Raw genomic sequence first — 56767 nt, 5'->3', positions numbered from 1 at the left:
GGCGTCGTCGCCGAGCAGCCGCGACACCCCGCCCGCTATGCCCTGCACGACCTCGTCGAAGCTCTTGTGCCCCTCGTCGGTCTCGATGCCGCCCTCGGGGATGAGGATGTTCTGCGGTGCCGTGCACATCTGCCCGCTGTAGAGCGACAGGGAGAAGGCCAGGTTGCCCAGCATGCCCTTGAAGGAGTCCGTGGAGTCGACGACGATCGTGTTCACCCCGGCCTTCTCGGTGTGCACGAGCGCCTGGCGGGCGTTGGCCTCCAGCCAGTCGCCGTACTCCGTGGAGCCGGTGAAGTCGACGATGCGCACGTCCGGGTGGGTCGCCAGGTCGGTGGCCAGCCCCTGGCCCTCCTCGGCGGCGAGCTGGACCAGCGCGGGGTCGAAGCCCGCCTCGGCCAGCACGGTGCGGGCGATCTGCACGGTGATGGCCAGCGGCAGGATCGCGCCCGGGTGCGGCTTGACGATGACCGGGTTGCCGGTGACCAGCGAGGCGAACAGGCCGGGGTAGGCGTTCCAGGTCGGGAAGGTGTTGCAGCCGATCACCACGGCCACGCCGCGCGGCACGACGGTGAACGTCTTCTCCATCACCAGCGGGTCGCCCTTGGCGGGCTTCTCCCAGCGCGCGTGCCCGGCGGCAGCCGTCATGGCGGCGTAGCCGTACGCGATGGCCTCCAGGGCGCGGTCCTGCGCGTGCGGGCCACCGGCCTGGAAGGCCATGACGAAGGCCTGCCCGGTGGTGTGCTGGACGGCTCCGGCCAGCTCGAAGCTGCGCTTGTTGATCCGGTTGACGATCTCCACGCAGGTCAGCGCGCGGGCCAGCGGTCCCGCGTCGCGCCAGGCGGGCAGCGCGGCCCTGGCGGCGGAGACCAGCTCGCCGGCCGAGGCGGGCGGGTAGGTGACCCCGAGCTCGATGCCGTACGGCGAGCGTTCGGCCCCGATCCACGCGCCGTTGCCCGGCTGGTCGGTGGGGAACGGCTTGCCCAGGTAGGACTCGAACGCCTCCCTGCCCTGTTCTGCCGCGCCCTCACCGTACACGCGGGGGCTCGGCGACTCGGGATAGGCGCTCCAGTAGGCGCGCTCAGCGATCGCCTTTACGGCGCTGTCCAAGGTGTCTCGATGTTGCTCGAACACAGGCAAACTCCCTACCTATTGGTCGCTCACCCTCCTCATTCGCTTCGCGGCCCCACTCCTTCGTCGCGGGTCCACTCCGCTCACTGCGTCGGGTTCGCTCCCGCCTTGACAGGTTCCGCCGGACGTTGAGAGGTTTACCGAACATTCGGTCAGTTGACAAGGGAGACTTCCGTTGGACAACGTGCGCCGCATGGAGGCTGCCGACACGGCTTCCAAGTCTTTGGGCATCACCGTCCTGGGCTTTGCCCAAGGGCGGGCGGAATGCCGGATGGCAGTGACCGCCCAGATGATCAACGGGCACGCGCTCTGCCACGGCGGCTACGTGTTCCTCCTGGCCGACACCGCGTTCGCCTACGCATGCAACGCGGGCAACCCGCCGACCGTGGCAGCGGGGGCCGACGTCACGTTCGTCGCCGCGGCCCGCGAGGGCGACGTGCTGACCGCGACGGCCGTCGAGCGGGTCAGGTACGGCAGGAGCGGCGTCTACGACGTGACCGTGACCGACCAGGACGGCGGCGTGGTGGCCGAGTTCCGCGGCCGCAGCAGGGAGCTGAGATGACCTCGCGCGACGAGCTCATGGCGCTGCAGCTGGAACGCCTCCAGTGGTCGCTGCACCACGCCTACTCCAACGTCCCCTTCTACCGGGCGAGGTTCGACGAGACCGGCGTCCATCCGAACGACTGCAAGTCGCTCGACGACCTGCGCCACTACCCGTTCACCACCAAGCAGGACCTGCGCGACAACTACCCCTTCGGCATGTTCGCCGTCCCGCGCACCGAGGTGGTGCGCGTGCACGCCTCCAGCGGCACCACGGGCAAGCCCACCGTCGTCGGCTACACCAAGGCGGACATCGACCTGTGGGCCGACGTCATGGCCCGCTCGATCGCCGCAGCGGGCGGGCGCCCCGGCGACGTCGTCCACGTGGCCTACGGCTACGGTCTGTTCACCGGCGGCCTGGGGGCCCACTACGGCGCCGAGCGGCTGGGTTGCACGGTGGTGCCGGTCTCCGGCGGGATGACGCCGCGCCAGGTTCAGCTGATCACCGACTTCCGTCCCGAGGTCATCATGGTGACCCCGTCGTACATGCTGGCCCTGCTGGACGAGTTCGAGGCCCAGGGCATCGACCCGCGCTCGACGTCGCTGCGGGTCGGGATCTTCGGCGCCGAGCCCTGGACCGAGGAGATGCGCACCGAGATCGAGGAGCGCTTCGCCATCGACGCCGTCGACATCTACGGCCTGTCCGAGGTGATCGGACCGGGGGTGGCGCAGGAGTGCGTGGAGACCAAGGACGGCCTGCACGTCTGGGAGGACCACTTCTACCCCGAGACCGTCGACCCGTTCACCGGCGAGCCGGCCGAGGCGGGCGAGCTGGTCTTCACCTCACTCACCAAGCAGGCCATGCCGGTCGTCCGCTACCGCACGCGCGACCTGACCCGCCTGCTGCCCGGTACGGCCAGGCCCGCCTACCGCCGCATGGAGAAGGTCACGGGTCGCACCGACGACATGATCATCCTGCGCGGCGTGAACGTCTTCCCCACCCAGATCGAGGAGCTCGTCCTGCGCACGCCCGGCCTGTCCCCGCACTTCCAGCTCCACCTGACCCGGCCCGCGCGGCTGGACGAGATGACCGTCGTCGTCGAGGCCCGGCCCGGCTTCGAGTCCCGCGCCGAGGCGGCCGCCTTCCTGCGCAAGGCGGTCAAGGACACGGTCGGGGTGAGCGTCCAGGTGACGGTCGTCGACCCCGAGTCGCTGGAGCGCTCGGTCGGCAAGCTCAAGCGCGTCATGGACCGGCGACCGTGAAGCGACGGCCGCACGACCCCGAGTCGGTGCTGCACACCGCGGTGTCGGTGTTCATCGAGCGCGGCTACGACGGGACGAGCATGGAGGACCTGGCGCGGGCGCTGGGCGTGACCAAGTCGGCCATCTACTACCACGTGCCCGGCAAGGAGGAGCTGCTGTCGCGGGCGCTCGACCGCGCCTTGGACGGGCTGTTCGCCACCATCGCCGACCCGCGGGCGGCGGAGGGGCGGGCCATCGACCGGCTCGAGTGGGTGGTACGGCAGAGCGTCGCCATCCTCGTCGACCGCCTGCCGTACGTGACGCTGCTCCTGCGGGTGCGCGGCAACAGCGGGACCGAGTTACGCGCGCTGGACCGGCGCAGGGAGTTCGACCGGTTCGTCAGCACGCTGGTGAAGGAGGCGTCGGCGGACGGCGACATCCGCCCGGACCTCGACCCGGCGCTGGTCACCAGGCTGCTGTTCGGCACGGTGAACTCGATCACCGAGTGGTACCGCCCCACGCGGCCCACCAGCGCGACCGAGCTGGCCGACGCGATCGTCAAGCTCGCCTTCGACGGACTGCGCGTCTAGCCCGAGCCGAGCTCTCCTCTTACCGGAGCGGGCGGGAGGGGGCGCTTGCCGCGCAGGTCGTTGCGTACGGCTTCGCCGAGCTTCTTGGTGGCGGCCCTGTTCAGCGCCCCGCCAGCGACCGCTCCCGTGAGGAACGGGCCGAGCGTGGTCAGGTGCCTGCCGAGGGTCTTCATGAGCCGGTTGCGCAGCGCCGTCTTGGCTGCCGCGCCCAGCGCCAGGGTGACGGACGTCGTCACCGGGTCGACGCCCCGCTGCCTGGACCAGGCGACGGTGAAGGCCACGGCGCGCTGGGTGCCCGTGCCCTCGATCCGCACGCCGTACACCTCGTGGAGCTCGGCCAGGAGCTTGACCTCGATGGCCGCCACGACGATGGTCTCTGCGACGAGCTGGGCCGGAGCGGAGAGGAGGAGGGGTGGTGCGGCGAACTCCGCCGCTGCGAGCGCCCCACCGATGGCGCCCACGGTCATCGTTGCCTTCTGCGCGGTACGCACCAGATCGTCGGCCAGCTGTTCGCCGAGGAGCCCGTGATGGTGCTCCGAGAGGGTTGCCAGGTCTCTGATCGGAATGCGTGGCGCGATGTTCAGGAAGACGTCGGCAAGCCAGCGGCCGCGGCCCACGCCGGACTGGCGCGCCTTCCTGGCCCCGGCGCTCAGCGATCGGGCAAGGCGTCCGAGCAGCCTCCGCCGCTCGGCGCCGTCGAGCTCACCCGGTGTGGTGAGCCTGCCCACGAGCTCGCCTACTTCCTCCTCGGAGGAAGTGGGGGCGATCTCTTTGCCGTCGTCCTTCTGTGCTGACATGCGGAGCCTCCTTCTCAGGCGGCGCACTCCCGGCAGACCTGCTGGCCGTTCCTCTCGGAGGCGAGCTGGCTGCGGTGGTGCACCAGGAAGCACCGCGAACAGGTGAACTCGTCCGCCTGGCGCGGAATCACCCTCAGGGAGAGTTCTTCGTTCGACAGGTCGGCGCCGGGAAGCTCCAGCGACTCTGCCAGGTCGGTCTCGTCGATGTCGATGCTGCCGGACGACTTGTCGGTGCGCCGCGCCTGGAGTTCCTGGAGGCTGTCCTCCCCCAGGTCGTCATCGGTCTTGCGCGGGCTGTCGTAGTCGGTTGCCATTGTGCTTACTCCATCCCCCTCATCTATATGCGCGTTCTCTAACGTCTGAGAGGCTCAACTTGTGCCCGTTTCCCACCGGGAGATTTTTGCATCGGTACCCCGCGGGAACGGTCGCTGAACCTCCCTACACGCCAGGGCCTGCTGCCAACAGCTCTGGTTAGCCAAATATGGCGAAAACCACAGCATTGGCGTCATGCGCCACCGTGTTCGACGGCACATCCAACCACATGTACGGCGCGAACGAGACTCCCGTGCCGGATCAACACGCCGGATCAACGTCCGGGAAGCCGAATGGTCACGACAAGTCCGCCGCCGTCACGCGGTACGGCGGTCACGTTTCCGCCGTGGGCCTGCACCACCGCACGGACGATGGACAGACCCAGACCCGACCCCTTCGCGGAGTCCACGCGGTCCGCGTGGAGCCTCCTGAACGGCTCGAACAGGCTGTTCACCTCGTACGCCGGCACATGTTGCCCTGTGTTGGCCACCTGAACAACCAAAGCCCCGTCCACCATTCCCGTGCGGATCCAGACTTTTCCGTTTTCGGGGACGTTGTATTTGACGGCGTTCTCCAGCAGGTTGCCGATCGAGCGCTCCAGAAGCACCGGATCGCCCACTGTGGGGGCGTTCTGCAGCTCCGTAGTGACCGTGACGCCACTCTCCTGTGCGAACGGTGCAACCTGCTCCACAGCGGTCTCCGCGACGTCCCTGACGTCCACGGGCTTGCGCACGGCCAGCTCCCGCTCGCTGCGCGCCAGCAGCAGCAGGCCCTCGATGAGCTTCTCGTTGCGTGCGTTGACTTCCAGGAGGGTACGGCCCAGCGCCTTCAGGTCGGGCGACGCCTCGGGATCGCCCAGGGCGATCTCCAGGACCGTCCTGTTGATGGTGAGCGGCGTGCGCAGCTCGTGCGAGGCGTTGGCGACGAACCGGCGCTGGGTGTCGAAGGCCACGTTGAGCCTGGTCAGCATGGCGTCGAAGGTGTCGGCCAGCTCCTTCAGCTCGTCGTCAGGGCCCTGGAGGTCGATGCGCTGGTGCGCCAGGGTACTCTCGGACAGCTTGCGCGCCGTGGCGGTCATCTTGGCGACCGGCTTGAGCGCGCGGTCGGCGACGAAGTAGCCGAGGATCAGGGCGAAGATGCCCACGCCGAGCAGGGCGAGCAGCGAGCTGTTGAACAACGCGTCGCGGGCGCGCTCGACCGCCGCGTGCTCGGCGTCGCTCCAGACGCGCTGGACCTTGGCGTACTCCAGCGGTTCCAGGTCGTCGATGTTGAGGTTCGGCCAGGCGTAGTTCACCGCGGAACCGACCACCGTGTACATGACGACCAGCAGCATCGCCCCGGCGGCGAAGAACAGCGCGCCGTACGTGGCCGTCAGCCGCCAGCGGATGCTGACCCGCCCGGCCAGCCCCTTCACCCGGTCGATCGCCTTCATCTCGGGAGCGGGGTGGATGGGCGGCGGCGGGCCGTCCCAGGCGGGCGGCCCCTTGGGCGGCGGGGCCTGGGGCCTTACCGTCTTGCGCTCCGAATGCGGGCTGATCATCGGGTGGGTCGGAACCGGCTCGCGCGCGGGCTGTTCACTCACAACTTGTACCCAACTCCGGGCACCGTCTCGATCACCTGCGGGTCGCCCAGCTTCTTGCGCAACGTCATCATCGTCACCCGCACCACGTTGGTGAACGGGTCGATGTTCTCGTCCCACGCCTTGTCCAGCAGGTCCTCCTGGCTGACGACGGCGCCCTCGGCGCGCATCAGCTCCTCCAGGACCGCGAACTCCTTCTTGGTGAGGATGATCTCCTTGCCGTCCCGCTCGACCAGGCGCTTGCCCGGGTCGAGCTTGATGCCGCCGCGGTCCAGGACCGGCGGCAGCGCGGGCGCGGAGCGGCGGCCCAGGGCGCGCACGCGGGCGACCAGCTCGATGAAGACGAACGGCTTCGCCAGGTAGTCGTCGGCGCCCAGGCCGAGACCCTCCACCTTGTCGTCCACGTCGCCAGAGGCGGTCAGCATGATGATCCGCGACGCCGTGCGCTGGTCGATCAGCTTGCGGCACACCTCGTCCCCGTGCACGACGGGGAGGTCGCGATCCAGGACGATGACGTCGTAGTCGATGTAGGACGTCTTCTCCAGAGCTGCGCCGCCGTCGTAGGCCACGTCCACGGCCATCGCCTCACGGCGCAGACCGGTCGCGATCGCGTCGGCGAGCACCCGCTCGTCCTCGACCACCAGCACCCGCACAGCTACTCCTCAAGTCGGTGACTCATTGTGCCCACAGCATCGATAAGCGCACGGTAAGCCATCTCACACGGAATCTCATGTTTCAGCTGTCGGGGGGCGTGGGTAGACCGCATGAACACCCGCCGCCGTGTGCCGAGGAACACCTGTGCGCTCTTCAGGCTGAGCGAACGGCCGGGCCCCGAACCCCCTGAGAGAGAAGGTGAGATGGGCGAGTTCACGACCACGATCGAACGCCGCCTCGACCAGGCATACAAGGGTCTCGACGACGCCAGGTCCGCCGGCGACGACTACCTCGCAGACACGCTCAGCGCCGAGATCGAGGACCTGCACCGCCTGGCCGTCGACAACGGCGTGCCCTTGCCCCGCTGACGTCCCGTAGACGCCCGCGACCTCTTTGTGGGTCGCGGGCGTTTCCATGTGCGGCGCGACTCCCCGTAGACAGCCGCCCACCCTTCGCGAGGTACAGCCCTCACGGGGTTGGGGTCCTTTAGAAGCAGGCCCTGCGGACTTCGTGTGGGGTCCCGCGGCGGCGTTCCCGCAGCCCCCGGCGCCCTTCCCCGCAGCCCCGCGGCACCCTTCCCGCGGCCCCATGGTCCTTTCAAAAGGACCTCAGCCACCTACGGGGGTGTGCTCCCTGGAGGGGCTCAGCCACCTACGGGGGGTGGTCAGTCTCTCAAGGGGTCCAGAGGGACCAGCAGGTCGTGGAGCTCTTCGAAAAGGCCCGGGGAAGCGCACAACGTCAGCTCGCTGTTCGGAGCAGTCCCGTGCAGGCCGCCGATGCGGGCGCCCGCCTCGCCGGCGATGAGCCCCGCGGCCGCCCAGTCCCAGTAGTTCACCCCACGCTCGTAATACGCGTCCAACCGGCCGGACGCCACCGAGCACAGGTCCAGCGCGCACGACCCGCCCCGCCGGATGTCACGCACCCGCGGCAGAACGGCGGCGACAACCTCACCCTGTACGGCACGCCGCCCGGACGCATACCCGAAGCCCGTGCCGACCAGAGCCTGCCCCAGCGGCACCCCGCTGTTGCAGCGCAGCCGTTCCACCGCCAGACCGTCCTTCTTCAGCACAGCCCCGGACCCCAGCGCGGCGGTGAACATCTCCCCGCGGGGCACCGCGTTCACCACCCCCGCGACGATCCGCCCGTCCACCTCGACAGCGATCGACACCGCCCAGTCCGGCAGGCCGTACAGGAAGTTGACCGTCCCGTCGATCGGGTCGACGATCCACCGGACCCCGGACGAGCCGGGCGTGTCCCCGCCCTCCTCGCCCAGGACCCGGTCCTCAGGGCGCGCCGACATGATGCGCGCCCTGATCAGCTCCTCCGACGCCCGGTCGAGCGCGGTGACCACGTCCGTGGGGCTGGACTTGGTCTGCACGACCTCGGGGTTGGCGGGCCGCTTGGCCAGGAGCATCTCGCCCGCCTCGCGGGCGATCTCCTCGGCCAGTCCGACGAAATCGGTCACGCCACGGACTCCGGACGCTTCCACTCCTGGTCGAGCACGTGCTGGGCGAGGAAGGCCAGGACCGTCTCGTACCAGGCCACGGCGTTGCCCGGCTTGAGCACCCAGTGGTTCTCGTCGGGGAAGTAGAGGAACTTCGACTCCACCCCGGAGCGCTGCAAATCCCACCACAGCCGCAGGCCCTCGCCGATCGGCACGCGGTAGTCCTTGTCGCCGTGGATGACCAGCATCGGCGTGCGGATCTGGTCCAGCGCGGCGTGCGGCGACAGCTTGTCGTACAGCTCGGAGCCGGGGGCGCCGAACTCGCGCTGCCAGTACATGGCCGCGTCGGTGGTCCCGGCGAACTGGTCGAGGTTCCACAGCGAGGCGTGCGTGACGATCGCCTTGTAGCGGTCGCTGTGCCCGGCGACCCAGTTGGCCATGTAGCCGCCGAACGAGCCGCCCATCGCGCCGAGGCGCGACCCGTCGATCTCCGGGAGGGCGACGGCCACGTCGACGATGGCGTCGAGGTCGGCGAGCGTGCGCGGACCCCAGTCGGCCCACCCGCGGTCGATGTGGTGCTGGCCGTAGCCGGTGGACAGGCACGGGTCGGGCAGCAGTACGGCGTAGCCGTGCTCGGCCATGATCCACGGGTTCCAGCGCCACGACCAGTCGTTCCACGAGGAGACCGGGCCGCCGTGGATCCAGAGCAGGAACGGCGCCGGGTTGTCCGCCGAGGCGCCCTCGGGCAGCACGAGCCAGCCGCGCACCTCCTGGCCGTCGTCGGCGGTCGCGCTGATCTCGGTCAGCGTGCCGGGCAGGTCCAGCTTGGGCCCCGGCGAGGGCAGCTCGACGACCTCGCCGGTGGCGACGTCGACGCGCGCCGGGGTGGCCGGGCCGTGGTAGCCGCTGCGCAGCGCGTAGACGAACCGGCCGTCGGCGGAGGGGTTGATCTCCAGGTAGGCGGCGTCGTCGGTGGTGAGCCTGACCGGCTCGGCGTCCCCGGAGATCGTGAAGACCGGGCGGCGGCCCTGGTGGTCGGCCACGTAGTAGAGGGCGGAGCCGTCCGGCGCCCACTTCAGCTCGTAGGCGAACACGTCGGTCACGCGGACGGCGCCCTCGCCGGTCGCCAGGTCGCCGATCCAGATCTCGCCGTGCGCGGAGATCTCGGTGGTGGTGTTGCGCGCGCGGGTGCAGGCGACCTTCGTGCCGTCGGGCGAGATCGCGATCGGGCCCTCGAAGTCGTAGCCGTCCTGGCTGAACAGCGTCCTGCGGGCGCCGGTCGCCACGTCGACGGCCACGACGTCGGTGCGCTGCTCGCCGAGCTCGCGCGGCACCGTCCAGGTGGCGACCACGGTGGCGCCGTCGGGGGTGACGGCGAAGGTCAGGTTGCTGCCGAGCGCCTCGCCGGCGTCGGGGGTGAGGTCGCGGACGTTCTCCAGGCGGTCCTCGCCGAGCGTGGCGGCGAACAGGCGGGTGCGGTCGGGGCCGAGGTCGTGGTCCCAGTAGCGCACCGGGTACGACTCGTGCAGGATCGCGCTGATGCCCGCGTCCTTGCGCGCCTTGCGGCGCTCCTCCTCGGTGGACTCCTCGCCCGGCAGCACGTCGGAGGAGAAGACCACGACGTCGCCGGCCGTCTTGACGCCGCCGATGCCGCCTGGCCTGGTGGCGATCTGGCGGGCCTCGCCGCCGGCGCGCGGGAGCAGCCACAGGGCGGGCACCTCGTCGGTGGCGTCCTTGACGGTGGGGTCGGGGCGGCGGCTCGAGAACAGCACGTCACCGGATCCGGTGAACTCCGCGCCCGTCTCGCCCTTGGCGGACCTGGTGAGGCGGTACGGCTCGCCGTCCACGGGGATCGCCCACAGTGCGGTGCCGTACGACTTGCCATCGGGGTTCAGTGACTGAACCGCGCTGATCAGCCTCGACCCGTCAGGGGCGAGCCTCAGCGACAGAACCCGCGGGATGGCTACGTAATCGCGAATGTCCCTAAATGCGCTCACCTGATCGAACCTACCGTGCAAGCGACCGTGTGTGACCACCCCGTACCCACCACCCTTGACAATCCTCTGACCTCGCGTGTCCGAGACGTGGCCGACGGGGTGCGTGGACCGGGTGAGTGCACCCCTAGGGTGGTTGGCGTGGGAAGCTACGACGCGCTGCTGGTCCTTTCTTTCGGCGGGCCAGAGGGTCCTGACGATGTCATGCCGTTCCTGGAGAACGTCGTGCGCGGGCGCGGGGTGCCGCGGGCGCGGCTGGAGGCGGTGGCCGAGCACTACCTGGCCTTCGGCGGCGTGAGCCCGATCAACGGGCAGAACCGGGCGCTCGTGGAGGCGCTGCGCGGCGTGGTGGACGTGCCGGTCTACTGGGGGAACCGCAACTGGCACCCGTTCGGCGAGGACGTCGTCCGGCGGATGAAGGACGACGGCGTACGGCGGGCTGCCGTGTTCGCCACCTCGGCGTTCGCCGGATATTCCAGCTGCAGGCAGTACTACGAGGACATCGCCCGCATCTCCGTCGAGGGCGGCCCCCAGCTGGTCAAGCTCCGCCACTTCGGCGACCACCCGGGGTTCGTCGCCGCGATGGTCGACCACGTGGGCCAGGCGCTGGAGAAGCTGCCCGACGCCCGCCTGGTGTTCACCGCGCACAGCGTGCCCGTGTCCGCGCCGGGAACCGGCCTCTACGAGGCGCAGCTCAGGCGGTCGGCGGAGCTGGTGGGCGAGGCGGTCGGCCGTACGGACTGGGACCTGGTGTGGCAGTCGCGCAGCGGCCCGCCGCAGGTGCCGTGGCTGGAGCCGGACATCCTCGACCACCTGCGCGCGATCGACGCCCCTGCGGTGCTGGCCCCGATCGGGTTCGTCTCCGACCACATGGAGGTCGTCTACGACCTCGACACCGAGGCCGTGCAGCTGGCGGCCGAGCTGGGAAGGCCGCTGGTACGCGCGGCGACGGTCGGCACCCACCCGCGCTTCGTCCACATGATCCGCGAGCTCATGAACGAGCCTTCCCAGCCGCAGTGCGCCGTCGACTGCTGTCAGGCGTACGCGCGGGCGTAGGCGTCGGCCAGGCCCATGACCTTGTTCACGTAGTCCCACGAGTGGTTGTAGAACCAGATCGACTTGCGCAGCTTCTCGCCGCCCTGCCCGGCGCCGTTGGCGCACAGGTAGTTGGCCGCGCCAGGCACGGCGTCGTAGGGGCTCCAGATGTCGGCCTTGCCGTCCCCGTCGCCGTCGACCCCGTAGTGCTTCCAGGTGGCGGGCATGAACTGCATCGGCCCGAGCGCGCCCGCGCTCGACGGCCCGTTGTTGCGCCCGTGCGAGCTCTCCACCTGCCCGATCGCCGCCAGCACGGTCCACGACAGCCCCGGGCAGCGGGTCGCTGACGCCTTGTACAGGTCGAGGTAGTTGTCGGGACGCCCGACCACCGCCACCTTCCTGTCCGGCGTACGGCTCTCGCCGCCCAGCGACACCACCTGCGCCCCGGCGCCGAGCACCTTGCGCACGCCTGCCGTACCGATCGCCTTCCTGCCGTGCAGCAGGACGGCCACGCCCTGCAGCAGCCCGAGCGACCTGCCGGTCTCCACGCTGACGATGCCGTCCACCCCGGTCAGCCCCAGCCTCGCCGACGCCGCCAGCCGCAGCCTGGGCCCGCTGTCCACCTGGTACTCGGCGCCCAGCACCATGCCCAGCCTGCGCGCCGCCTTGGTGTCGGCTACCAGCTCGCCCCTGGCGATCGCGCTCCACACGGCAGGCTGGTCGGCGACCGCCTTCGGCGTCCAGGAGCGGAACTCCGACGGGTCGACGGCCAGCAGGTTGAGCCCGGTGCCCGCCACGGTGACCGCGCCCGCGTCGACGGCCATGACCTTCTCGACGTGCTTGAGCCTGGCCAGCGCGAACCTGGTCTCCTTGGGTACGGCCTGCCCGGCGATGGCCAGCACGCGCGGCGGCGTCGGCGTGATGCCGGGACCGCCCTGGCCGAAGTCGGTCACCTGCTCCGTGCCCGGCGCGAGGTGGTCGAGCCGCTGCGTCTGCGTCTGCGCCGCCGTCTCGCGCCTGAGCGGCCGTACCTCCTCGCCCTGGACCCCGCGCACGAGCGCCAGGCTGCCGACCGTGATCGTCGCGACGACGGCGACGGCCAGGAGCAGCACGAGGGCGCGCGGCGAAGGAAGGGCGGACACCCGGGATACGTTAACTCAGCCAGGGAAAAATCACTTCCAGTCCGGACAGTCCGTACGTAAAGGTTGGTGTTGTGTCTTATCGGGGGTTGTTCGGCAGGCCGGGCGTCAAGGGGTTCGTGATCGCGGGGTTCGTCGGCCGCATGCCGATGTCCATGCTCGGCATCGGGATCGTCCTCCTCATCTCCTCGCTGACCGGCTCCTACGCCACGGCGGGCGCCGTGGCCGCCGTGACCAACGTGTCGTTCGCCATCGCGGCGCCGCTGTCCGGGCGGCTGGTCGACCGGTTCGGCCAGGCCCGCGTGATCGCGCCGCTGACCGTCGTCAGCGGTCTGGCGCTGGCCGCGCTCATGCTCTGCGCCGGGTTCGGCCTGCCCGACTGGACCCTGTACGTCGCCGGGTTCGCGCTGGGCGCCTCGTCGCTCTCGCTCGGGTCGATGGTCCGCGCCCGCTGGTCCAACCTCTACGCGGGCTCCCCCAAGCTGAACACCGCCTTCGCCTTCGAGTCCGTGGCCGACGAGGTCGTCTTCGTCACCGGCCCCGCGCTGGTCACCGTGCTCGCCACCGCCGTGAACCCGTTCGCCGGGCTCGGCGTGGCGCTGGTGCTCCTGGTCGGCGGGTCCTTCGCCCTGGCGCTGCAGCGCCGTACCCAGCCGCCCGTCCAGGAGGTGCGGCACGCGGGCGGCAGCCCGATCCTCATCCCCGGCATCGCGTTGCTGTCGTGCGTCTACCTGGCGATGGGCGCGGTGTTCGGCTCCGTCGACCTGATCACGGTGGCCTTCGCCGAGGAGCACGGGGTCAAGGGGATCTCCGGGTTCCTGCTCGCCGCGTTCGCGGGCGGGTCGATGGTGTCCGGGCTGTGGTTCGGTGCCAGGCACTGGAAGGTGTCGCTGCGCAGGAGGTTCGTGCGGGCGCTCGGCGTCTTCGCCGTCGGGCTGCTGCCGATCGCGTTCATCGGGGACGTGCGGGTGCTGGCTGTCTCGCTGTTCTTCGCCGGGCTGGCCATCTCGCCGACGCTGATCACCGGGTTCTCGCTGACCGAGCGGCTGGTGCCGCCGTCGCTGCTGACCGAGGGCCTGGCGTGGATCTCCACCTCGATCGGGTTCGGCGTGGCGATCGGGGCGTGGGCGGGCGGGCGGCTGACCGAGTCGTTCGGCGCGTCCAACGCCTACGGGTTCTCCCTCGCGTGCGCGCTGCTGGCCGCGGTGGTGGGTGTGGCAGGTTCGGGTTTGCTGAGACTTCCCGAGGCTCCTTCACCGGCGAAGAGTTGATCCGCTACTTTCGGTAGATCCCTCTTGTCTCACCCGAAAGACGCGTTATGTCCCGACATTTCAGTTCACTTCTGGCTATCGCGTGTGTTGCCGTCACACTGACCCCAACTGCGGCCCAGGCCAAGCCCGTCGAGGAGGTCGACTGCACGCAGGTGAAGTGCATCGCGCTCACCTTCGACGACGGGCCTGGACAGTACGCGGGCACGCTGCTCGACACCCTGAAGAAGTACAACGCGAAGGCGACCTTCTTCCTGGAGGGCCAGTACGTCAAGGCCCGCCCCGCCTTCGCCAAGCGCATGGCGGTCGAGGGGCACGAGCTCGGCAACCACAGCTACAAGCACCCCAACTTCACGACTCTCGAGGCGCCGGCCATTCGCAGCGAGATCAAGAAGACGCAGGACATCGTCAAGCAGGTCGCGGGCGTCGAGCCCAAGCTGCTGCGCCCGCCGTACGGCATGGCCGACATCGAGACGTCCGACATCGCCGCCGAGTTCGGCATGCCGATGATCCTCTGGACGGCCGGGTCGCGCGACTGGGCGACCAAGAACGAGGCCGAGATCAAGAAGCAGACCCTGGAGGTCGCCAAGGAGAACGGCATCATCCTCATGCACGACTGGGTGAAGCAGACCGTGGACGCGATGCCGTCCATCGTCAGGACGCTGCAGTCGCGCGGGTACCACCTGGTGACGGTGTCCACGCTGGTCAAGCAGTACAACCTGCAGCCCGGCGACATCTTCCCTGTTCCCGAAGGATGGGAGAAGTGAGTATCGTTCACGTTTAACGGAACGATGCTCTCCTGGAGGGGTGCATGCATTTCACCAACTGGGCCGCCAACCAGTCCGGCACCCCCGCCGAGGTGCGCACGCCGTCCTCGGTTGAAGACGTCGTCAGCGCGGTGCTCGACGCCGGCCGTACCGGCAGGCGGGTCCGCATGGTCGGCACGGGCCACTCCTTCACCGGGGTGGCCCTGACCGACGGGATCATGCTGCGGCCGACCGGGCTGACCGGGATCCGCTCCGCGGACGACACCTCGGTCACCGTGCTCGCCGGCACGCAGCTCAAGGTGCTCAACGAGGAGCTCGACCGGCGCGGCGTGGCCCTGGCCAACATGGGCGACATCACCGAGCAGACCGTCGCGGGGGCGATCGCGACCGGCACGCACGGCACGGGACGCGACAGCGGCGGCCTGGCCGACCAGGTGCTCGCGCTGGAGATGGTGCTCGCCGACGGGTCCGTCGTGACGGTGAAGCCGGGCGAGGAGCTGTTCGACGCGGCGCGGGTGAGCCTGGGCGCGCTCGGGATCGTGACCGCGGTGACGCTGCGGGTGGAGCCCGCGTTCCTGCTGCACAACCAGCGGCGCTCGATGGGGCTGTCGGCGATCCTCGACTCGCTCGACACGCTGACCTCGGACAACGAGCACATGGACTTCTTCTGGCTGCCGCACACCGACGAGGGGCTGGCCAAGTTCAACAACCGCCACCCCGGACCTGCCGCGCCTCCCGGGGCCTTCAAGCACTGGCTGGACAACGTGTTCCTGGAGAACACGGTGTTCGGCGCGGCGTGCGCGGTCGGCGCACGGTTCCCCAACCTGATCCCGCGCATCAACGCGGTCAGCGCGGCGACGCTGGGCGACTCCTCCTCCGTGGACACCTCCTACAAGATCTTCACCGCGGTCAGGACGGTGAAGTTCCTGGAGATGGAGTACGCGATCCCGCGCGAGCACCTCGCGCAGGCCCTGCGCGAGACGCGGGACCTGATCGAGCGGAGCGACTGGCGCATCACGTTCCCGGTCGAGGTGCGGGTGACCCCGGCGAGCGACGCGTGGCTGTCGACGGCCTACGGGCGCTCTTCTGCGTACATCGCCTGCCATGTCTATCGGCAGTCCGCGAACCCCGCCTACTTCGCGGGGGTCGAGGAGATCATGACGCGGCTCGGCGGCCGGCCGCACTGGGGCAAGATGCACACCCGCGACGCCTCCTACCTGGCGACGGTCTACCCGCGCTTCGCCGACTTCGTGGCGCTGCGCGACCGGCTCGACCCCGACCGGCTGTTCACCAACGCCTACCTGGAGTCGGTGCTGGGCTGATCGTCAGCCGGCGGGGTGGCGTCGAGCTGGTCCTGGCTCTCGGTCGGTGGCGGCGTGTCCTGCGGCGTGCTCGGCTCACTGGACGGCTCCACCGAATCCGTCTCCGTGGGGGTCGGGGTCGGCTTCTTCGTGGGGGTCGGCGTCGGCGTGGGTGTCGGCGTCGGCGTCTTGGGCCGGTCGGTCGTGGGGGTGGTGGTCGGCTGGTCGGTGGCCGGGGCCTGGTCGTCGGGCTTCTTCTGCGGGGCCCTCTCGTGCTCGACGGTCTGTGGCGTCTTGCCGGTCACCGTCTCGTAGACGGTCTTCTTGGCGAAGCCCTGGTAGGCCAGGATCGCGGCCATGCTGATGGCGAAGACCAGCGCGGTGCCGAGGCCGAGCGTGAGCCACGGCAGCTTCCTGCGCTCCTGCACCGGCGCCATGACCAGGGTGGGTTCCGGCTCCTCCTCACGGACCGTCGCGTGTACGGCTGTCGCCAGCGCGCCCTCACCTTGGATAGGCGCCTCCTCCTCACGGTCACGCCAGGCGATCACCGTGTGCTGCTTGACCTTCTCGCCCGTCCGCTTGAGGTAGTGCGTGTAGATCGCGTTGCCCACGGTGCTCGCGACGCTCGCCACGGCGGCGCCGATCACCGTGCCCGCCACCCCCAGGAAGGAGGCTGCCACCGCGGCCGTCACCGCCGCCAGGGCACCTCCCGCGATCTGCGGAACGCTCAGCTCGAACTTCGGCTGGTCGCCGCTCATGCCCCGAATCAGTCCCCTCTAGGTAAAGAACGTTCTTGTGAATAGACGCCACTGCGCGTCGTGTTGTTCCTGTGACCTGTGTGACAGGCAGATTCGTGGGTCGTGCCCCGCCGATCAGGACTGCCGTCCGTGTATGCCGCCGCGGCCCTGGCGACGGCCGTGACCACGCTGGCCTCCCTCGCCTTCACGCCCGCCTCCGGCGTGTCGGCGCCGCCGTCAGAGCCGGCCTCGCCGTACATCGTCACCGCCCACAGCCGCGCGGACGCCCGCGCCCTGGTCGGCGAGGTCAGATGGCGGGTGCGCAGGTACTACACGGCCGCCCTGCCCGGTTTCGCCACCCTGCTGACCGCCCGTGAGGCGGCCGAGCTGCGCGCCGATCCGCGGGTGCGCTCGCTGGAACCCGACCTTCGCCTCCACCCTACGACCGCGCGCCCGCCGCACCTGCCGCCGTCCGCGACCGTCTACGTGGTCGGCAGCGGGGTCACCCCCGGGGCTCACGACCAGGTCTGGGCTGGTTTCGACGCGACCGGCGGGACCGGGGTGAACTGCTCGGACGTGGCGGATCTCATACCCGACCGGCCCCGGGTGGTCTCGGTGCGGGTCATCGGCTGCGACGGCACCGCCACGCTGACCGACCTGCTCGCCGGGCTCGACTGGGTGCGACGCCACGCCCGGCGGCCCGCTGTGGCGATTATCCCGTTCTCCGGCTTTTCCCCCGCTTTGGACATCGCGGCGCGCAGGCTCGCCCACCTGGCGCCCCGACCACCAGCTCTCGCGTCTTGGCCCAAGTCCACAACGGCGCGTGGCGCGATTCGCCAGAATCCGTCAGGGACCCCTGTGCAGTCCGGCGGGTTCTGAACCAGGATGGAATCGACAAATGTGACCGGCGTCACATCGCCTGGGTGGTATCCCAGGAAGGCGATGTTCGGACATGCCGGGTACGGTGCTGGCAGGCAACCGGCACACGCGAGAGACTCAAGGGTCCGGGGGAAGATTGAGCACGACGCTGACGAAGGGACTCGCATGCAGGAGCTCCGACTCGTCGCGGTGAGTGAGGACGGCAGCTATCTCGTCCTGGCGACTGCCGGGCGAGGAACCCGCTTCACGCTCCCCGTGGACGACCGGCTCCGTGCTGCCGTCCGCGGAAACTTCTCCCGTCTCGGCCAGTACGAGATCGAAGTGGAGAGTCCGTTGCGCCCCAAGGAGATCCAGGCCCGCATTCGTGCCGGAGAGACCGCGGAGGAGATCGCCGCGACCGCGGGTATTCCTGTCGAGCGCGTCCGCTGGTTCGAGGGTCCCGTGCTCCAGGAGCGGGAGTACGTCGCCCAGCAGGCGCAGCGCGTCGCTGTGCGCATGCCTGGCGAGTCCGCGCCTGGACCGACGCTCGGCGAGCTGGTGGCCGAGCGCCTCACGCGCAGGGGGGTGCCCACCGACGAGATCGACTGGGACTCCGCCAAGCGCGACGACGGACTGTGGCGGGTGAAGCTGGGCTACGTGTGGAACGGTCACACGCGGCACGCCGAGTGGCTCTTCGACCCGCGCCGCCGTCACGTCACGCCTTACGACGAGGAGTCGATGCGGCTGTCGCAGGCCGACTTCGACCTGAACCCGCCCGTGCCTTCATCCGCTGTGGAATCCACGGTCACGCCTTTCGCGCCGCGGGTGGCGAAGCTGCAGCCGGTGCCGCCGCTGGCTGAGCCGGTGCTTCCGTTCCCTTCCGTGGTACGGCAGGAGCCGGAGGAGCCTGCGGTGGGGTACGGGGCTCGGTCGGAGAACGCTTATACGCGTCCTGCCGAGGGTGGATACAGCCGTGACCAGGGGCGTCCTGTGGTGGAGCCGGAGCCGGGCTTCGTTCCGCCGTCCACGCAGCCTCGGCGGGTGGACGGGGCGGCTTCCTGGCTGCCTGGCTTCGCTTCGCCACGGCCGGACCGCCCGGCGCCGCGCGACACGGAAGCCATCTACGCCCCAGCCCCGGAGCGCCCGGAACCTCCGACCCTGGACCTCCCCACCCCGGAACCCCCGGCGGACAACCTGGTCACGGACCGCCCCGCGGCACCTCCGGCGGCGGACCACACCGTCACGGACCACCCGGTAGCGCCGCCTTCCGTCGCGGACCGTCCCGTTGCCGAACCCACGGTTGTGGACCGGCCCGTCGCGGACCGCCCGGTAGCGGCGCCTTCCGCCACGGACCGCCCGGTGACGGCACCTTCCGCCACGGACCGCTCGGTGGTGGACCGGCCCGTCGCGGACCGGCCTGTTGCCGAACCCACGGTTGTGGACCGGCCCGTGGTGGAGCCTTCGGTCGTTGACCGCCCCGTCGTGGCGGCCCCGGCGCCGGAGCCGCCCGCTGCCTCGGTGGTTCCGGTCGTGGAGCCCGCCACGCCAGAGCCCGCTGCCACCGAGCACCCCGTCGCTCAGCCGCCTGCTGCCGAGCTTCCCGTCGTGGAGGCACCGGTCGCGGAGCACGCTGTTCCGGAGCGTCCCGTTGTGGACACCCCGGTCGTGGAACGTCCCGCTGCCGAGCTTCCCGTCGTGGAGGCTTCGGTTGCGGAGGTCGTCCAGGAAACCCCCGTCGCACAGGAGCCCGTCACCCAGCCATCCCCCGTCACACCGCCTGCCGAGGCCGCACCACCGGCTCAGGCAGTCACCCCTCAGGTCGCTTCCCCGGCTGCTGCCCAGGAAGCCCCGCCGGTATCCCCCACACCCCAGGCACCACCTGCGGTCGCGGTGACCCCCGACGTCGCCGAGACCCACCCCACCCCAGAGGCACCCTCCGCGCAGGAGCCCACCCCGGAGGCCGTCAAGACACCCGCCGTGGACGAAGCCCCTACCGCGAAGGAACCGACCCCAGCGGAGCAGCCCACTCCAGCGGTTGCCGAGGCAGCCACTGCGGTGAAGCCCGCCACGGCCGTGGCCGGAACCCCTGTCGCGCAGGAGCCCACCCCGGAGGTCGCCAAGACGCCCGCCGTGGACGAAGCCCCCACCGCGAAGGAGCCGACCCCAGCGGAGCAGCCCACACCAGCGGTTGCCGAGGCAACCACTGCGGTGGAACCCGCCCCGGCCGTGGCCGGAACCCCTGCCGCGAAGGAGCCCACCCCCGCTGTGGACGGAGCGTCCGTCGTGGACGGAGCGCCTGCCGTACAGGAGCCCTCCACGGGAGTGCCTGTCGCGCAGGAGCCTGCTCCGGTGGTCGACGAGGTGCCCGCCGCCCAGGTGGTCGCCGAGCCCGTCGTTGTGGACGCGCCCAGCGTCCCGGCTCCTGCCGTACAGCAGAGCACCGGGAAGGCGCCCACGCCCGCGGACATGCCCAAGGTGTCCAAGGCCGACGGGGCGAGTGTGGACAAGCAGGATGGCCAGGCGGCGGAGACGCCGGAAGCGGTTGACGATGCGGAGGCTGCGGTGCCCGCTGCCAGGGTGAGCGAGGACGACGGGACGCAGGCCCAGGAGGAGCCGGTGGCGGAGACGCCCCCGGCGGTGCCGACGCCACCTCCCGCCCCCACGCCGCGCAAGAAGAACGCCAGAAGCCGCAGGGCCTCGGTGCCCAGCTGGGACGAGATCATGTTCGGCGCTCGACGGCAGGACTGATCAGCGCTTCTTCGTGAGGGCGGACCCGTTGCGGGTCCGCCCTCACGCATGTACGGGCCCAGCCCTATCCCCGGAGGGGCCAAGGTCCTGGAGGAGGGGCGGTCGTGGTCCCGGAGGAGACCGTCTGGGGCGCCAGGTGACTGCCTGGTGGGGCCCACTCGGGGCGCGAGCGTTCCAGTGGGCAGTCGCCCGACGGGCGTTACTCGGAGGGTGGGCGGCACTCGGAGAGCGGGCGTTGCCCGAGGTGTTGCTCGCCCGATGGGCGTTGCCCCGGGCAGAAGCTACCCGAGGGGCGTTGGTCGCCCAGTGGGCGTTACCCGAGAAGGCGGGCGTTACCCCGTGGGTGTTACCCCGGGGGGTGTTGCTTGGGGGTGTTGCCCCGGGGGGTGTTGCCTGGGGGGTGTTACTCGGGGGGTGGGGTGGTCAGGAAGGGGGTCAGCCACTCCGGGGTCACCTCGGCGGGAAAGCCCGCCGCCTGTCCCTCGGAGACGTCGATCGCCGCATACCCGCCCGACCCCGCCCCCACCCCCGCGACCAGCGTGTACACCCCCGCCCGCCGCTGGAACCACGTCTGCTGCAACCGCCACCCCACCACGGCACGCCGTTCCACCACCGCCTGGGACCGCCGCAACGACCCCGACCGCACCGACACCCGCACCCCGTCGTACCCATGCCCCAACGACCGGTACCTGTCGGCCCCCAGAGGCACCCCTGCCGCCGCGAGCAGCACCGCCGCCACCGCGAGTACCCAGAACAGCCCCACGCCGCTCCACCACGCCGCCAGCCCCAGCAGGACGGCGACGCCAGCCCACGGGGCGATGGCGCGGAACATGCGCCGATTTCGTGCGATGGGCGGATGGGGGCGCAATGTCCCGGAAAAGGGGCCGATCGCGCCGGAGATGACCTCGACCGCCTTCGCCCTGGGGACGTCGGGCAGCAACTGCCCCCGCGTCTGCGAGTCGCCGAGGCCGGTGACGATGGCCCAGGCGCGCACGACGCCGGCCCAGCGTTCCGCCAGAGCGTCGACGAGCTCGTACCCGCGCACCCTGCGCGCCTCCAGCGACACGCTGCGCCGGTTGATGAGCCCCCGCTCGGCCACGAGGTACCCCTCGCGGTGCTTGAGCGTGAAATCCCAGTTGAAGACCGCGTACATCACCCCGCCGACGAACGGCATCGCGATGACCAGCAGCACGACCGCGATCACCAGCACGTAGGTGTGCCCCCACAGCCACTCGCCCGCGCTCCAGGCGGCGTCCTGCCCGAGCCCGAACTCGTCGCCCCACTGGAACGCCAGCCCGACCGCGCCACCGGCCAGCGCGAAGGGGGTGAGCAGGTAGGAGCCGGACAGCGGGCCGTACAGGAGCCACTTGCGCGGCACCTTCATGATCACATCGTCGGGTACGGCCCGCTGGGGCGCCTGCGCGACGTGGGCGCGCTTCAGCAGCACCGCCTTGAGCCGCTCCGCCTCCGCGAGCGTGACGCCGTCGAGCTCGCCCTCCTGCTCGCCGCCGCCGCTCGCGCCCGTGTCGATCTTCAGTACGGCGAGGCCGAGCAGGCGGTGCATCGGGGGCGTGGAGACATCGACGCCGCGGACCCGCTCCAAGGGGATGGTGCGGACGGAACGGCTGATGAGCGAGCGCCGGATCTCCAGGCGGTCGCCGACGATCTCGTAGGAGAACGTGGCCCAGCGCACCACCGCGAACACCACCGCGCCCGCGACCCCGAGCGCCGCCCAGATGAACGACCGCTCCGAGAACCCGCCCACGAAGAGCACCCCGACCAGGGGAAAGAGCAGTGAGGGCAGCATGCGGACAGGGTCGATGAACAACACCTTCGGGCTGATCTTCCGCACCCCACCCACGGAAACCCCAGCACCGTCCAGATGAGACGGGCCGTCGGGGAGGCGCGGGTCGGTTGGCTCCGCCGTACCCTCTGGGAGGTCCTGGGTCATGTGGCGTCGTCCCTGAGCTGCTCGGCCCGGTGCGCCAGCTGCTCGGCCAGCCCGGCCGCCACCCGATAGTCCAGCCCCTTGATCGTCGACGACCCCGCGTGCGAAGCCGTCCTGATCTCCAGCGTGGCGAGCCCCAGCAACCGCTCCAACCACCCCTGAGCCTTGTCCACCGTCTGGATCCGGCTCACCGGCACGAACACCCATTCCCGGCTCAAAAACCCCGACCGGGCATAAACCACATCCCCCGACAACTCCCACCGATGTACGGCGTAGCGGACGAAAGGCTCAGCCACCAGCGACGGCAAAGACAGCAGGACAACGACCAAGGGAAGCAGCCACCAGTTGTCCGCGAACCACAGCGGCACCCACGACCACTCGCTGGACCCCACCCACCGAGCCAGCAGATAGGCCCCGCCCGCGAGGAAGACGAACCCGATCAGGGACTCGAGCAACCAGAGCCGTACGGCCTTGGGCGAGACCCGGTGTTCTGGCGCCCGCAGGGGCCCGGTCGCACTCACAGATGCCAGCCTATCTTCGCGGCCGAAGCCAGTTGGAATCCCGGCTTCTTCCCAGGGCCGCCGGATCTTCCCACACCCACGGGACAGATGCGTCCACAGGGACAGTTGGGCCAGGACCGAAACCAGGCCTCCCCACCGGCGCTGACCAGCGCGCCCCACGGGCCCGCCACCCCTCCTGACCTCAGCGAAACCCCGGCGCGGTTGTGGCGGACCTCACCCCATCCATACCGTGATTCTGGGTGATTTCGGGCCCTTTCCCGGCCACCGACCCTCGCGAAACGGTCGGCGCATCGCCGAGACCCGCGTAGCATCATCCGGCATGGGGCTGCGGAACACGGCGAAGCGTGTGCGCCTGGCCACCGTCGTAGCGGCGGTGTCGGCGCTCTCGTTCGTCGTGTGTGGATGCAGCTTTATCGGCGGCCGTCCCGCGGCTGCCGAGATCGCCGAAGTCCACGTCGACAGTCCCCAGCTCCGCGACGGCAAGCCGCTGCCGCGGGAGTTCTCCTGCAAGGGCAAGGGCACCAGTCCGCCGCTGCGCTGGTCGACCGAGCCCTTGTCCGCCGCCAAGTCGATCGCGATCGTGGTCGACGACAGTTCCGCGTCCGGGGCCGCCGTGCACTGGGTCATCTACAACATCGACCCGCGCACGACCCTGCTGGGCGAGGATGCCTCCTCCGACCCGCCACCCGGCTCCTCACAGGCCAGGGTGACCAGCGGCAAGGCGGGCTACCAGCCCCCTTGCCAGGACAAGGGCAACTACCGGGTGAGCGTCTACGTCCTGAACGGGAGAGTCCCCGTCAAGAGCGACAGGACCCTGCGGGAGATCCTGCAGGACGTCGCCACCCAGACGATCGCGCGCGGAAGGCTGACGGCGGTCGACATCGAGTGATGGGTCGAACACTGCAGGTGATAGTGGTTACCAATTCTTCACTTAGGGTGTGACAACGCTCATAGCGGTCCGCCAGAATCGGATCCGATTGTTAGGCGTTGGTGATCAAAGGGAGCAGATCGTGTCGATGGCCGCGCGATCTCACCGGCGGCGCTGGAAGGCCATAGCTTTGAGGGTGGTGCAATGGTCTGGGTCGTAATCATTCTGGTCGCGGTCGTCCTCCTCGTGCTCGTCGTCGTGGCGATGGGCATGCGGTCGATGAACAAGCGGGAGAGCTCTCTGCCACCCGAGCGGTTGAAGGCGATGGCCGAGCGGGAGGAGATGACGCAGACCCGGTCGACGGACGAGTTCGCCGCGCACGAGCCTCGCATGGTCAACTTCACCCCTGACTTCAGTCCCATAGACGAGCAGCGCCAGCCCAGGCCCGTGCGTACGGGTCAGCGCGGCAAGCGCGGCGTCGACGAGTGGGGCAACGGGAGCTCCGACGACGACGACGAGGAGTTCTGGGCCAACATCCGCAGCGACGCGGAGGCGGGCGGCTTCGGGTCCGGCGGCACGGTTAAGGCCAGGACGGGCTCCTCGCGCCCGGTCCAGCGCGACCCGGACGCCGAGACGACGATCCAGGCGCCGCTCCCGCAGCGTCCCGTCGCCGCTCCGATGCCCGCTCCGACGCCCGCTCCGGTCAACGCGAGCCTCGCCGACCTGGTCGAGCCGCGCCGCCAGCCGTCCAGCGCCGACCTCGCCGACCAGCGCACGGTGACCTTCTCCGCGCCGACGCCCGACGTGATGAGCATCCTCGGCGCCGGAGCCCAGCCGGTGCCACCGCCCACCGTCTCGCCGAACAGCGGCTCGTTCAACGCCGTCAACCCCGTGAACCACGTCAACAGCAGCGGGTCCTTCCCCGCCGTCAACGCGGGCATGCACGGCGCTCCCACCAGCGACCCGTTCCCCGCGTACGGCGCCGCCGACCCGCTCGAGACCACCTGGCAGACGCCGCCCCCCGCGGCCACCACGTCGGGTTCGTGGCCCGCCGCCTCGCACGACATCCTCGACGACCCCGGCCCGGCGACCGGCCCCACCGGTTCCTGGCCCGCCTTCGAGGCCGCCTCGTACAACAGCCAGCCGTCCTACCCCGCCTCCTACGAGGTGCGTTCCGGGTACGCGGCCATCCCCGAGCCGGACGCGCTCACCGGCCCCTCCCCCGCGACCGGCACCCCGACGGCGCCCGGCCGCGCGGTCTCCCAGTACGAGCCGTACGAGGACATCCTGTCCAGCGGCTACCAGAACACCACCGGCGGCTACGCCACCCCCGCCGCCCCGTCCAGCCCGGCCGCCTGGCCCGAGCCTCCCGCGAGCGCCACCAACTGGCCGACCTACGGCGAGATGTACGGCACGCCCGAGGCGGGAGCCGCTCAGCCGAGCGGCCAGCGCAGCGGCAACCACCGGGCCCCAGACCAGGACTATCCCGACTATTACCGCTGATCTTAAAAGCCTCACATAACCGCCTAGGCGACAGGGCCTCGGCGCAATAGGGTCTGCCCCATGACGGCGGACACTCTACGTAACCAAAGCTCACTTTCCGTGCTTAGACACGACCTGCCCGCCTCGCTCGTGGTCTTCCTGGTGGCGGTGCCCCTCTCGCTGGGCATCGCCGTGGCCTCGGGAGCGCCGCTGGCGGCAGGGCTGATCGCGGCCGCCGTCGGCGGCATCGTGGCCGGCGCGCTCGGCGGCTCCGCCGTACAGGTGAGCGGGCCCGCCGCCGGTCTGGCGCTGGTCGTGGTCGACCTCGTGCAGACGTACGGCTGGCGCGCCACCTGCATGATCACCCTGATGGCCGGGGCGCTGCAGTTCGTGCTCGGCGTCTTCAAGGCGGCCAGGGCGGCGCTCGCGGTCTCGCCCGCGGTCATCCACGGCATGCTGGCCGGAGTCGGCATCGTGATCGCCCTGAGCCAGCTGCACATCGTCCTGGGCGGCAGGCCGCAGCGCTCTGCCATCGAGAACGTCCTGGAGCTGCCCGCGCAGATCGCCGGGATACACCGGCACGCGGCGGCCGTCGGGCTGCTCACGATCGCGGTGCTGGTCGTCTGGACGCGCCTGCCGAAGCCCGTGCGTGCCGTACCCGCTCCGCTGGCCGCGCTGCTGGCGGCCTCCGTGGCCGCCTGGGCGTTCGGCTGGGACATCACCCGCATCGACCTGTCGGGCAGCATGGGCCAGTGGAACGCTCCAATACTGCCGCAGGGCGACTGGCACGGCATCGCGTACGCGGTCATGCTCGTGGCGCTGCTGGCCGGGGTGGAGTCGCTGCTGTGCTCGGTCGCGGTCAGCGGCCGGAGCGTCGACCTGGACAGGGAGCTGACCGGGCAGGGCGTGGCCAACATGGTCTCGGGCCTGCTCGGCGGGCTTCCCGTGGCGGGCGTGATCGTCCGGAGCACGACGAACGTGCGGGCCGGTGCGCGCAGCCGGTGGTCGACGGTCATGCATGGCTGCTGGGTGCTGCTGTTCGCCTTCTGCTTCGGCTGGGTGATCACGCTGATCCCCATGGAGGCGCTGGCCGCGCTGCTGGTGTTCATCGGCGTGCAGATGATCAACCTGGGGCACGTCAGGAAGGTGCACGGGCACGGCGAGGTGCCGGTGTACCTGGTGACGATGGCCGGTGTGGTGCTGCTCGGTTTCGCCGAGGGCGTCCTGGCCGGGCTGGCGCTGGCGGCGCTGCTGGCCCTGCGCAGGCTGACGTGGGTGACGGTCAAGGTAAGGCCGGAGCAGGACGGGCGCTGGCACGCCACGATCTGCGGCTCGCTGACCTTCCTTGGCGTGCCGCGGCTGACCGCCGAGCTGCGTGCCGTACCCCCTGGGGTGCCCGTCGACCTCGACCTGAACATCGACTTCATGGACAACGCGGCCTTCGAGGCCCTGCACGCCTGGCGGCTGGAGCACGAGCGCTCCGGCGGCAGCGTGGACATCGACGAGCTGCACGACGAGTGGTACGCCCTGGCCGCCAGCGGCGACCGCATGTTCCCCGCCAAGACCCCGCCGCGCGCGCCCGAGCGGTGGTGGCTCCCGTGGCCGCAGCGCCGCCAGCAGCTCGTCCCCGCCCAGGGCGGCCCGTGCGAGCTGACCACGGGGGCGCGCGAGTTCCATCGGCGTACGGCCCCGCTGATACGTCCGCTGTTCACCCAGCTCGCCCGCAGGCAGCAGCCCAAGCACCTGTTCATCACCTGCGCGGACTCCCGCGTCGTGCCGAGCCTGATCACCGCCAGCGGGCCTGGCGACCTGTTCACGGTGCGCAACATCGGCAACCTCGTCCCGAGGTACGGCATGCGGGACGACTCGGTGGTGGCGGCGATCGAGTACGCGACCCAGGTGCTGGGCGTGCGCACGATCACCGTGTGCGGGCACTCGGGGTGCGGGGCGATGGCCGGGCTGCTGAGCGGAGGGGTGAAGGCGGGCAGCATGCCCGGCCTGCGCAAATGGCTGCAGCACGGCAACCACAGCCTGGCCAGGTTCATCGACACCGAGAGCGACGGGCTGGACAGCGGGCCGCTCGACCGGCTGTGCCGGGTCAACGTGCAGCAGCAGCTGGAGAACCTGCGCACCTACCGGCGCATCGACGAGCAGGTGCGGGCGGGCACGCTGGAGCTCGTGGGCCTGTACTTCGACATCGGGGAGGCACGGGTGCACCGGCTGGAGCTGCCTACGCTCTCGGTGAAGAGCTGACCGTACGGCGAGCCGTACTGATAAATGTCCCCTATGAGAGTTCTGGTACTTGGTGGGTCGCAGTTCCTGGGGCGCGCGCTGGCCGTGGAGGCGCTGGCGCGCGGGCACGAGGTGACGACCTTCAACAGGGGGCAGACCGGGCGCGACGTGCCCGGCGTCGAGGTCGTGCACGGCGACCGGGAGGTCACGGCCGACCTGGAGCGGCTGGTCGACGGGCGCAGCTGGGACGTCGTGGTCGACACCTGCGGCTACGTGCCGCAGGTGGTGGGCTCGGCCGCACGGCTGCTGTCCGGGCATGCGACGACATATGTCTTCATCTCCTCTATCTCCGCCATCGGGGACTTCCCGGCCAAACCGGCCGACGAGAGCTCAGAGCTGTGGGAGTGCGCGCCGGACGCCGGCCGCGAGGACGGCGACTACGGCGTGCTCAAGGCGGGCTGCGAGCGCGCCGTGGAGCAGGGCTTCGACGGCAACACGCTGATCATCCAGCCTGGGCTGATCCTGGGGCCGCACGAGAACGTCGGCAGGCTGCCGTGGTGGCTGACCAGGATCGAGCGCGGCGGCCGGGTGCTCGCGCCGGGCACCCCTGACCTGCCGATGCAGCTCGTCGACGCGCGGGACATCGCGGTGTTCACCCTCGACCAGGCGGAGAAGGGCGTTTCCGACCGGTTCATCGTGACGGGGCCGCCCGGCAACACCACCTACGGCGAGTGGCTGCAGATGTGCAAGGACGAGACGGGCTCCGACGCCGAGTTCGTCTGGGTCGCCGACCAGTTCCTGGTCGACAACGAGGTCGGCGTCTGGGTGGAGCTTCCCCTGTGGTCGCCGGCCGGGCCGGAGATGGACAACTTCTGGTCCGCCTCCATCGCCAAGGCCACGGCCGCCGGGCTGCGCACCCGCCCCGTCGCGGACACCGTGCGCGACACGTGGGCGTGGTTGCGCGAGATCCCGGTGGACGAGCGGTGGTTCGGCAAGTCCAGCCACGGCATCGAGCCGGGCAAGGAGGACGTCATCCTGAACAAGTGGGCTTCTGTGCAATCCTCCACAGACGGTACGGCCCAGCAGGCATAACGTCGGGAATGTCCGCCGAGGTCGTCGATCCCCCGTAACCCCTCGGCGGCCACCCGGTCCGACTCCCAGGGCCGTTGGGGCGGAGGTGCCGATGCCTCCGCCCCAATCCAGCGCCGGGCGGTTCGCAGGGGTCATCTGGGTGGCGGCGGGGGCTCTGCGGCGGCCCTGTAGCGGTCGGCGAGCGAGCGCAGCAGGTCGCGCAGCTCCGGAGGTTCGATGACGGTGAACGGCACGTCCAGCGTGCCCAGGAAGGCGGCCAGGTTGTGCAGGGAGTCGCCGCCCGTCTCCAGGACGCCGTCCTCGCCCAGCACGCCCGCGGAGGGCGGCAGGTTCTCGCTGGGTTCGTGGAGCTGGACGCGGGCCTGGTACCGCCACGCCGTCGACCCGGTCCCCCGCACGACGTGCATGGCCGCGCCCTCCTCCGGCAGCTCGCGGGGGACGAACCTGGGCCCGTTGGGCGTGCGCGGCCTGATCCGGTCGGCGCGGAACGTGCGCCAGTCGTCCCGGTCGTTGTCCCAGGCCAGCAGATACCACCTGCGTCCCGTATAAACCATCCGGTACGGCTCCGCCCTCCTGACGCTCGGCTCGCCCTCACGGCCCGCGTAGTCGAAGCGCAGCTGCTCATGGTCGCGGATCGCGGCGGCGATCACCGTCAGCGTGTCCGCGTCCACGGTCGGGCCGCGGCCGGCCAGCGAGACGGTGGCGGCGCTCATCGCGTCGATGCGACCGCGCAGCCTGCCGGGGAGCATCTGGCGCAGCTTGGTGAGGGCGCGCAGGGAGGTCTCCTCGATGCCGGTGACCGTACCTCCTGCTGCCGCGTGGAGGCTGACGGCGACGGCGACCGCCTCCTCGTCGTCCAGCAGCAGCGGCGGCAGGGAGCCGCCGGCGCCCAGCCGGTAGCCGCCCGCCGTACCCGTGGTGGAGCGCACCTGGTAGCCGAGGATGCGCAGCCGTTCGATGTCGTTGCGCACCGTCCGGGTGGTGACGCCCAGCCTGGCGGCGAGCTCGGCGCCCTGCCAGTCGGGGCGGGCCTGCAGGAGGGCGAGCAGGCGCAGGAGGCGCACCGACGTGTCCAACATTTTCCTAGTCTCGCAGCATTGAGGAACCGGAGGTTCCACAAGGGCTCGTAATGTTCTTCTTGTCACCGAGGAACACAGGGAGTGCACATGTTGCGAGGACTCGCCACCATCAGCTACTGGACCGACGACCTTGAGGCGGCCAAGGCCTGGTATGCGGAGTTCTTGGGGATCGAGCCGTACTTCGGGGTCGGCGACGGGTACGCGGAGTTCAGGATCGGCGACTACGAGCACGAGTTCGGCCTGATCAACCGCAAGTACGCGCCGGAGGGCGACTCCACGACGGCCGGGGGAACGATCGCGTACTGGGCGGTGGACGACCTGGACGCGACCCTGGCCAGGCTCATCTCGCTGGGCGCCACCCAGCACCAGCCCCCGACCGTGCGGGGCGACGGCTTCGTCACGGCCTCGGTGATCGACCCGTTCGGGAACATCCTGGGCGTGATGACCAACGTGCACTACTTCGACATCCTGGCCCGCGACCAGGCGTAGGGCGCTCGCTGGTGGGGTACGTTCCGAGCTTTCCACGGCGAGGAGGCCCCATGACCCCAGGATGCGGCAACTGCAGCTGCTCAGACCCCCTGACCACCGCCACACCCCCCAGGTGGGCAACCGTCCAACCCGAGTAGAACCCCACAGCGGCCCGCCCCCAGGGGGGCGGGCCTTTTGCGGCACCACCTCGCGGCGCGAGAGGACCTCAGGGAAGGGCTCGACGCGCGAGGTGGGCGGTGACGTCGGCGGCGATCTCCACCGTGTCCGGCAGGACACGCAGGATCTGCTGGAACACCTGCTCCCGGTCGGCGGGCGGCAGGACGAGGTAGGCCGAGACCGTCGAGAGATGCCCGACGTAGTCGGCGGCGCTCATCGTGAGGCGCCGCTCGATCTCCACCTGCCGGACGTCGCCGAACCACTCGGACCGTTCGAGCTCGGTTCCCGGCCACTGCATGTCGTTCTCGGGCGGCGTCCCGTCCGGCGACGGCACGTCATCGCTCGCCAGGAACGGCTCCCGCGCCACCCGCACGGCCTCCCCCACCGTCGGATCGGCCAGTTGGACCGGCCCCCCGAACGAGGCGAACACCCCGCCCGGTTCCAGCAGCCGAGCCACGCGCTCCCAGCGCCCGGCCGGATCCGTCCAGTGCAGCGCCGCCGCCGCGAAGACCAGCCCGTACGTCCCGTCCCCCGGCGGCAGGTCCTCGAAGGCCGCCTGGACGGTCGTGACGCCGGCCGGCACCTGCCTGCGCAGCTCGGCCAGCATCGCTCCGTCAGGATCCGTCGCGGTGACCGCGACGCCTCGTCGCGCGAGCAGCCGGGTCGCCTTGCCGGTCCCCGCGCCGATCTCCAGCGCACTCAGAACCGGCCGGCCCGCGTAGGCCGTCACCACGTCGAAGAGATCCGCCGGATACCCGGGACGGAACCGTTCGTACGCTTCCGCCACCGCTCCAAAGCTCAACGCACGCCCAGACATGCCGAGCATCCTGACACACGCGGAAGTGAGACGAGCCGGCCTGTAGGCCGGGTTCTGTCCTTCGGGGCGCCGGAGCGCTCCGAAGGGGCGACCATCCATCTAGGGCCGTCGTTGCCGGCGGCCTCAAGCGGTCTACCCGCGCGGCTCGGGCGAGCAGCCCTCGAACGTCGCGCGCGGAACGTTTCCGTTCCTTCTTGACCTTGCTCCGGGTGGGGTTTACCTAGCCGCCCACGTCACCGTGGGCGCTGGTGGTCTCTTACACCACCCTTTCACCCTTACCTCCCGAAAGAGGCGGTTTACTCTCTGTGGCACTGTCCCGCGGGTTGCCCCGGGTCGGCGTTACCGACCACCCTGCCCTGTGGAGCCCGGACCTTCCTCGGCGACCCCCGTGAAGGGGCCAACGCGGTCGCCCGGCCGGCTCGTCTCCCAGGGAGATTATCAAACCTCAAGCCATCCCCAACCGATCGACAAGGCCGATCGGGTCGAATGTGGTCGTCACCGCCTGAGGGGGGTGGTGGCGACATCGGCCGCGCCGGGCGTTCTGGCGGCATCCGGCGCGGCCGAACATCACAACCGGGGGGTTGGCAACACATGATCACGAGACGCATGAGCGCTACGGATGCGCCAGGCGTGAAGGAACTGCACGAGCGGTGCTCGCCCGAGTCGCTCCATCTGCGCTATCTCGGGCCGTATCCCAGGATCGGCGAGCGCGTCATCGGATTCCTCACCGATCCGGCGAAGGGCACGTCGCTGGTGACCGTGGAGAACGACAGGGTCGTCGCCATGACGAACGTGATGAACACCCAGAGCCCCGGCGTCGTCGAGGTGGCCTTCCTCGTCGAGGACCGCTGGCAGGGCCAGGGGCTCGGGACCGCGCTGCTCCAGCGCGCCGTCTCCCTGGCCACCGCGAAGGGCGCCAAGGAGCTCACGGCGTGCATGTTCGGCACGAACCGCCGCATGATCCGCCTGCTCGCCGGAGCGGGCGCCCGGCTGCCCGAGCGGTTCGGCCAGGTGATCGAGGTGCGGCTGCCGCTCAGCGCAGGTGCCCCGTGTCGTTGAACGACTTCACCACCGACGGCCCGTCGGTGAAGTAGTCGATCAGCGACAGGCACGCCAGGTCGAGGTGCATGCGGTAGAGCGCCGCCGGAGGCGCCATCAGCGCCAGCCGCAGCAGCGTCTTGATCGGCGTCACGTGCGAGACCACCAGCACGGTCCTGCCGGTGTACTGCTCGACCAGGCGGTCTCTGCTCTCCTGGACCCGCCGCGCCGTCGACTCGAAGCTCTCCCCTTCAGGCGGCGCGACGGCCGGGTCGTCCAGCCACGCGGCCAGCTCGCCCGGCCACCTGCGCTGGATCTCGGTGAACGTGTGACCTTCCCACGCGCCGAAATCGGTCTCCCTGAGCCCTTCGTCCACTTCGACGTCCAGCCCGGCCAGCCGCGCCACCGCCCCGGCGGTCGCCCGAGCCCGCTCGAGCGGCGAGGAGACGATCACATCCAGCTTGTACGGCTCGCGCGACAACCGCTGCGCCACCGCCTCAGCCTGGGCCAGCCCCTTGGCGGTCAGCGGCGGATCGCCGATCCCGGAGAACCTGCGCTCGACGGACATCGCCGTCTCACCATGCCTGAGCAGCAACAGCGACGTGGCGGTACGGCTCGGCGGCCCCCACCCCGTCCCCTTCGACTGCGCGGTGGCCAGCGAGGCGGAGGGTGAGGAGACCTCAAGCAGATCGGTCTGCTGGGCGGCGGCAGGCGCAGGGCGGTCAAAAGGGGCCTCGCCCGCCTTCCACGTGAGCCCCTTGGCAGCCGCGTCCATGGCCTCGTTGGCCAGCCGGTCGGCGTGCTTGTTGCGTTCGCGGGGAATCCACGTCCACTCCGTGACCCGCAGCCGCCGGGCCAGCGCCCCGGCCTCCAGGGCCAGCGGGCGCAACCCCTCGTTCTTGATCTTCCAGCGCCCGGCCATTTGCTCGACGACCAGCTTGGAGTCCATCCGCACCGCCACGGACGCCCCATCGCCCCCCAGCCGCAGCACGGCGGTCAGCCCCGCGATCAGCCCGCGGTACTCGGCGACGTTGTTCGTCGCCACCCCGATCGCTTCAGCCGCCTCGGCCAGCACCTCGCCGTCAGGGGACATGACGACGGCGCCGTAGCCGGCCGGCCCGGGGTTGCCCCGCGAGCCGCCATCGGCCTCGATGACGTAGGAGGTCACAGGCCCGACTCTGGGGTACGCACCAGGATCCGGCGGCACTCCTCGCACCGCAGCACCTCGTCGTGCGGCGCCGCCTTGATGCGGTTCATGTCGGCGATCGACAGCGACACCTTGCACCCCTGGCACCGGCCGTGCTGCAGCATGGCCGCGCCCACGCCGTACTGCTCCTTGAGCTTCTGGTAGAGCGTGGCCAGGTCGGCCGGGATGTCGGCGGCCGCGGCGTCACGCCTGGCGCGCACCTCGCCGGCCTCCTTGTCGATCTCGACGAAGGCGGCGTCGCGGCGGGCTTCGGCCGCCGCACGGGCGGCCGCCACCTCGTCGCGCTGCCTGACCAGGTCACCGGCCTTGGTGTCCGCCGCCTCGCGGCGCTCCATGATCTCGAGCACGATCTCCTCGAGGTCGCCCTGGCGCCGGTGCAGCGAGGTGATCTCGGACTGCAGGCTCGACAGGTCCTTGGGCGAGGTCACGGCGCCGGAGTCGAGGCGCTTCTGGTCGCGCTCGGCGCGGGTGCGCACGGTGTCGACGTCGTTTTCCGCCTTCGCCTGCTCGCGGGCCAGGTCGCTCGCCTCGGTCTCGGCGCCGATCACGGACGTGGCGAGCTGGGCGAGGCGCTTGGAGGTCTCGTCGATCTCGGCCAGCTCGGGCAGCGTGCGTCGGCGATGGGCGAGGCGGTCGACGGCCGAGTCGATCTCCGCCAGGTCGAGCAGTCTCTTCTGAGCTTCTGGAGCTGCTTTCATTTTCTCTATCCTCTTGTCCTCGCCGTACGCCTCTGAGCCGTGAGCTGAACGCCTCTGAGCGGCAAATCTACCCCAGGACGCGAGGCCCCTCGGCGTGGTAGGTCCAGGCGTCGGTCACGGTGGTGGAGACGCGGGTTTCCACACCCTTGAGCGTCGAGGCGGCGAGGGCGAGCCACGGCCACTCGGTCGCCCAGTGCGCGGCGTCGATCAGCGCGGGCCCGCCGGTCTCCATGAACTCGCTGGCCGGGTGGTGGCGCAGGTCAGCGGTGAGGAAGACGTCGACGCCCGCGGCGCGAGCCGTACCGAGGAGGGAGTCGCCCGCTCCCCCGCTGACGGCCACCCGGGACACCGTGCGAGACGGGTCGCCCGCCGCGCGCAGGCCCCACGCGGTCGCGGGAAGCCCGGCGGCGGCCTGGGCGGTGAAGTCGGCGAGCGTCATCGGCGACGGCAGGTCGCCGATGCGGCCGAGCCCGCGCCACGGGTCGTCGGCGAACGGCTGGAGCGGCACGAGGTCACCGACCAGCCCGACCGCCCTGGCCAGCGCGTCGGACACGCCGGGGTTGGCGACGTCGGCGTTGGTGTGCGCTGTGTAGAGGGCCACTCCGCTGCCGATCAGCGTGTGGATCAGCCGCCCCTTGGGTGTGGTGGCCGCCACCGAGGTGGTGCCGCGCAGGTAGAGCGGGTGGTGGGTGACGATCAGGTCGGCGCCGAAGTCGAGCGCCTCGCGCGCCACGACCGCGACCGGGTCGACGGCGAACAGGACCCGGTCCACGCGCTGGTCCGGATCCCCGCACACCAGCCCCACGGCGTCCCACGACTCGGCCCTGGCGGGCGGGTAGGACGCTTCGAGCTGCTCGATGACCTCTGCCAGAGTTCCCACCTCGGCAGACTATCGGGGACTGTCATCAGAACGCGGTTCGGCGTACCGTAAGTGCACCCTGACATGCGGAGGACGGGCATGACGCCAAAGGTCGCGATCATCGGTGCGGGTTTCGGCGGGCTGTGCATGGCGATCCAGCTCGAACGGGCGGGCATCACGTCGTACACGGTCTTCGAGAAGGCGGCCGGCCTCGGGGGCACCTGGCGCGACAACAGCTATCCGGGCGCGGGCTGCGACATCCCCTCGCACCTGTACTCCTACTCGTTCGAGAAGTACGGGAGCTGGACCCGCCGCTTCCCCGGCCAACCGGAGATCCTCGAATATCTCCAGCGTTGCGCCGACAAATACGATGTCAGGCGGAAAATCAGGTTCAACACGGAAGTGGCTAGAGCCTCCTTCGACGGGAGGAAATGGCACATCGGCGAGGAGACCTTCGACGTCGTCGTCTCCAGCGTCGGCCAGCTCAACCGCCCCCACCTGCCCGACATCCCCGGCATGGACACCTTCGCCGGGACGAGCTTCCACTCCGCCCGCTGGAACCACGACCACGACCTGACCGGCCGCCGCGTCGCGGTCATCGGCAACGGCTCGTCGGCCGCGCAGTTCATCCCGCCCGTCGCCGAGAAGGCGGCCCATCTCCAGGTCTTCCAGCGCACCCCGAACTGGGTGATCCCCAAGCCGGACGCCACCTTCGGCAGGCTCACCAAGCTGGCCTTCCACTACCTGCCTCCGCTCCAGCGCGCCTACCGCGAGTGGATCTACAGGTACGCCGAGGGCACCCTCTACCCGGCGCTCTCCCAGGGCTGGAGCGTGAACCTGCTGCGCAAGCGGGCACTGGAACACCTGCACGCCCAGGTCGAGGACCCGGCGCTGCGCGCCAAGCTCACCCCCGAGTACCCGCCGGGCTGCAAGCGCGTCGTCATCGACAGCCGCTTCTACCCCGCGCTGACCAGGCCCAACGTCGACGTCGTCACCGAGAAGATCACCCGCATCACCCCCGGCGGCGTGGAGACGGCCGACGGCCAGGTGCACGAGGCGGACACGATCGTCTACGCGACCGGCTTCATGAGCACCGAGTTCCTGGCGCCGATGGAGCTCGTCGGGCGTGACGGAAAGGTGCTGAACGAGCAGTGGCGCGACGGCGCCGAGGCCTACCTGGGCATCGCCGTGCCGAACTTCCCGAACCTGTTCCTGCTGTACGGTCCCAACACCAACCTGGGGCACAACTCCATCGTCTTCATGATCGAGTGCCAGGTGCGGCACATCATGAACTGCCTGCCGTACGCCATGGAGAACGGCCCGATGGAGGTGCGCCCCGAGGTGATGGACGCCTGGCGCGCGCGGCTCGACCACGCGATGGAGCGCATGGTCTGGGGCAACGGCTGCCAGAGCTGGTACAAGACGGCCGAGGGGCGGGTCACCAACAACTGGCCGGGACCCACGACCCTCTACAGGAAGCTGACCGCCAGGCCGCCGCTACCCGCCTACCGCTTCGGATAGCAGGCCCTTGAGCTTGGCGTAGGGGATCGTCACCGACGCCTCGCCGCAGGCGGTCGCGCCGCCGAAGGCGACCAGGTCGACGACGACCTCCACACCCTTGGGACGCAGGGCGAACTGCACGTCGGTGCCGCCGAGCTTCTTGATCCTGAGCCCCGCTGTGCACTCGCGGCCGTGGAAGGCGGTGACGACGCGCTTGGAGAAGGTCTTCAGGACTCCTGGGCGCAGGAACTCGGCCTGTCCCAGCGCCTTGCCCGAGCGCAGGTCGACGGTGACGGTCCTGGCGCGCATCCAGGTCGGGTGCGACAGCTCGGGCGAGGTGGTGGCGATGTCGTAGCGCACCGACACGAATTTCGGGCCGTTCAGCCGCACCCGGGTGTCCACCAGCACCTTGCCCTTACGCGAGTGCTCGGCGTACTCCTTGGCCCGCGCCTGGATCGGACGCAGCAGCGCCTTCCCGAGGGCCCCCTCCGCCTTGGCGTACGTCCCGGACAGCCGCAGCCCGTGCGCGGTGCCCGTGAGCGGCGCCACCGTGACCGGCGCGGTTCCGCCGCTCCCGAGCAGCAGCGCCACTGTCATCGTCCATGCCCCCATAGTCATGGCCGTTCATCGTAGTGGCGGCCATGTGATCTGTCTTTATCGCGCGATAACGTGAGGAAACATGACGCCTTCTGTGGTGGCTGACACCCACAACGACCTGCTCATGGCGGTCTCCGCCCGGCCGCCGGAGCGCTGGGCCGCATTCTTCCGCGAGCAGTGGCTGCCGCAGCTGCTGGCCGGAGGGGTGAACCTGCAGGTCCTGCCGGTGTTCATCGACGACCAGTACCGCCCGGAGGGCGCGCTCAGGCAGACCCTGCGGATGATCGAGTGCGCGCACGTGATCGCCGAGGGCAACCCCGAGTCCGTACGGCTGTGCCGTACCGGACAGGAGATCGACCAGGCTCTAGCGGACGGAAGGATCGCGCTGGTCCTGGCCATGGAGAGCATGCCGGGCCTCGACGCCAGCGTGGAGCTGATCTCCACCCTGCACCGGCTCGGCGTGCGCGTCGCCTCGATCGCCCACTGGGGCCGCACGCCCCTGGCCGACGGCAGCGGCGAGGACGCCACGGGCAGTGGCCTGACCTCGCACGGCGTGGCTGCGCTGCGCGAGATGGAACGCCTGGGCATGATCTTCGATGTGTCCCACCTCGGCGCCTCGGGCGTCGCGCACGTCCTGGAGCTGGCCACCAGGCCGGTCATGGCCACGCACTCCAGTGCCCGCGCGCTGCGCGACCACCACCGCAACCTCACCGACGACCAGCTCCGCGCGGTCGCCGCGACGGGCGGGGTCGTCTGCGTGAACTTCTTCGCGCCCTTCCTCACCGACGGCGCGCCCACCCTCGACCACCTGCTCGACCACGTCGTGCACGTCGCCGAGGTCGCCGGGGTCGACCACGTCGGGTTCGGGCCCGACTTCATCCGCGAGGTCATGGACGACCTGACGCCGCCCTGCTGCGACGAGGACGTCAACGTGCGCGGCGTCGACGTCCGGGCCTGTGTCCCCGGCCTCGAAGGGCCGTCAGGACTGCCGATGGTGATCGAGGGCCTGCTCCAGCGGGGTCTCGGTGAGAAGGAGGTCGCCCAGATCGCGGGCGGCAACGTGCACAGGTTCTTCCAGGAGCAGCTTTCATGATCGACGACATCGAGGAGCTCGTGGTCTGCGAGTCCTTCTCCGCCGACCTCGAGGCCGTGGCGCGCAGCGCCAAGGTGGTCGCGGCCATGGGCGCCCGGCTGCTCGGCGCCGAGCCCGAGTTCCTCGTCATCGACGGGGTCACCCACCTGCGCTGGACGTTCGGCACGCCGCGCGTCCTGCTGCTCGGCCACCACGACACCGTCTGGCCGATGGGCACGCTGCGCACCCACCCGTGGTCGGTCGTGGACGGCGTCGCCCGCGGGCCCGGCGTCTTCGACATGAAGTCGGGGCTGGTGCAGCTCTTCCACGCGCTCAGCGGCCTCGGCTCGCTGGACGGGGTGAGCGTGCTGGTCACCGGCGACGAGGAGGTCGGCTCGATCACCTCGGCACGGCTGATCGAGGACGCGGCGCGGGGCCTGGACGCCGCGTTCGTCCTGGAGGCCAGCGCGGACGGCGGCGCGCTCAAGACGCAGCGCAAGGGCACCTCGATGTACGAGGTGCTGGTGCACGGGCGGGCCGCGCACGCCGGGCTGGAGCCGGAGAAGGGCGTCAACGCCGCGGTGGAGCTGGCGCACCAGATCCTGGCCATCTCCGGTATCGGCGGCACGGACGGCACGACCGTCACGCCGACGGTGCTCGCCGGAGGCAGCACCACCAACACCGTGCCCGCGCTCGCCCAGGTGGACGTGGACGTGCGGGTGGAGACGGTGGCCGAGCAGCAGCGGGTCGACGCGCTCATGCACGCGCTGTCCCCCCGGCTGGACGGCGCGCGGCTGGAGGTGCGCGGCGGGCCCAACCGGCCGCCGCTGGAGGCGGCGATGTCGGCGTCGCTGTTCGAGCTGGCCCAGTCGCTGTCGCCGGTCCCGCTGCTGTCCGCGCACGTGGGCGGGGCTTCGGACGGCAACTTCACCGCCGGTGTCGGCTGCCCGACGCTGGACGGCCTCGGCGGGGTGGGCGGCGGAGCGCACGCCGACCACGAGCACGTCATCGTGGCCGAGCTGCCCGGCCGTACCAAGCTGCTGCGCGACCTGGTCGAGGCGGTGTTGTCCGCGTGAGCGCCGAGGCGGACGCAGCCGCTGCCAAGAGCGGGGTGGTCATCAGGGAGCTGCACGAGATCCAGGAGTTCGAGGCGGCGTTCCGGCTCTTCGACGACATCTGGCACCCGGAGCCCGGCAGCCCGCCGGTGCCCGTCGAGCTGATGATCACCTTCGCGCACTCCGGCAACTACGTGGCCGGGGCCTTCGAGGGCGACACGATGGTCGGCGCGTCGGTCGGGTTCCTGGCGGCAGGGGAGGCGCTGCACTCGCACGTGACGGGCGCGTCCATCGGCCGGGGCATCGGGTCGGCGCTGAAGCTGCACCAGCGGGACTGGGCGCTGGAGCGCGGGCTGAAGCGGATCGTGTGGACGTTCGACCCGCTCGTGCGGCGCAACGCCCGGTTCAACCTGGTCAAGCTGGGCGCGCGGCCCGAGGAGTACCTGGAGCGTTTCTACGGCGCGATGGCCGACGCCATCAACGAGGGCGACGAGCCCGACCGCCTGCTCGCGGTGTGGCGCCTGACGGAACCGCCCCCGCCGTACCCCTCGACCACCCCCGTGATCGGCCTCGCCGAGGTGGACGGCAGGCCCGTACACGGAAGCACGGACGGCAGGCTCGTCCTGGTCGCCACCCCGGCCGACATCGAGGCCCTGCGCCGCGAGGACCCGTGGACCGCCAAGGCGTGGCGCGCGGCGATGCGCGAGACCCTGGGTGGTTTGATGGCCGAAGGCGCCCACGTCGTGGGATTCACCGGCGAAGGGCAATACGTCGTGTCGAGGGAGTAGACAGAGTGATCAACGGCGCTCATGTCATCCTGTACAGCCGGGACGCGGACGCCGATCGGGCGTTCCTGCGGGACGTGCTCGGGTATCCGCACGTCGACGCGGGCGGTGGGTGGCTGATCTTCAAGTTGCCGCCGGCCGAGGTGGCCGTGCATCCCGCCGACGGCGCGGAGGCGCACGAGCTCTACCTCATGTGCGACGACCTCGAAGCCACGATGGGCGAGCTCCGGGCCAAGGGGGTCGAGGTCGGCGAGACCAGCGAGCAGCGCTGGGGCGTCCTCACCAGCTTCACCCTGCCGGGCGGCGGCAAGGTCGGGCTGTACGAGCCGCGCCACCCGACGGCCTACGACTTGACCTGAACCTTGGTTGAGGTTGCACCCTCGGAAGCATGAAGACGATGCAGGTGACCCGCTTCGGCGGGCCCGAGGTGATGCGGTTGACGGAAGCGCCGGACCCGGTCGCCGGGCCGGGGCAGGTTCTCGTCGACGTCGAGGTGGCCGACGTGCTGTTCCTCGACGCCCAGTTGCGTACCGGGTGGGGCGCGGAGTGGTTCGGCCAGGCTCCGCCGTACGTGCCGGGAACGGGCGTGGTGGGGCGGGTGCGCGGGGACGGGCGGCGGGTGGCGGCGATGGTCACCGGCGGGTACGCGTCCCAGGCGGTGGCCGACACCGTGGTCGACATCCCGGACGGGGTGTCGATGACCGAGGCGGCGGCGCTCGTGCAGACCGGCCCGGCCGCGCTGTCCCTGTTCGAGGCGGCGCGGATCAAGCCGGGCGACCAGGTGCTGGTCACCGCGGCGGCGGGCGGGCTGGGCAGCCTGCTCGTCCAGCTCGCCGTCCAGGCGGGCGCGGAGGTGACCGCCGCCGCGAGCAAGGGACACGATGTGCTGCGCGGGCTTGGTGGGCGCGCGGTGTCCTACGAGGACGTCGACGGCAGCTTTGACGTGGTGTTCGACGGGGTCGGCGGTGAGATCGGCACGGCCGCGTTCGCGCGCACGGCCGGGGGAGGCAGGTTCTTCGGGTACGGCGTGCCGAGCGGCTCGTTCGCCACCACGGACCCGGCCAGGAGCGACGTCGAGGTCATCGGCATCGAGCAGGTCCAGTTCGCTCCCGGGGAGTGGGCGGAGCTGCTCAAGAAGACCTTCGGCAGGGTCAAACCGGTCGTCGGCGCGACCTTCCCGCTGGAGCTGGCGGCGGAGGCGCACCGGGCGATCGAGGCGCGCGCGACCCTCGGCAGGACCCTGCTGGTCGTCGGCAGGCGCGCCGCCTACACCGACGGGGTGCTGCGCGTCGAGGCGGCCGAGCTGCCCGAGCCCGGCCCCGGCCAGGTGCGGGTCAGGACCGTCGCGGCGGGCGTCAACGGCATCGACTGGAAGCTCGGCAGGAACGGCCCCACAGGTCTGGAAATTTCCGGCGTGGTGGAGACGGCGGGCGGCGGGTTCGCGGTCGGCCAGGCGGTCGTCGGCAGGGTGGAGGGCGGCGTCGCCACCTACGTGACCGCCGACGCCGGCGACCTGGTGGCCAAGCCGGACACCCTGACGTTCGAGCAGGCGGCCGGGCTCCCCGTAGTGCTGGAGACCGCGCTGCGCACCCTGCGCACCCTGGGGCTCAAGCGCGGCCAGACCCTGCTCATCCACGCGGCAGCGGGCGGCGTCGGCCTGGCCGCCGCGCACATCGCACGGTCCTGGGGAGCGACGGTCGTCGGTACGGCGAGCGTCGCCAACCACGCCTTCCTCCGCGAGCGCGGCGTGCTGCCGGTCACCTACGGCGAGGGCCTGGAGGACCAGGTCCGCATGCTCGCCCCGCAGGGTATCGACGCCGTCCTGGACGCGGCGGGCTCCGGCGTCCTCGGCCTGTCGGTCGAGCTCACCGGCGACCCGGCCAAGGTGGTCACCATCGCCGACTTCACCGGCGCCGCCGAGCACGGCGTGGAGTTCTCCAGGGGCGGCCTGGCCTGGCGCGAGGTGTTCGCCGAGCTCGCGCCGATCCTCCCCGACCTGCCCCTGACGATCTTCCCGCTGCACCAGGCGGCGGAGGCGCACGAGCTCAGCAGGACCGGCCACACCCGGGGAAAGATCGTGATCTCGATCGAGGAATCAACCCTTCCGCAATAGCTGGCAGACTGATCGCATGCTGGAAACCTCGGCGCGGCTGCTCCGCCTGTTGTCCCTGCTCCAAGCGCACAAGGAGTGGTCGGGACCCGACCTGGCCACCAGGCTCGGCGTCACCACCAGGACCGTGCGCAACGACGTGGAACGGCTGCGCACCCTCGGCTACCCCGTGCACGCCACCCCAGGCGTCGCCGGAGGCTACCGGCTCGGCGCAGGGGCGGCGCTGCCCCCGCTGCTGCTCGACGACGACGAGGCGGTGGCCGTCGCCGTCGGGCTCGGCCGCGCGGCCGGCGGCGGGGTGGAGGGCATCGAGGAGACCTCGGTGCGCGCGCTGGCCAAGCTGGAGCAGGTGCTGCCGAGCAGGCTGCGCCGCCGGGTCAACGCGCTCAACACCTACACCGTGCAGATCCCCGGCACGGAGCCGAAGATCGCGCCGGAGGTGCTGACCACGATCGCGAACGCGGCGCGCGACCACGAGGTGCTGCGCTTCGACTACACCGGGCACCACGGCGAGTCGGCGTCGCGCAGGGCCGAGCCGTACCGGCTGGTCCATCGCAAGGGGCGGTGGTATCTCGTCGCGTGGGACCTGGAGCGGAAGGACTGGCGCACCTTCAGGGTCGACAGGGTCGAGCCGCGCACCCCGGCCGGGCCCCGGTTCACCCCGCGCGAGCTGCCGGCGGACGGCGACGTGGCCGCCTACGTGGAGCAGGGCGTCAACACCGCGATGTGGCGCTACAGCGCCAGGCTCCTGCTGCACGCGCCAGCCGAGCAGATGACCAGGCTCCCGCTCGGCACGCACGTCGAGCCGGTCGACGAGCACACGTGCATCCTGACCACCGGCGGCGACGACCTGAGCGGCATGGCGGTGTGGATCGGCTGGCTGGAGGTCGACTTCGAGATCCTCGACCCGCCCGAGCTGGTCGACCACGTCCGCCTGACGGCCGAGCGCTATCAGCGCGCGGTCAGCGGCCGGTCAGCGCAGGCGCCCAACCTGGGGGCATGAACTCCATCACGCAGGTAGCGGGAAGCACGCACGACTTCCAGCTCGTCAGGCACCTGGAGACCGCCGGCAGCCAGTTCGCGATCGGCAGGGCGATGGCCGAGGAGGCGCGCGAGCGCCTCGGGTGGGCGCCGCAGCCCGCCGACCCCACGGTGAACCGGGCGCGGATGACCTGGTTCGAGCGCAACTGGCCGCAGCACCTGGCCAGGCTCGACGGCGTCGCCGACGCGTTCGGCGTCGACCCGGACGACGACTCCCTGACCTTGGACGGGCTGTCGGGGCTGCCGATGGCCTGCTCGGCGCTGTGGGTGCCGCCGTCGGCCGCGCCGGACGGCCATGGCAGGATCGGCCGCAACTACGACTTCTTCACCATCACGATGAGCGAGCTCATGGGCGCCCCGCCGCGCGAGGGCGAGCTGCCCATAGCGGCGCGGCCGTACGTGATCACCACCCGCCCGGACGAGGGGCTCGCCTCGGTCGTCATCACCATGTCGGGGCTGGACGGCTGCATGGACGGCGTCAACGAGGCGGGCCTGTCCGTCGCCCTGCTCATCGCCGACGCCACGACGGCAGCGCCGCCGGAGGACACCTCGCCGCAGGTCGGGGTGGACTCGGTGCAGCTGCCCAGGTTCCTGCTCGACACCTGCGAGAACGTGGCGCAGGCCAAGCAGGCGCTGCTGGGCGCCAAGCAGTACGACCACGGCATGCCGCTGCACTACATCGTGGCCGACGCGGACGGCAACGCGTTCGTGTGGGAGTCCGAGCGCATCTTCGAGGTGGGCGACGCGCCGCTGTGCGTGACCAACCACCTGCTGCACAGCCACCCCGACCCGATGGCCCTGCCCGAGGACACCGACGACACCCTGGAGTCGTACGGCAGGCTCAGGAGCCTCTACGAGCGCAGCAAGGGCGCGACCATGTCGGGCGACGACATCAGGCAGGCGCTCGAGGCCGTGTCGCCGACGCCGGACAAGGCGTGGCGCACGACCTGGAGCACGGTCTTCGACACCCACGACCGCACCCTGTCGACCCGCTTCTACCTGGGCGACGAGGCGGGCTACTCCGGCGAGCTGCTCTTCTCGGCCGCCAGGTAGTCCTCGCGCACCTTCGACCGCGACAGCTTGCCCGTGGGCGTCCTGGGCAGCTCCTCCCTGAACACGATCACCTTGGGATGCTTGAACCTGGCGATCCGCGGCTCCAGGTGCGCGAGCAGCTCCTCGGCCGTGACCTCGGCCGAGGGCTGCACCAGGGCGACCACGTTGTGCCCCCACTCCTCGTCGGGCACCCCGATCACCGCGACGTCGCCGACGGCCGGGTGCTCCAGCAGCGCCGCCTCGATCTCGGCCGGGTAGATGTTGACCCCGCCCGAGATGATGAGGTCGGTGCGCCGGTCGCAGAGGAAGAGGAACCCGTCGGGGTCGAAGTAGCCGATGTCGCCCGGGGCGTACCACTCGCCGCGCATCGTGGAAGCGGTCTTGGCCGGGTCCTTGCGGTACTCGAACGAGCCGAGCGTCGTCTTCACGTAGATCATTCCCGGCTCGCCCTGCGGCACCTCCTCGCCGTTCTCGTCGAGGATCCTGGCCTCGAAGGTCGGCGCGGGCTTGCCCACGGTGCCCGGCCTGGCCAGCCAGTCGAGCGGCTTGACGGAGAAGGCGATCGCGGACTCGGTGGAGCCGTAGTACTCGTAGAGCACCGGCCCCCACCAGTCCATGATCCCCTGCTTGACGGCCACCGGGCAGGCGGCGCCGGTGTGCATGACCTGGCGCAGCGAGGACACGTCGTAGCTCGCCTTGACCTCGGCGGGCAGCTGCAGCATGCGGTGGAACATGGTCGGCACCATCATGGCGTTGGTGACCTTGTACTCCTGGACGAGCCGCAGGATCTCCTCGGGCTCGAACCTCGGCGTGAGCACCAGCGTGTGCCCCAGGTGCAGGGCGAACTGGGTGTGCGCGCACGGAGAGGAGTGGTACATGGGCGAGGTCACCAGGTGCACGTCGTCGCCCGGGGTGAGGTCGCAGACCTGGCCGAGGAACCAGACGTAGAGCGGCACAATGTCCTCGGGCGGCGCGGGCGTGAGCTTGCGCTGCACCCCTTTGGGGAACCCGGTGGTGCCCGAGGTGTACCACATGACCGCGCCCGAGGTCCGCTCCTCAGGGTCGCCCGTAGGTTGCCCCTCGGCCAGCGCGGCGACGTCCTCCGGGCTGCGGACGACGACCTTCGCGTCGCAGTCCTTGAGGATGTAGTCGATCTCCGGCTCGGCCAGGTGCCAGTTGATCGGCACGTAGTAGAGCCCGATCTGGCCGGTCGCCATCAGCATAACCACCGGGTCGATGCCGTTGCGCAGCACGCCGGCGACCACGTCGCCGACACCGAGCCCACGGGAGCGCAGGCCGTGCGAGACCTGGTTGACCAGGGCGAGCAGCTCGCCGTACGTCGTGACCGTGCCGTCGGTGTCGATCACCGCCCGCCGGTCAGGATCGGCCTTGGCGATCTCGTAGAACCCGTTCATCACAGCTCCAGGAGGTCGGCGATGCGCGTGCGGTGCCGGTACGGCGGGCCGAGCAGGACCTCGTCGGCCTTGGCGCGCTTGTAGTACAGGTGCGCGTCGTGCTCCCAGGTGAAGCCGATGCCGCCGTGCAGCAGCAGGTGGTCGCCGGCCACTTCGAAGCAGGCCCGGCCCACGTGCGCCTGGGCGAGCGCGGCGGCCAGCGGCAGCTCGTCGGGCGACTCGTCGGCGGCCCATGCGGCGAACCTGACGATGGACTCGGCCTGTTCCAGCTTGCCGTGCATGTCGGCCATCTTGTGTTTCACGCCCTGGTAGGAGCCGATGTAGCGGCCGAACGCCACGCGGATCTTGGCGTAGGCGACGATGGCGTCGAGCGAGGCCCTGATCACGCCGAGCTGCTCGGCGGCCAGGGCGACCATGCAGAGGTCCCTGGCGCGGGCCAGCGCGGCCGGGTCGTCGGTCAGGGTGCGTCCGCCGGAGACGGTCACCCTGGCCATGCGCCTGGTGGGGTCGAGCCCTGTCAGGGACTCCTTGTGCGGCTCAGCAAGAACGAGCGAGGTGCCTGTGTCGGCGAGCACGACCTCTGCGTCCATAACCGGTCCAGGCCCGGTGACCAGGGTGGCGGTGGTGCGGCCCTCGGCTATGGCGGTGAGCAGCTCCTTGTCGGGCGCCTGGAGCAGGGCGATCGTGGCGAAGGTGGTGGCGAGGAAGGGGCCGGGGAGCAGCGCGGCGCCCGTCTCCTCCAGCACGACGGCCAGCTCGGCGAAGCCCGCCCCTGCTCCGCCGTACTCCTCGGGGACGATCAGGCCGGACAGTCCGAGCTCGCCGTTGAGCCGCGCGTAGACGGCCGGGTCGTACCCGTCGGGCATCTCCATCGCGGTGCGCGTGGAGGTGGTTTCCAGGAAGGATCGGACGGCGGTGCGCAGCTCCTGCTGCTCGGGGGTCGGTACGAGAATCACGCCTGGGTCCCCACCTTCAGGTCCTTGAACGGCACGGTCTTGTCCACGCGCGGCTCAGGGGGCAGCCCGAGCACGCGGTCGCCGACGATGTTGCGCATGATCTCGTTGGTGCCGCCGCCCAGCGACATCGCCGGGGCCAGCGCGATGGCGTGCGACAGCTCCTCGTCCACCAGCGCCTCGGGGCCGACGAGCCGGGTGGCGAGGTCGGCCTGGAACATGGTCAGCTCGGCCAGCATCAGCTTGGCCCCGCTGCCCCGCGCTCCGGGGAAGATCCCCGCCTTGATCTCCTGCGACAGCCGCTGGTTGAACAGCGCCATCGCCCGCTGGCGGATGTAGAGCTCGACGAGCTGGTCGCGCACGTACGGATCGCTCGTGTCGACCTTCTCGCGCAGCCACTGGACCGCGTCGCGCTGCCCGCCCATCCCCACGCCGGAGGAGATCGACAGCCGCTCGTGCAGGAGCGTCGTCACCGCGACCCCCCAGCCGTCGTTGACCTCGCCGATCCGGTGCTCGTCCGGGATGTGGACGCTGTCGAAGAAGATCTCGTTGAAGTGGGCGCGGCCCGTCATGTCCTTGAGCGGCCTGACCGTCACGCCGGGCGCGTGCATGTCGACGACGAACATGGTCAGGCCCTTGTGCTTGGGCACGTCCACGTCGGTGCGGGCGAGCAGCAGCCCCCAGTCGGCGACCTGCGCCACCGACGTCCACACCTTCTGGCCGTCGACCACCCAACCCTCGCCGTCGCGTACCGCCTTGGTCTGGAGGCTGGCCACGTCACTGCCCGCTCCTGGCTCGGAGAAGAGCTGGCACCAGATCTCCTCGCCGCGCAGCAGCGGTTTCACGAAGCGTTTCCGCTGCTCGTCGTTGCCCCGGTCGACCAGGGTCGGGCCGGTCATCCCGAGGCCGATGGAGAAGATATAGGTCGGGAGGGAGAAATCGCGGGATTCGGCGGCGAAGGCACGTTCCTCAGCCTGTGTCAGCCCTTGGCCACCCCATTGCGCCGGCCAGGTGATGCCGGAGTATCCGGCGTCGTAGAGCCTGGCCATGAACACCTTGGGTTCCGGGTCGTCCGCCGTGTTCTCCACCAGCCACTGCCTGGCCGTACGCCGATACTCAGCAAGGTTCACGTCGTCTCCTTGGCATCAGTGTTCACTTACTCTAATCAGCCGCGAGCCACCCGTATAGAGCGATGTTCTAGGGCATTTTGTCGGGATTTATAGATGAATCTCCGTTAATTAGGGAGAACAACACCTAGTGTGATCATCTGATTACCGGGGGGAAAGGCGTGATCACATCTGTCCGGACCAGGCTGACGCTCATCGCGAGCGTGTCCATGGCCTTGGTCTGCCTCGTCGTGAACACCCTCGTGTTGTACGGCGTGCACAACGGCGCGGTCGACCTTCGGACGAACGAGGTCGTGACCGCCGCTCTGCGCGCCGTCCATCTGGTCAAGCGCGGCGACCTGCCCGAGGTGATGACCACGGACGCCGACGGCATCCAGGTCATCAACTCCGTCGGCCAGGTCGTCTCCTCCTCGGCCAACCTGGTCGGCAAGCCGCCCATGACGAACATCGTCCCGGACGAGGACAACGTCAACCGCACCCAGACCGTGTGCGGCATGCCCGACTTCGGGGGCGAGTGCCAGATCGTCGCCGCGTTCCGCGTCTACCAGCAGGACGGCGACTGGCTGGTGTACGCGGCAGGCCCGACCGTGCCCTGGTACGTGCAGCCGGGCGTGCTCGCCGTACTCATCGGACTGTCACTCGGGCTCGTGGCGCTGACCTGGTTCTTCACCTCGCGCACGGTGGCCAAGACGCTGGCGCCGGTCGACGCGATCAGGGCCAAGCTCGCCGACATCACCGCGACCGACCTCGGCCAGCGGGTCCCCGTACCCGACGACTTCGAGCTGCACGCCCTCGCGCAGACCGCCAACCAGACGCTCGACCGGCTGGAACAGGCCGTCGAGCAGCAGCGCAGGTTCGCCTCCGACGCCTCGCACGACCTGCGCAGCCCCATCACCGCGATGCGGACGCAGGTCGAGGAGGCGATGCTGCACCCGGACGACGCCGACTGGGAGCAGACGGGCGAGGCGCTGCTGTCCAGCCTCGACCGGCTGCAGGCCATCGTGGCCGACCTGCTGATGCTGGCCAGGCTCGACGCGGGAGCGCCCGGCGCGAGCGACGCGGTCGACCTGGCCGAGCTCGTCACCGCCGAGACCAAGCGGCCTCGCACCAAACGCATCGTCGCCTCCCTGGCCGCCGGGGTGGTGGTCACCGGCGACCGGCTGCGGCTGGCCAGGCTGCTGACCAACCTGCTCGACAACGCCGAACGGCACGCCGAGCGCACGGTGACCGTAAAGGTCGCGTGCGAGGAAGGTCAGGCTGTGCTCGAAGTCGTCGACGACGGCGCCGGCATCGCGGAGGATCAGCGGGAGGTGGTCTTCCGCCGGTTCACCCGCCTCGACGCCTCGCGCCACCGCGACGCGGGCGGCACCGGCCTCGGGCTGCCCATCGCCCGCGAGGTCGCCAGGGCACACGGCGGCTCGCTCTACATCGAGGACTCCCAAGCGGGCGCCAGATTCGTCCTCAGGCTGCCGCTGCGGAAGGGTTAACGATGCTCAGCACGTGGTCGGTCAGGAAGCGCCTCACCCTGGCCGCCTCGCTCGTCGCGCTGGTCACCACGCTGGGGAGCGCCGCGATCGTCACGATGCTGGCGCACGTGGTGGCCACCGAGTACATCACCGGCCAGGTCGCCGGCGCGGCGCGCAGGGTCGCCTTCAACGTCGAGCGCTACGCCCCCGACCGGCTCAAGCCCGTCACCGTGACCGAGCAGATCGACCTGATCCAGGTGGTCGACAACACCGGCAAGGTACGGCAGGCCAGCCCCAAGCTCGCAGGCGAACCGCCTTTGGTCACCACCACGCCGAGCACCGACGACGGCAGGGTGGACCTCGTCGTTCCGCCCGGCCTGATCACGGTGGGCTTCCGGGTCCGCGTCGACCAGACGTACTGGATGTCCTACGCGTTCGCCCCCACGCTCCCCTGGTACATCCACCCGGCCTTCGCCGCCGTCATGCTCGGCGGCATCCTGCTCATGGTCGGCGTGGTGACGCTGCTGACCTCCAAGGTGGTGGGCAGGGCGCTGCAGCCGGTCAAGAGCATCAAGACCGAGCTCGCCGAGATCACCGCGACCGACCTGGGCAGGCGGGTGCCGCCCTCGCGCCACCAGGACGAGATCGCCGAGCTGGCCGACACCGTCAACGAGACGCTCGACCGGCTGCAACTGGCCGTCGAGCAGCAGCGCAGGTTCGCCTCAGACGCCTCGCACGACCTGCGCAGCCCCATCACCGCGATGCGCGCCCAGGTGGAGGCGGCGCTGCTGCACCCCAGGGAGACCGACTGGGAGGACACCGGGCGGGCCATGCTGGCGAGCCTGGACCGGCTGCAGGCCATCGTGGCCGACCTGCTCACGCTGGCCAGCCTCGACGCGGGCGCGCCCGCCGCCAGCGACCCCGTCGACCTGGCGAGGCTCGTCACCGAGGAGACGGCCAGGCCACGCTCCAAGCGGGTGACCACCTTCCTCGACGAGGGGGTGGTGGTCTCCGGCGACCGGCTGCGGCTGGCCAGGCTGCTGACCAACCTGCTCGACAACGCCGAACGGCACGCGGAGGGTACGGTCACCGTCAAGGTCGCCCGCGAGGACGGCCAGGCCGTACTCGAGGTCGAGGACGACGGGGCGGGCATCGCCGAGGACCAGCGCGAGGTCGTCTTCCGCCGGTTCACCCGGCTGGACGCGTCCAGGAACCGCGACGCGGGCGGAACCGGCCTCGGGCTGCCCATCGCCCGCGAGATCGCCAAGGCGCACGGCGGCACGCTCAAGATCGAGGACTCGAAGGCCGGAGCGCGCTTCGTCCTACGATTGCCGCTGTGACACGGGGAATCAGTCAATTACGGCGGGACGATCTACTCAAGGCGGCGTGCGAGGTCATCGCGGCGCACGGGTTCGGGCACACCCGCACGCTCGACATCGCCAGGGCGGCAGGAGTCAGCCAGGCGTTGCTCTTCTACCACTTCGCGACCAAGGACCAGCTGTTCGCGCAGGCCTTCGAGTACGCGGCCAGGCGTGACCTGGACGCGCTCGCCCGGTTGGAGCGCTCCGCCGCGCCGCCGCTCGAACGCATGCGCACGCTGCTCAAGCTCTACTCCCCCGCGGGTTCCGCCAAGGCGTGGCGGTTGTGGATCGACGCGTGGTCGGAGTCGATGCGCAGCCCGGCGCTGGAGAGCACCTCGCGGCGGCTCGACCTGATGTGGAAGGACGCCTGCCAGGAGGTCATCGAGAACGGCGTGGCCTCCGGCGCGTTCACCTGCGCCGATCCCGAGGGCGCAACGTGGCGGATCCTGTGCCTGTACGACGGGCTGGCGGTCCAGGCGACCGTGCACCGCGGGGTGCTGACCCGGCGCAGGATGGCCGAGCTGGTGCGTACGGCTGTCGCGGCCGAGTTGGGCGTCTCAGCGGACGATCTGTGACGACGGTCACTCTTCCCCCCTTATTGGATGCTCCGTACAATTGCCCGGGAGGAGAGGAGTGCATGCGATGACACCTGCACCGAGCTCTACCGCGGCCAGGGAGAACGACGAGACCGTCGCCGACAAGCGTGCCTACCGAGCGGTCATCGAACGCCTCTCGAAGGCCTCGGTCGACAAGCACTGGGAGCCGTACAAGGACATCCCCTGGGACGACCCCGACTTCCTGATCCACCACGACGACCCGCGCTGGGAGCTGCCGGAGGTCGACAAGCTGGGCGCGCACGCGTGGTACCGCTCGCGCCCGCCGGAGGTCCGGTCGAAGATCGGGCTGTGGCGGGTGGCCACGGCGATGAAGATCGGGCTGCAGTTCGAGAACCTGCTCAAGCGCGGGCTGCTCAACTACGCCTACCGGCTGCCCAACGGCTCTCCCGAGTTCCGCTACGTCTACCACGAGACCATCGAAGAGGGACATCACGGGATGATGTTCCAGGAGTTCGTCAACCGCACCCGGCTGCCGGTGCGCGGGATGCCGGGGCCGCTGTCGGCGATCGCGCAGGTCGCGCCGTGGATCCCGCTGATCTCCACCGAGCTGTTCTTCATCTTCGTGCTCGGGGGCGAGGACCCGATCGACCACGTGCAGCGCAAGGTGCTCAAGGACGGGCAGAAGCACCATCCGCTGGAAGAGACGATCATGCGCATCCACATCGCGGAGGAGGCCAGGCACATCTCGTTCGCCCGGCACTACCTGCGCAACCGGGTGCCGCGGATGCCGCGTTACCGGCGGCTGCTGCTGGGGGTGATCTCGCCGATCATCCTCGGGATCATGGCGCGCATCATGCTGGCGCCGCCGGGGTCGATGATCAAGGAGTTCAGGATCCCGCGGAACGTGGTGGAGGAGGTCTACCTGCGTAGTCCTGCGGCTTCGCAGGAGATCTCGGACTCGGTGGGGAAGACTCGGGAGCTGTGCGCGGAGGTCGGGCTGGTCAACGGGTTCACGCGGCGCATCTGGAAGGTGATGGGGATCTGGCGGGTGGCGGCTTGAAGACGGCTGTCGTCACGGGCGGCGCGTCCGGCATCGGCCGGGCGGTCGCCCGCTCGCTCATCCAGCGCGGGGTGGCGGTCACAGTGGCCGACCTCAACCCCGCCGGGTCCACTTTTGAGGACTCCGCCCTTGCTTCGACCTCCCCCACTTCGGCCTCCCCCGCCTCGACCTCCCCCACTTCGACCTCCTCCGCTTCGGCCTCCTCCGCTTCGATCTCCTCCGCTTCTGTCGAGTTCGTGAAAGTCGACGTGACCGACGCTGAGGCGGTCGGCGCGCTGATGACCGAGGTCAAGGAGCGGTACGGCAGGCTCGACTTCGTCTTCAACAACGCCGGGATCGCCATCGGCGGCACCACGGACGAACTGACCCTCGACCACTGGAACCGGGCGATCGACGTCAACCTGCGCGGAGTCGTGCACGGGGTGCACGCCGCTTATCCGATCATGGTGGAGCAGGGATACGGGCACATCGTCAACACGGCGTCGCTGGCCGGACTGGTGCCCGCCCCGCTCATGCTCCCCTACACCACGACAAAGCACGCAGTGGTGGGATTGTCGCTGGCACTGCGCGCCGAGGCGGCCGCACATGGCGTGAAGGTGAGCGTGATCTGCCCAGGCTTCACCGACACCCCGCTGCTCGACCATGCCAACCCCGGCCTCCCAGCCACGGCGGCAGGCACCCAGGCCAGGAGCGCGGCGATCCGCGTACAGGGAAAGCTCTACTCGGTGGACGCACTGGCAGCCGACATCATGCGAGGCGTGTCCCGCAACCAGGCCGTGATCGTCGCCCCCGCCTCAGCCCGGCTGGCCTGGCGAGCCACCCGCATATCCCCCTCAGCCACAACCCGAATAGCCGCCCTAGCCGTACGCCGAGGCTTCACTCTCCCGTGAGAGTTTCATCTCCCCCAAACCGGACATATAGCCATATATGAGCTCAAAGTCTCGCCAGTCTCGGGAAGAACACGAACGCCACCCAGAGGTGCACGAGGTAGTAGCGAAACCCCAGCCTTCAACGAAGCCGAGGGCCGCATCGACAGAACGCACCACCTCAGGCGGCGCCCTGTCGAAGCGAATCGCCAAGCAGCCATTGCCGTTGCGACGGGGGCAGCGCTTCGGCACCAAGCAGGGTGGCGGACGCCAAAGCTAGCGGGTGACCCCGCAGATGCCGGTCCCGGATCCTTCCCCACTCGGACCCGGGACCGGTGTGCTAACCACCCACCCCCTCTCCCCCACCGGGCCCCGCACACCACACCCCACCCTCACCCCCGGGCTCCGCACACCACACCCCCGCACACCGCGCCCCCGCGCACCACGCCCCCACCCACCGGGCCCCGCACGCCACGCCCCATCCTCGCCCCCAGGGTCCGCACACCACGCCCCACCCCACCCACACACCGCGCCCCCGCGCACCGCGCCCGCGCGCACCGGGCCCCGCACGCCACGCCCCATCCTCGCCCCCAGGCTCCGCACACCACGCCCCACCCCACCCACACACCGCGCCCCACGCCTCCGGCACGCAGGGCCGCTTGAAGGTGGGTGAGTGGGATGCGGAGGCGCATGGGGCGGGTTGGGCCCTATCCTCATCCCGCACAGCGCTCCACCCACGCAGAACCTCACCCTGATCGCGCAGCACCCACCCCACTCAGGCGCCACGCCCACCCCGCGCCCCACTCGCACTCCTCACCCCACCCGCACACCCACCCCCTTGCAGCGCCACACCCACCCCAATGCAGCGCCGCACCCCAACCCACGCAGCACCTCACCCTCATCGCGCGCAGATCACCCACACCCGCTCCTCCCTGCACAACTCTCCACGCGGTGCCCACACCCGCCTCCTCCCGTGAACCCCCGTCGGTCCCCCAACCCCTAGTGACACGCCGCCACAGCGAGCCGTAGGGTGGGAAAGCGCTTACCCGACGGAGGAGAGACCCCGAATGATCCGTGTTGCCATAGTTGGCACCGGAGGCATCGCCGACGCCTGCCACATGCCCGCCCTGGCCGCCCAAGCCCACCGCGCCAAGGTCGTAGCCGCGGTAGACGTGGACCCCGACCGCCTCAAGGAGTTCGGCACCAAGCACGCCGTCCCCGCCCTCTACACCGACCTCGACGACATGCTCAGCACCGAACGCCCCGACCTCGTACACATCTGCACGCCCCCCTTCCTGCATGCCGTACAAGTCAGGAAATGTCTGGACGCCGGAGCATGGGTCTGGTGTGAGAAACCCCTGTGCCTGTCTCTCGCGGAATTCGATGAGATGTCCGGCCCCAACCTCTCCGTCGTCTTCCAGCACCGCTTCGGCTCAGCAGCCCAGCACCTCCGCTCCCTCATGTCGGAAGGCACCCTGGGCCGCCCGTTGGTCGCGGTGTGCAACACGACGTGGTTCCGTACGCCCGCGTATTTTGCCGTGCCCTGGCGAGCCAGATGGGATACGGAAGGCGGCGGCCCCACGATGGGTCACGGCATCCACCAGATGGACCTGATGCTGTCGTTCCTGGGCGAATGGGAGGAAGTCCGCGCCATGGCGGGCCGCCTCGACCGCGACACCGAGACCGAGGACGTCTCGATGGCGATGGTCCGCTTCTCCAACGGCGCGATGGCCAGCATCGTCAACAGCCTGCTGTCCCCCCGCGAGGAGAGCTACCTCCGGTTCGACTTCGCCGACGCCACCGTCGAACTACGCCACCTGTACGGCTACAGCAACGAGAACTGGTCCTCGACCTCACCCCACTGGAACCCGCCCGAGGACGTCCCGAGCTCCCACAGCGCCCAACTCAGCGACCTGCTCGACGCCTTCGAACGCGGCGAACACCCCCCGGTCAGCGGCGCGGAAGCACGCAGCACGCTGGAACTCGTGGCAGGAATCTACGCGTCAGCCCTGACCGGCACCCCGGTCCTCCGTACGGAGCTCACCCCCGAGAACCCGTTCTACCGCCGCATGAACGGAGGACTCGCCCTGTGAAAGACACCGGCACGGAGCTGATCGCCCACCTCAACGGCATCGAAGTGCTCCGCTACGTCTACCGCCCCGAAATGCCAGAAACCGAATCCCCAAAGCCCTACTTTCACCCACTCCGCACCTTGAGCGGAAATATCGTGACCGGCTACCGCCCGCACGACCACCGCTGGCACAAGGGCCTCCAGATGACGGCATCCCACGTCTCAGGCCAGAACTTCTGGGGCGGCGGCACCTACGTCCACGGCTCCGGCTACGTGGACCTCCCCAACAACGGCACCATCCGCCACGAAGAATGGCTCACCCCACCCCAAGAGGCCCCCAGCCTTTCCGGACCAACCCCACCCCGAGGACCCCTAAGCCGTTCCCAACCAGCCCCAGAACGCCTCAGCCCCTCCCATCCGGCCCCAGAACGCCTCAGCCCTTCCCAACCGGCCCCAGCCCCAGAATCCCCAGCCGCGACCCGACCGACCCCAGGCTCGGAGTCCCCCACCACCTCCCAGCCAACCAACGCCCCAGCCACGTCCCGACAGACCCCAGGCCCAGAGCCCCTCCCTCCGCCGACCACCTCTCGCGACAGGCCAGCCGGCGAGCACAACAGCTCCACCAACCAAGCCACCGAACGCCTGACCTGGTGGACACGCGACGGCGAGCACTGGATAGACGAACTCCGCACCTTCTCCGCCACCCCCACAGCCGACGCCTGGACCCTGGACTTCGCCACCACCCTGACCAACACCCGCAGCGAAGACCTCCTGTTCGGCAGCCCCACCACCCACGGCCGCCCCATGGCCGGATACTCGGGCCTGTTCTGGCGCGGCCCCCGCTCCTTCACCAACGGCCACACCATCGGCCCAGACATGGGCGAACAGGGTCAATGGCTGGCCTACATCGGCACCCACGACGAGGTCGACGCAACATCCACCCTGCTCTTCACCTCATCCGACCCCAACCAGACCTGGTTCGTACGCGCCGATCCTTTCGCCGCCGTCAACCCCTCGATCGCCTTCTCAAAGGAGGTACGGCTGAAGCCAGGCGAGTCGATGCACCTGAGCTACCGCCTAGTGATCGCCGACGGCACCTGGGACCGCCCCCGCATCGAATCCCACCTCAAGGCCCACCCATGACCCCACCAAACCCCCCACCGCCCACCACCCCCCAAGCCCAGCCCACACCCCCCAGCCAGGCCACACCAGCACCAGAAGCGGCCACCCCCAGCCACCCCGAAGCCCCAGCCCCAGCCCCAGCCCCAGCCCCAGCGACGCTCTCAGACCCCACAACGTTCTCAGGCCTACCCGGCGCCGTAGGCCTATCGGACCTGCGCGTGTACGACTGGCCAGCCGCCGACGGCCTCTGCGGCGGCTCCCCCCACATGCACCTCGCCTGCTCGGAAGCGTACGTAGTCATAGAAGGCCAAGGCACCGTACAAACCCTCACCTGGTCCGGCTACGCCGAAACCCCTCTAACCCCCGGCACAGTGGTCACCTTCCTCCCAGGCACCATCCACCGCCTAATCAACACCGACACCCGCCTACGCATCCTCGTGATCATGCAGAACAGCGGCCTCCCCGAGGCCGGCGACGCCGTCCTGACCTTCCCTCCCGACGTACTGGCATCCAGCAAGAAGTACGGCGCAGCCACCACCGGCGACACCAGAAAGCGCCGAGACCTGGCAGTAGAAGGCTTCCTCCAACTACGCGCCGAAGGAATGACCGCCCTGGATTCATTCCACAAGGCAGCGATGAACATCGTCTCCACCCGCCTGGACACCTTCGAACAGCGGTGGCAAGAGGGCGCCCACGCCGCCTCCGAAGCAACCCGCACCCACCTGAACGCCCTACGCCACCACAACCCCACCCACCTACGCGCCGCAACAGTCACCACCCTCACCCAGCACCCCCGCCCAGGCATGTGCGGCCACCTCCAGACCTACACCCCCTAACACCCCACCCCGCACCCCGCACCCCGCACCCCGCACCCCGCACCCCGCACCCCGCACCCCGCACCCCGCACCCCGCACCCCGCACCCCGCACCCCGCACCC

The 56767-nt window shown here is 70.3% G+C and carries 52 protein-coding genes and 1 other RNA gene (1 of these 53 only partly in view); 32 read left to right on the top strand and 21 right to left on the bottom strand.

What is annotated here, in order from left to right; genetic code table 11:
- A protein-coding gene (paaN, locus tag ACIBG8_RS31665) for a phenylacetic acid degradation protein PaaN (RefSeq protein WP_397346690.1) crosses the window boundary here: on the bottom strand, positions 1–1107 show its 5' portion. Its footprint begins 516 nt before the window's first position; 1107 of the gene's 1623 nt are visible here — the first part of the coding sequence; the start codon lies at positions 1105–1107; its stop codon lies off the left edge, out of view.
- Positions 1108–1321: 214 nt separating this feature from the next.
- Here paaN and paaI point away from each other — a divergent pair, with 214 nt between their 5' ends.
- From paaI to ACIBG8_RS31650, 3 genes are read left to right on the top strand one after another with little or no spacing between them, the layout of a single operon-like run.
- Positions 1322–1690 carry a hydroxyphenylacetyl-CoA thioesterase PaaI gene (gene paaI / locus ACIBG8_RS31660; RefSeq protein WP_397347810.1) on the top strand — a complete coding sequence of 123 codons (369 nt, stop codon included), beginning with the start codon at positions 1322–1324 and terminating at the stop codon, positions 1688–1690.
- A complete protein-coding gene (gene paaK / locus ACIBG8_RS31655) occupies positions 1687–2931 on the top strand; it encodes a phenylacetate--CoA ligase PaaK (protein ID WP_397346689.1) in 1245 nt (414 codons plus the stop codon). The genes paaI and paaK overlap by 4 nt, the downstream gene beginning before the upstream one ends.
- On the top strand, positions 2928–3500 hold the full coding sequence (locus ACIBG8_RS31650; RefSeq protein WP_397346688.1) for a TetR/AcrR family transcriptional regulator: 573 nt from the start codon (positions 2928–2930) through the stop codon (positions 3498–3500). Before paaK ends, ACIBG8_RS31650 begins: the two co-directional genes overlap by 4 nt.
- On the opposite strand, the gene ACIBG8_RS31645 is transcribed toward ACIBG8_RS31650, so the two are convergent.
- The 4 genes from ACIBG8_RS31645 to ACIBG8_RS31630 all read right to left on the bottom strand — a co-directional run bounded on the left by ACIBG8_RS31645 (position 3497) and on the right by ACIBG8_RS31630 (position 6841).
- Positions 3497–4297: a hypothetical protein gene (locus tag ACIBG8_RS31645; RefSeq protein ID WP_397346687.1), complete on the bottom strand. Its 801-nt coding sequence runs from the start codon at positions 4295–4297 to the stop codon at positions 3497–3499. The two genes, ACIBG8_RS31650 and ACIBG8_RS31645, sit on opposite strands and share 4 nt — an antisense overlap.
- A 14-nt stretch (positions 4298–4311) precedes the next feature.
- Positions 4312–4611: a DUF4193 domain-containing protein gene (locus ACIBG8_RS31640; RefSeq protein ID WP_090929286.1), complete on the bottom strand. Its 300-nt coding sequence runs from the start codon at positions 4609–4611 to the stop codon at positions 4312–4314.
- Between the two features lie 272 nt (positions 4612–4883).
- Positions 4884–6191, bottom strand: a complete 1308-nt coding sequence (locus tag ACIBG8_RS31635) for a sensor histidine kinase (RefSeq protein ID WP_397346686.1) — start codon at positions 6189–6191, stop codon at positions 4884–4886.
- The gene (locus ACIBG8_RS31630) at positions 6188–6841 is read right to left on the bottom strand and encodes a response regulator transcription factor (RefSeq protein WP_397346685.1); all 654 of its coding nucleotides are present in this window, start codon (positions 6839–6841) and stop codon (positions 6188–6190) included. Before ACIBG8_RS31630 ends, ACIBG8_RS31635 begins: the two co-directional genes overlap by 4 nt.
- A gap of 204 nt (positions 6842–7045) precedes the next feature.
- Here ACIBG8_RS31630 and ACIBG8_RS31625 point away from each other — a divergent pair, with 204 nt between their 5' ends.
- Positions 7046–7210, top strand: coding sequence for a hypothetical protein (locus tag ACIBG8_RS31625; protein ID WP_397346684.1), 165 nt, complete (start codon positions 7046–7048; stop codon positions 7208–7210).
- A gap of 296 nt (positions 7211–7506) precedes the next feature.
- On the opposite strand, the gene ACIBG8_RS31620 is transcribed toward ACIBG8_RS31625, so the two are convergent.
- Both ACIBG8_RS31620 and ACIBG8_RS31615 read right to left on the bottom strand, forming a co-directional pair.
- The gene (locus tag ACIBG8_RS31620) at positions 7507–8307 is read right to left on the bottom strand and encodes an inositol monophosphatase family protein (RefSeq protein WP_397346683.1); all 801 of its coding nucleotides are present in this window, start codon (positions 8305–8307) and stop codon (positions 7507–7509) included.
- Complete coding sequence (locus ACIBG8_RS31615) at positions 8304–10283, bottom strand: S9 family peptidase (protein ID WP_397346682.1); 1980 nt, start codon at positions 10281–10283, stop codon at positions 8304–8306. Before ACIBG8_RS31615 ends, ACIBG8_RS31620 begins: the two co-directional genes overlap by 4 nt.
- 138 nt (positions 10284–10421) lie before the next feature.
- Between ACIBG8_RS31615 and ACIBG8_RS31610 the strand changes: the two genes are divergently transcribed.
- Positions 10422–11336 carry a ferrochelatase gene (locus ACIBG8_RS31610; RefSeq protein WP_397346681.1) on the top strand — a complete coding sequence of 305 codons (915 nt, stop codon included), beginning with the start codon at positions 10422–10424 and terminating at the stop codon, positions 11334–11336.
- Here the strand turns inward: ACIBG8_RS31610 and ACIBG8_RS31605 are convergent.
- A complete protein-coding gene (locus ACIBG8_RS31605; protein ID WP_397346680.1) occupies positions 11315–12457 on the bottom strand; it encodes a lytic transglycosylase domain-containing protein in 1143 nt (380 codons plus the stop codon). The genes ACIBG8_RS31610 and ACIBG8_RS31605 overlap by 22 nt on opposite strands.
- A 71-nt stretch (positions 12458–12528) precedes the next feature.
- On the opposite strand from ACIBG8_RS31605, the gene ACIBG8_RS31600 reads away from it, so the two are divergent.
- Genes ACIBG8_RS31600 through ACIBG8_RS31590 form a run of 3 tightly spaced genes read left to right on the top strand, consistent with a single transcriptional unit; the run spans position 12529 to position 15811 of the window.
- Positions 12529–13725 carry an MFS transporter gene (locus ACIBG8_RS31600; protein ID WP_397346679.1) on the top strand — a complete coding sequence of 399 codons (1197 nt, stop codon included), beginning with the start codon at positions 12529–12531 and terminating at the stop codon, positions 13723–13725.
- Positions 13726–13772: 47 nt separating this feature from the next.
- A complete protein-coding gene (locus ACIBG8_RS31595; RefSeq protein WP_397346678.1) occupies positions 13773–14489 on the top strand; it encodes a polysaccharide deacetylase family protein in 717 nt (238 codons plus the stop codon).
- 44 nt (positions 14490–14533) lie between these two features.
- On the top strand, positions 14534–15811 hold the full coding sequence (locus ACIBG8_RS31590; protein WP_397346677.1) for a D-arabinono-1,4-lactone oxidase: 1278 nt from the start codon (positions 14534–14536) through the stop codon (positions 15809–15811).
- On the opposite strand, the gene ACIBG8_RS31585 is transcribed toward ACIBG8_RS31590, so the two are convergent.
- The gene (locus ACIBG8_RS31585; protein WP_397346676.1) at positions 15787–16548 is read right to left on the bottom strand and encodes a hypothetical protein; all 762 of its coding nucleotides are present in this window, start codon (positions 16546–16548) and stop codon (positions 15787–15789) included. The two genes, ACIBG8_RS31590 and ACIBG8_RS31585, sit on opposite strands and share 25 nt — an antisense overlap.
- A gap of 102 nt (positions 16549–16650) precedes the next feature.
- On the opposite strand from ACIBG8_RS31585, the gene ACIBG8_RS31580 reads away from it, so the two are divergent.
- Positions 16651–17406 carry a S8 family serine peptidase gene (locus ACIBG8_RS31580; RefSeq protein WP_397346675.1) on the top strand — a complete coding sequence of 252 codons (756 nt, stop codon included), beginning with the start codon at positions 16651–16653 and terminating at the stop codon, positions 17404–17406.
- Positions 17407–17571: 165 nt separating this feature from the next.
- The gene (gene sepH / locus ACIBG8_RS31575) at positions 17572–20133 is read left to right on the top strand and encodes a septation protein SepH (RefSeq protein ID WP_397346674.1); all 2562 of its coding nucleotides are present in this window, start codon (positions 17572–17574) and stop codon (positions 20131–20133) included.
- 403 nt (positions 20134–20536) lie between these two features.
- Here sepH and ACIBG8_RS31570 read toward each other — a convergent pair whose 3' ends face one another.
- Both ACIBG8_RS31570 and ACIBG8_RS31565 read right to left on the bottom strand, forming a co-directional pair.
- The gene (locus ACIBG8_RS31570; protein ID WP_397346673.1) at positions 20537–22084 is read right to left on the bottom strand and encodes a PH domain-containing protein; all 1548 of its coding nucleotides are present in this window, start codon (positions 22082–22084) and stop codon (positions 20537–20539) included.
- Entirely contained in the window at positions 22081–22602 is a 522-nt protein-coding gene (locus ACIBG8_RS31565) for a PH domain-containing protein (RefSeq protein ID WP_397346672.1), read from the bottom strand. Before ACIBG8_RS31565 ends, ACIBG8_RS31570 begins: the two co-directional genes overlap by 4 nt.
- A 319-nt stretch (positions 22603–22921) precedes the next feature.
- On the opposite strand from ACIBG8_RS31565, the gene ACIBG8_RS31560 reads away from it, so the two are divergent.
- The 4 genes from ACIBG8_RS31560 to ACIBG8_RS31545 all read left to right on the top strand — a co-directional run bounded on the left by ACIBG8_RS31560 (position 22922) and on the right by ACIBG8_RS31545 (position 28276).
- Complete coding sequence (locus ACIBG8_RS31560) at positions 22922–23491, top strand: YbhB/YbcL family Raf kinase inhibitor-like protein (RefSeq protein WP_397346671.1); 570 nt, start codon at positions 22922–22924, stop codon at positions 23489–23491.
- Positions 23492–23674: 183 nt separating this feature from the next.
- Complete coding sequence (locus ACIBG8_RS31555; RefSeq protein WP_397346670.1) at positions 23675–24973, top strand: hypothetical protein; 1299 nt, start codon at positions 23675–23677, stop codon at positions 24971–24973.
- A 99-nt stretch (positions 24974–25072) separates the two neighbouring features.
- On the top strand, positions 25073–27205 hold the full coding sequence (locus tag ACIBG8_RS31550; RefSeq protein WP_397346669.1) for a SulP family inorganic anion transporter: 2133 nt from the start codon (positions 25073–25075) through the stop codon (positions 27203–27205).
- A 33-nt stretch (positions 27206–27238) separates the two neighbouring features.
- A complete protein-coding gene (locus ACIBG8_RS31545; protein WP_397346668.1) occupies positions 27239–28276 on the top strand; it encodes an NAD-dependent epimerase/dehydratase family protein in 1038 nt (345 codons plus the stop codon).
- Between the two features lie 131 nt (positions 28277–28407).
- On the opposite strand, the gene ACIBG8_RS31540 is transcribed toward ACIBG8_RS31545, so the two are convergent.
- The gene (locus ACIBG8_RS31540; protein ID WP_397346667.1) at positions 28408–29355 is read right to left on the bottom strand and encodes a helix-turn-helix transcriptional regulator; all 948 of its coding nucleotides are present in this window, start codon (positions 29353–29355) and stop codon (positions 28408–28410) included.
- A gap of 87 nt (positions 29356–29442) precedes the next feature.
- On the opposite strand from ACIBG8_RS31540, the gene ACIBG8_RS31535 reads away from it, so the two are divergent.
- On the top strand, positions 29443–29844 hold the full coding sequence (locus tag ACIBG8_RS31535; protein ID WP_397346666.1) for a VOC family protein: 402 nt from the start codon (positions 29443–29445) through the stop codon (positions 29842–29844).
- Positions 29845–30049: 205 nt separating this feature from the next.
- On the opposite strand, the gene ACIBG8_RS31530 is transcribed toward ACIBG8_RS31535, so the two are convergent.
- Together ACIBG8_RS31530 and rnpB are read right to left on the bottom strand one after the other, a co-directional pair.
- Complete coding sequence (locus tag ACIBG8_RS31530) at positions 30050–30787, bottom strand: class I SAM-dependent methyltransferase (RefSeq protein ID WP_397346665.1); 738 nt, start codon at positions 30785–30787, stop codon at positions 30050–30052.
- A 57-nt stretch (positions 30788–30844) separates the two neighbouring features.
- An RNA gene (gene rnpB / locus ACIBG8_RS31525) (RNase P RNA component class A) lies at positions 30845–31239 on the bottom strand.
- A 184-nt stretch (positions 31240–31423) separates the two neighbouring features.
- On the opposite strand from rnpB, the gene ACIBG8_RS31520 reads away from it, so the two are divergent.
- Entirely contained in the window at positions 31424–31876 is a 453-nt protein-coding gene (locus ACIBG8_RS31520) for a GNAT family N-acetyltransferase (RefSeq protein ID WP_397346664.1), read from the top strand.
- On the opposite strand, the gene ACIBG8_RS31515 is transcribed toward ACIBG8_RS31520, so the two are convergent.
- The 3 genes from ACIBG8_RS31515 to ACIBG8_RS31505 form a co-directional block, all read right to left on the bottom strand.
- Positions 31851–33023, bottom strand: a complete 1173-nt coding sequence (locus ACIBG8_RS31515; protein WP_397346663.1) for a bifunctional RNase H/acid phosphatase — start codon at positions 33021–33023, stop codon at positions 31851–31853. The genes ACIBG8_RS31520 and ACIBG8_RS31515 overlap by 26 nt on opposite strands.
- Positions 33020–33760, bottom strand: coding sequence for a zinc ribbon domain-containing protein (locus ACIBG8_RS31510; RefSeq protein WP_397346662.1), 741 nt, complete (start codon positions 33758–33760; stop codon positions 33020–33022). The genes ACIBG8_RS31515 and ACIBG8_RS31510 overlap by 4 nt, the downstream gene beginning before the upstream one ends.
- Before the next feature lie 67 nt (positions 33761–33827).
- The gene (locus ACIBG8_RS31505) at positions 33828–34640 is read right to left on the bottom strand and encodes a Nif3-like dinuclear metal center hexameric protein (protein ID WP_397346661.1); all 813 of its coding nucleotides are present in this window, start codon (positions 34638–34640) and stop codon (positions 33828–33830) included.
- A gap of 78 nt (positions 34641–34718) precedes the next feature.
- Here ACIBG8_RS31505 and ACIBG8_RS31500 point away from each other — a divergent pair, with 78 nt between their 5' ends.
- Entirely contained in the window at positions 34719–36140 is a 1422-nt protein-coding gene (locus tag ACIBG8_RS31500) for a flavin-containing monooxygenase (RefSeq protein WP_397346660.1), read from the top strand.
- On the opposite strand, the gene ACIBG8_RS31495 is transcribed toward ACIBG8_RS31500, so the two are convergent.
- Positions 36117–36737 (bottom strand): hypothetical protein, encoded by a 621-nt coding sequence (locus ACIBG8_RS31495; RefSeq protein ID WP_397346658.1) that lies wholly within the window; start codon positions 36735–36737, stop codon positions 36117–36119. The two genes, ACIBG8_RS31500 and ACIBG8_RS31495, sit on opposite strands and share 24 nt — an antisense overlap.
- Positions 36738–36798: 61 nt before the next feature.
- Here ACIBG8_RS31495 and ACIBG8_RS31490 point away from each other — a divergent pair, with 61 nt between their 5' ends.
- Genes ACIBG8_RS31490 through ACIBG8_RS31460 form a run of 7 tightly spaced genes read left to right on the top strand, consistent with a single transcriptional unit; the run spans position 36799 to position 43832 of the window.
- Positions 36799–37809 (top strand): dipeptidase, encoded by a 1011-nt coding sequence (locus ACIBG8_RS31490; RefSeq protein WP_397346657.1) that lies wholly within the window; start codon positions 36799–36801, stop codon positions 37807–37809.
- The gene (locus ACIBG8_RS31485) at positions 37806–38864 is read left to right on the top strand and encodes a M20/M25/M40 family metallo-hydrolase (protein WP_397346654.1); all 1059 of its coding nucleotides are present in this window, start codon (positions 37806–37808) and stop codon (positions 38862–38864) included. Before ACIBG8_RS31490 ends, ACIBG8_RS31485 begins: the two co-directional genes overlap by 4 nt.
- On the top strand, positions 38861–39631 hold the full coding sequence (locus ACIBG8_RS31480; RefSeq protein ID WP_397346653.1) for a GNAT family N-acetyltransferase: 771 nt from the start codon (positions 38861–38863) through the stop codon (positions 39629–39631). The genes ACIBG8_RS31485 and ACIBG8_RS31480 overlap by 4 nt, the downstream gene beginning before the upstream one ends.
- 5 nt (positions 39632–39636) lie before the next feature.
- A complete protein-coding gene (locus tag ACIBG8_RS31475; RefSeq protein ID WP_397346652.1) occupies positions 39637–39987 on the top strand; it encodes a VOC family protein in 351 nt (116 codons plus the stop codon).
- A gap of 29 nt (positions 39988–40016) precedes the next feature.
- A complete protein-coding gene (locus ACIBG8_RS31470) occupies positions 40017–41741 on the top strand; it encodes a zinc-binding dehydrogenase (protein ID WP_397346651.1) in 1725 nt (574 codons plus the stop codon).
- 16 nt (positions 41742–41757) lie between these two features.
- Positions 41758–42741, top strand: a complete 984-nt coding sequence (locus ACIBG8_RS31465; RefSeq protein ID WP_397346650.1) for a helix-turn-helix transcriptional regulator — start codon at positions 41758–41760, stop codon at positions 42739–42741.
- Positions 42738–43832, top strand: coding sequence for a C45 family autoproteolytic acyltransferase/hydolase (locus tag ACIBG8_RS31460; protein ID WP_397346649.1), 1095 nt, complete (start codon positions 42738–42740; stop codon positions 43830–43832). Before ACIBG8_RS31465 ends, ACIBG8_RS31460 begins: the two co-directional genes overlap by 4 nt.
- On the opposite strand, the gene ACIBG8_RS31455 is transcribed toward ACIBG8_RS31460, so the two are convergent.
- From ACIBG8_RS31455 to ACIBG8_RS31445, 3 genes are read right to left on the bottom strand one after another with little or no spacing between them, the layout of a single operon-like run.
- A complete protein-coding gene (locus ACIBG8_RS31455) occupies positions 43796–45247 on the bottom strand; it encodes an AMP-binding protein (protein ID WP_397346648.1) in 1452 nt (483 codons plus the stop codon). The genes ACIBG8_RS31460 and ACIBG8_RS31455 overlap by 37 nt on opposite strands.
- Positions 45247–46203, bottom strand: coding sequence for an acyl-CoA dehydrogenase family protein (locus tag ACIBG8_RS31450; RefSeq protein ID WP_397346647.1), 957 nt, complete (start codon positions 46201–46203; stop codon positions 45247–45249). Before ACIBG8_RS31450 ends, ACIBG8_RS31455 begins: the two co-directional genes overlap by 1 nt.
- Positions 46200–47330, bottom strand: a complete 1131-nt coding sequence (locus ACIBG8_RS31445) for an acyl-CoA dehydrogenase family protein (protein WP_397346646.1) — start codon at positions 47328–47330, stop codon at positions 46200–46202. The genes ACIBG8_RS31450 and ACIBG8_RS31445 overlap by 4 nt, the downstream gene beginning before the upstream one ends.
- A 158-nt stretch (positions 47331–47488) precedes the next feature.
- On the opposite strand from ACIBG8_RS31445, the gene ACIBG8_RS31440 reads away from it, so the two are divergent.
- The 8 genes from ACIBG8_RS31440 to ACIBG8_RS31405 all read left to right on the top strand — a co-directional run bounded on the left by ACIBG8_RS31440 (position 47489) and on the right by ACIBG8_RS31405 (position 56666).
- Positions 47489–48814, top strand: coding sequence for a sensor histidine kinase (locus tag ACIBG8_RS31440; RefSeq protein WP_397346645.1), 1326 nt, complete (start codon positions 47489–47491; stop codon positions 48812–48814).
- 2 nt (positions 48815–48816) lie between these two features.
- Positions 48817–50133 carry a sensor histidine kinase gene (locus ACIBG8_RS31435; RefSeq protein ID WP_397346644.1) on the top strand — a complete coding sequence of 439 codons (1317 nt, stop codon included), beginning with the start codon at positions 48817–48819 and terminating at the stop codon, positions 50131–50133.
- On the top strand, positions 50130–50729 hold the full coding sequence (locus tag ACIBG8_RS31430; protein WP_397346643.1) for a TetR/AcrR family transcriptional regulator: 600 nt from the start codon (positions 50130–50132) through the stop codon (positions 50727–50729). Before ACIBG8_RS31435 ends, ACIBG8_RS31430 begins: the two co-directional genes overlap by 4 nt.
- Before the next feature lie 67 nt (positions 50730–50796).
- On the top strand, positions 50797–51771 hold the full coding sequence (locus ACIBG8_RS31425) for a diiron oxygenase (protein WP_397346642.1): 975 nt from the start codon (positions 50797–50799) through the stop codon (positions 51769–51771).
- Positions 51768–52661, top strand: a complete 894-nt coding sequence (locus ACIBG8_RS31420; RefSeq protein WP_397346641.1) for an SDR family NAD(P)-dependent oxidoreductase — start codon at positions 51768–51770, stop codon at positions 52659–52661. The genes ACIBG8_RS31425 and ACIBG8_RS31420 overlap by 4 nt, the downstream gene beginning before the upstream one ends.
- Positions 52662–53704: 1043 nt before the next feature.
- A complete protein-coding gene (locus ACIBG8_RS31415; RefSeq protein WP_397346640.1) occupies positions 53705–54730 on the top strand; it encodes a Gfo/Idh/MocA family protein in 1026 nt (341 codons plus the stop codon).
- Positions 54727–55851, top strand: coding sequence for a DUF6807 family protein (locus ACIBG8_RS31410; RefSeq protein ID WP_397346639.1), 1125 nt, complete (start codon positions 54727–54729; stop codon positions 55849–55851). Before ACIBG8_RS31415 ends, ACIBG8_RS31410 begins: the two co-directional genes overlap by 4 nt.
- Before the next feature lie 197 nt (positions 55852–56048).
- A complete protein-coding gene (locus ACIBG8_RS31405) occupies positions 56049–56666 on the top strand; it encodes a cupin domain-containing protein (RefSeq protein ID WP_397346638.1) in 618 nt (205 codons plus the stop codon).
- Positions 56667–56767 lie beyond the last annotated feature (101 nt).

Source organism: Nonomuraea sp. NPDC050556 (genome assembly GCF_044457355.1).
In the GTDB taxonomy this organism is placed as follows: domain Bacteria; phylum Actinomycetota; class Actinomycetes; order Streptosporangiales; family Streptosporangiaceae; genus Nonomuraea.
This window is presented reverse-complemented; position numbering and strand designations above follow the sequence as displayed.

Excerpts from the sequence above, each read along its gene's own strand:
- ACIBG8_RS31585 (WP_397346676.1), bottom strand. The coding sequence starts at position 16,548 with ATGAGCGGCGACCAGCCGAAGTTCGAGCTGAGCGTTCCGCAGATCGCG.
- ACIBG8_RS31510 (WP_397346662.1), bottom strand. The coding sequence starts at position 33,760 with ATGAAAGCAGCTCCAGAAGCTCAGAAGAGACTGCTCGACCTGGCGGAG.
- ACIBG8_RS31425 (WP_397346642.1), top strand. The coding sequence starts at position 50,797 with ATGACACCTGCACCGAGCTCTACCGCGGCCAGGGAGAACGACGAGACC.
- ACIBG8_RS31435 (WP_397346644.1), top strand. The coding sequence starts at position 48,817 with ATGCTCAGCACGTGGTCGGTCAGGAAGCGCCTCACCCTGGCCGCCTCG.
- ACIBG8_RS31490 (WP_397346657.1), top strand. The coding sequence starts at position 36,799 with ATGACGCCTTCTGTGGTGGCTGACACCCACAACGACCTGCTCATGGCG.
- ACIBG8_RS31645 (WP_397346687.1), bottom strand. The coding sequence starts at position 4,297 with ATGTCAGCACAGAAGGACGACGGCAAAGAGATCGCCCCCACTTCCTCC.
- ACIBG8_RS31535 (WP_397346666.1), top strand. The coding sequence starts at position 29,443 with ATGTTGCGAGGACTCGCCACCATCAGCTACTGGACCGACGACCTTGAG.
- ACIBG8_RS31555 (WP_397346670.1), top strand. The coding sequence starts at position 23,675 with ATGGTCTGGGTCGTAATCATTCTGGTCGCGGTCGTCCTCCTCGTGCTC.
- ACIBG8_RS31485 (WP_397346654.1), top strand. The coding sequence starts at position 37,806 with ATGATCGACGACATCGAGGAGCTCGTGGTCTGCGAGTCCTTCTCCGCC.
- paaK (WP_397346689.1), top strand. The coding sequence starts at position 1,687 with ATGACCTCGCGCGACGAGCTCATGGCGCTGCAGCTGGAACGCCTCCAG.
- ACIBG8_RS31460 (WP_397346649.1), top strand. The coding sequence starts at position 42,738 with ATGAACTCCATCACGCAGGTAGCGGGAAGCACGCACGACTTCCAGCTC.
- ACIBG8_RS31415 (WP_397346640.1), top strand. The coding sequence starts at position 53,705 with ATGATCCGTGTTGCCATAGTTGGCACCGGAGGCATCGCCGACGCCTGC.
- ACIBG8_RS31595 (WP_397346678.1), top strand. The coding sequence starts at position 13,773 with ATGTCCCGACATTTCAGTTCACTTCTGGCTATCGCGTGTGTTGCCGTC.
- ACIBG8_RS31520 (WP_397346664.1), top strand. The coding sequence starts at position 31,424 with ATGAGCGCTACGGATGCGCCAGGCGTGAAGGAACTGCACGAGCGGTGC.
- ACIBG8_RS31495 (WP_397346658.1), bottom strand. The coding sequence starts at position 36,737 with ATGACTATGGGGGCATGGACGATGACAGTGGCGCTGCTGCTCGGGAGC.
- paaI (WP_397347810.1), top strand. The coding sequence starts at position 1,322 with ATGGAGGCTGCCGACACGGCTTCCAAGTCTTTGGGCATCACCGTCCTG.
- ACIBG8_RS31465 (WP_397346650.1), top strand. The coding sequence starts at position 41,758 with ATGCTGGAAACCTCGGCGCGGCTGCTCCGCCTGTTGTCCCTGCTCCAA.
- ACIBG8_RS31590 (WP_397346677.1), top strand. The coding sequence starts at position 14,534 with ATGCATTTCACCAACTGGGCCGCCAACCAGTCCGGCACCCCCGCCGAG.
- ACIBG8_RS31560 (WP_397346671.1), top strand. The coding sequence starts at position 22,922 with ATGGGGCTGCGGAACACGGCGAAGCGTGTGCGCCTGGCCACCGTCGTA.
- ACIBG8_RS31500 (WP_397346660.1), top strand. The coding sequence starts at position 34,719 with ATGACGCCAAAGGTCGCGATCATCGGTGCGGGTTTCGGCGGGCTGTGC.
- ACIBG8_RS31625 (WP_397346684.1), top strand. The coding sequence starts at position 7,046 with ATGGGCGAGTTCACGACCACGATCGAACGCCGCCTCGACCAGGCATAC.
- ACIBG8_RS31570 (WP_397346673.1), bottom strand. The coding sequence starts at position 22,084 with ATGACCCAGGACCTCCCAGAGGGTACGGCGGAGCCAACCGACCCGCGC.
- sepH (WP_397346674.1), top strand. The coding sequence starts at position 17,572 with ATGCAGGAGCTCCGACTCGTCGCGGTGAGTGAGGACGGCAGCTATCTC.
- ACIBG8_RS31640 (WP_090929286.1), bottom strand. The coding sequence starts at position 4,611 with ATGGCAACCGACTACGACAGCCCGCGCAAGACCGATGACGACCTGGGG.
- ACIBG8_RS31455 (WP_397346648.1), bottom strand. The coding sequence starts at position 45,247 with ATGAACGGGTTCTACGAGATCGCCAAGGCCGATCCTGACCGGCGGGCG.
- ACIBG8_RS31545 (WP_397346668.1), top strand. The coding sequence starts at position 27,239 with ATGAGAGTTCTGGTACTTGGTGGGTCGCAGTTCCTGGGGCGCGCGCTG.
- ACIBG8_RS31540 (WP_397346667.1), bottom strand. The coding sequence starts at position 29,355 with ATGTTGGACACGTCGGTGCGCCTCCTGCGCCTGCTCGCCCTCCTGCAG.
- ACIBG8_RS31470 (WP_397346651.1), top strand. The coding sequence starts at position 40,017 with ATGAAGACGATGCAGGTGACCCGCTTCGGCGGGCCCGAGGTGATGCGG.